Origin of the sequence: Rhizobium sp. H4 (assembly GCF_003013335.1) — a bacterium.
Taxonomy (GTDB): domain Bacteria; phylum Pseudomonadota; class Alphaproteobacteria; order Rhizobiales; family Rhizobiaceae; genus Rhizobium; species Rhizobium sophoriradicis.
In genome coordinates this window covers 282,926-339,039 of record NZ_PSOW01000002.1, presented here as the reverse complement: position 1 = coordinate 339,039, position 56,114 = coordinate 282,926, and the positions used below count along the sequence as shown (strand labels likewise).

The window sequence follows — 56,114 nt, the reverse complement described above, 5'->3', positions numbered from 1 at the left end:
GGCGACACGACATTCTTCGAGACATAGTAGTAGATCGGCAGGGCGGCGGACTCATCAAGCGCCAGCTGCTCGGCCTTCTTGAAGATCTCGGCGCGCTTCTTCAGATCGGTTTCGGCGTTGCCGTCCTTGATCAGCTTGTCGTAGTCGGGATTGCTCCAGCGGCCGTAATTCATCTGCACGCCTGTTACCAAGAGGTTCAGGAAGTTGTCCGGATCGTTGTAATCGGCGAGCCAGCCGGCACGGCCGATTTCGACCTGGCCACGCTGCATCTGGTCGTAATGCACCTTGGTTTCGGCATTGACGAGCTCGACATCGACGCCCAGCGGCTTCCACATGGAGGCGATCGCCACGGCGATGCGCTTGTGGTTGTCGTTGGTGTTGTAGCTGAGGACGGCGCGAAGCGGCTTGTCCGGACCGAAGCCGGCCTCAGTGAGCAGCTTCTTGGCTTCGGCGACCTTGTCCTTATAAGGCAGGTCCTTCCAGCTGACATAGGCCGGCTCGCCGTAATTGGCGGTGCCCGGCGGAACCCAGGAATAGGCCGGCAGTTCGCCGGTGCCGAGGATCTGCGGGCCGATCACTTCACGGTTGATCGCCATCGACAGCGCCTGGCGGACGCGCTTGTCGCTGAAGGGCGGCTTCTGCGAATTGACGACATAATAATAGAGGCCGGAGAAGGGGGCGACATGCGCCTGGCCCGGCAGGTTCTTCTTCATCCATTCGTACTGGTCGGTCGGGAAATCGGTGAGGATATCGAATTCGCCGGCACGGTAACGTTTCAGCGCGGCTTCCTGATCCTCCAGAACGAAGAACTTGGCGCCGTCGATCTTCAGGTCCTTGGTGCCGTACCACTGGTCGTTCTTGACGGTGGTAACATGCGAACCAGGAACCCATTCGGTCGGCTTATAGGGGCCGTTGGTCACAATGTTGCCGATCTTGACCCAATCCTGGCCCTTGGCCTCGACGACGTGTTTGGGCAACGGGTAAGCCGTGTAATGCATCAGCGCATTGATGAAATAGGGGGTCGGATTTTCCAGTGTGATTTCGAGCGTCTTGTCGTCGATCGCCTTGACGCCGAGCTGGTTGAGGTCGGTGATTTCGCCCTTGTTGATCTTTTCGGCGTTCTTGATGGTGAACTGCAGATAGGCATAATCGGCGGCGTTCTTCGGGTCGACGAGGCGCTGGAAGGCGAAGACGAAGTCTCCTGCCGTTACCGGCTGGCCATCGGACCACTTGATTCCGTCGCGAAGCTTGAAGGTGTAGACCTTGCCGTCCGGCGAAATGGTCCAGCTTTCGGCTTGCCCGGGAATCGGATTGTCCTTGGCGTCTTCGGTGACGAGGCCTTCGAAAATGTCGCCGGCAATACGATTCTCCCAATCGCCGGAAAGCTTCTGCGGATCGAGCGACTGCGGATCCCCACCATTGTGAATGTTGAGCGTGGCCGCATGCGCCGAAAACGCCAGCAATGTGCCAAGCATTGCTGAGGCGAGAATTTTTTTCGTGAACTGGTTCATCGTGGGTCCACCTTTCTAGGCTTTGCGCCTTTATTAGACATCTGTTCCCGACATTTGACCTCTTACGTGCAGGTCAGTGCGCACCTTATCGCAAAGGCTTTGCGTTGCAACCCCAAATCCGGAGGCCGGATTCCGGTTGTGGACAAGCCTATATGCGCCCTCCTCTTGCCGGATCGCGACGAACTGTCGCGGACGGTTTTGGGCCGCTGCTCCAGGCTTCACGTGGTTGTCTTTTGCCCCGTCCGCTTTAGTGTTGCGAGCGCAAACGAAGCAGGAGATGTAGCCGATGGCATTGCAGGCAGGCGGGAATGGAGATTGGTGGCGCGGCGCGGTGATCTATCAGGTCTACCCGCGCTCGTTTCAAGACACCAACAGCGATGGCCTCGGCGACCTCAAGGGCATTACCCGCCGGCTGCCGCATATCGCCAGTCTCGGTGTCGATGCGATCTGGCTCTCGCCCTTCTTCAAGTCGCCGATGGCCGACATGGGCTATGACGTGTCAGATTATTGCGACGTCGACCCGATCTTCGGGACGCTCGCCGATTTCGACGAGATGATGGCGGAGGCGCACAGGCTCGGCATCAAGGTCGTCATCGACCAGGTGATCTCGCACACTTCGGACCGGCATCCCTGGTTCGTCGAGAGCCGGTCGAGCCGGTCCAATCCCAAGGGGGACTGGTATGTCTGGGCCGATCCGAAGCCGGATGGGACGGCGCCGAACAATTGGCTGTCGATCTTCGGCGGGCCGGGCTGGGAATGGGATGGCGTGCGCCGGCAATATTACCAGCATAACTTCCTGACCTCGCAGCCGGACCTCAACTTCCACAGCGAAGAAGTGCAGGATGCGGTGCTGGAGACGGTGAAGTTCTGGCTCGACCGCGGCGTCGACGGCTTCCGGCTGGATACGGTGAATTACTATTTCTGCGACAAGCAGCTCAGAAGCAATCCACCGCATGAGCCCGACGAGGATGACGCTGGCCTCGATGCCCCAGACAGCAATCCTTACGGCATGCAGAACCACCTTTACGACAAGACCCAGCCGGAAAATGTCGATTTCCTCAAGCGCTTGCGGGCGCTGCTCGACCAGTACGAGGATCGCACGACTGTCGGCGAGGTCGGCGATGGGGCGCGTTCGCTAAAGACGGTTGGCGCCTATACGAGCGGCGGCGACAAGCTGCACATGTGCTACACATTCGACCTGCTCGGACCGGAGTTCACGGCCGAGCATATTCGCGGTTGCGTCGAAGCGTTCCAGGAGGTGGTGACCGATGGCTGGGTCTGCTGGGCTTTTTCAAACCACGACGTCATGCGTCATGTCAGCCGTTTTGCGCTGACGGCGGATGAGCGGCCCGTCATCGCCAAATTGGCCATCTCGGTGCTTGCGGCGCTGCGCGGTTCGATCTGCCTCTACCAGGGTGAGGAGCTCGGCCTGCCGGAGGCGGAGCTCGCCTTCGAGGATCTGCGCGACCCCTACGGCATCCGCTTCTGGCCGGCGTTCAAGGGCCGCGACGGATGCCGCACGCCGATGCCCTGGGAAGCCGGCAAGGCGCATGCGGGCTTCACCTCGGCGGAAAAGAGCTGGTTGCCGGTGCCTTATGAGCAGGCTGCGCTTTCCGTGGATACGCAGGAGGACAGCTACGACTCGGTGCTGCACCACTACCGCAGGACGCTCGCCTTCCGGAAGAGCCACCCAGCGCTGATCGACGGCGAAATGACTTTTGTCGGCACCAACCAGGACCTGCTCGCCTTCACCCGCGAAAAGGGCGGGGAAAAACTGCTGTTCGTTTTCAACCTGACGCGCGAACCGGCGGAATTTCGCCTGCCTGAGGGTATGCTGGTCAGGCAATCGCTCGAGATGCCGGGCTTTGAAGCGATGGGAGGCGCGGGCACGGTGAAGCTTGTGGCGCTGGACGGGTTCTGTGCGCGGGTTTGACGGGTTACTTCAGAAGCTTGTCGTAATCGGCATGAGAGCCGATCCAAAACCAGACGACGTGGTCGCCATCCCTGACGGCTAAAGCTCTCCAGGACGTGCCGACGCGTGCCCACCAGAAGCGGCCGACGCGCTTGAAATGCAGGGATGGATGTCTGGGATCTTGTTTGAGCAGATCGAAATTTTCGTCGGCCAGCTGCCGCACCTGCTCAGGCAAGCCGTCATAGGCCTCCCAGAAGGAGGGAGTTGCCTGGTGTTTCAAAGCGGTCTTGTCTTTCCGGCACGAAAATCGGCCAAGGCCTTCTCCGCGAAATGATCGAGCTTGCCGCTTGCTGCGTCTGTTTCCATCTGCCGATCCCAGCGTTCAGCCTGAAGGGCTTCAAACCAAGCGGAAAAGGCCTCGAGCTCATGCTTGTCGAGTTCGGTCACGGATTTTTCAATCTGTTCCAGCTTTGTCATGATCAGCTCCAGAAATACCGAAAAATAGGCGCTGCTGCGGAATTTGCCAATATACTCTCACCCGATCAGCGCGAATTTGTCCACATCGACCATGCCGCGGTCGGATATCTTCAGATGCGGAATGACGGGCAGCGGCAGGAAGGCCAACTGGAGGAAAGGTTCTTCCAGCGTTGCGCCGAGTGCGAAGGCGGCCTTGCGCAGATCATGCAGCGTATCGCGGACCTTTTCGTAAGGCTCGAGGCTCATCAGGCCGGCAATGGGCAGGGCGATTTCGCCGGTGACCTTGCCATCCTCCACGACGACAAAGCCGCCCTGGATTTCGCCGAGGCGGTTTGCGGCGCGCGCCATGTCATCCTCGCTGACGCCGACGACGCAGATATTGTGGCTGTCATGGCCGACAGTAGAGGCGATCGCGCCCTTCTTCAGGCCGAAGCCCTGGACGAAGCCGTTGGCGTGGTTGCCGTTCTTGCCGTGGCGTTCGATGACGGCGACCTTGATGATGTCGTTGGCAAGGTCGACCGCCGTCTCGTTGCCTTTGACGGGCAGCCGGTAGCGGCGATGCTCGGTGATGATCTTGCCAGGCGTGACGCCGATCACCGGCGTCTCGCCTTCGGCGACCGGTACACCGAAATGGGCGGCGTTGACCGGGCGGGCCTTGACGCTGTCGAGGCCGATCGGGGCGACCGGCTTGCGCGTGGAAAAGAGCGCGTCGCTGACGCGGCGGCCGGCCGAGAAGACCATGTCGGCGCGGCAACCTTCCAGACTGTCGAGAACCACGAGATCAGCGCGCCAGCCCGGCGCCACCAAGCCGCGATCCCGCAGGCCGAAGGCGCGGGCGGCGGAGATCGAGGCGGCGCGATAGATCGCCAGGGGTTCGACGCCGTTGGCGATCGCCGTGCGGATCATGTGGTCGAGATGGCCTTGTTCGGCGATGTCGAGCGGATTGCGGTCGTCGGTGCAGAGCGCGAGATAGGGTGAAAGCCGCTCGGTGATGATGGGAATCAGTGCGGCGAGATCCTTCGACACGGAGCCCTCGCGCACGAGGATATGCATGCCCTTGCGGATCTTTTCCAGCGCCTCAGTGGCGGTCGTGCATTCGTGCTCGGTGCGGATGCCGGCTGCGAGATAACCGTTGAGGTCGTTGCCGGAAAGAAGCGGTGCATGACCGTCGATATGGCCGCCTTGGAAGGCATCGAGCTTGGCCATGCAAACCGGATCCTTGTGGATCACCCCGGGGAAATTCATGAATTCCGCAAGGCCGATGACCTTCGGGTGATGGCGGAAGGGCAGGAGGCGTTCGATCGGCAGGTCGGCGCCTGCCGTTTCGAGATGGGTCGCCGGCACGCAGGAAGAGAGCTGGACGCGGATGTCCATGATCGTCTCGAGCGCGGATTGCAGAAAGAATTCGATGCCGGCGGTGCCGAGCACATTGGCGATCTCGTGCGGATCGCAGATCGCCGTGGTAACGCCATAAGGCAGGACGCAGCGGTCGAATTCATGCGGTGTGACGAGCGAGGATTCGATGTGCAGATGCGTGTCGATGAAGCCGGGAACGACCGTTCGGCCGGATATGTCGATCTCGGTTTCACCCACATAAGTGCCTGATGTGCCGACAATGCGGTCGGCGCCGATGGCGATGTCGGAGCGGACGACTTCGCCGGTGACGAGATCGAAGAAGCTGCCGCCCTTCAGCACGATGTCGGCGGGCACGCGGCCTACACCCTGGTCGATGAGACGTTCGAGTCTGCTGGTCATGGCACCGCTCACATTGCAACCGATTCCGAAACTTATAACCGATCTGCCGCGACATGCGATGCCTACAAACGAAACCGGGCGCCGAATGGCGCCCGATCGCAGTCTTTCATGTCGTGGCTTATTCGGCCGCGACGATCTTGCCGCTTTCCCACTTGTAGAGCGAGAAGCTCTGCGAGGTCAGGTCGCCGGCTTCGCCGTAGGTGACCTTGCCGATGGCGGTCGGGATCTCCTTGCCGTCTTTCAGGGCGGCGGCGACGGCTGCGGCATCCTCGGCGCTGCCGGCCTTCTCGATTCCGGCCTTCAGCACTTCGACGGCAGCGTAGGCGTTCAGCGTGAAGGCCTCGGCCGGAATGTTCTTGGCGGCGAGCGCATCGGCAGCCGTCTTGGAGTCTGGACTCTTCGTGGCGTCCGACGCATTGGTGAACAGCGTGCCCCCCGCCGCATCCGTGCCGATCGCCCAGAATTCGGTGTTGGAGAGGCCGTCGCCGCCGATGATCATCGCGTTGGCGGAGAGATCATGCAACTGGCGGGCGAGCAGGCCGCCTTCCGGGTGATAGCCGCCGAAATAGACGATATCGACCTTCTCGGACTTGATCCGGGTGGTGAGCGCGCTGAAATCCTTGTCGCCGGGCGTGATCGCGTCATTGACGACTTCGGTAACGCCGCCGGCGTTCAGCGTCGCCTTGAAGGCATCGGCGAGGCCTTTGCCATAGGCGCCCTTGTCGTTGACGATGGCGATGCGCTTGTCCTTGAAGTTCTGCAGCACGTATTTGGCGGCGACTTCCGCCTGCTGGTCGTCGCGACCGCAAGTGCGCAGCACATTGGTGAGGCCCCGCTTGGTCAGGTCGGGGGCGGTTGCCGTCGGGGTGACCATCAAGACGCCATTTTCAGCCAAGACGTCCGATACCGGGATAGCGACACCGGATGTCACCGGGCCGACGACGAAGCGGATGCCGTCGCCGACGACCTTGTTGGCGGCGGAAACGCCCTGCTTCGGTTCGCCGGCATCGTCGGCCAGTTCGAGGACGACCTTCTCGCCGAGAATCCCGCCCTTCTTGTTGATCTCGTCGACGGCGGTCTGAGCGCCGTTCTTCACCTGATCGCCATAGGCGGCGACCGGACCGGTCAGCGGCGCGATCAGCCCGATCGTGATATCGGCATGCGCAAGCGGTGCAAAGGCGAGTGACGCGACGAGGGTCGCCGTCAATGTCTTGAGAGTCATTGTCTGTCTCCTTGGATGGGGTCTTCGACCCACGATGAGGCGCCGCGCCGGTTTACCCGATCATTCAACGGCCCTTCGGGGCCGTGCCAAGGACGAACGGTAACGGCGCGATCAGCGAGCCCGCCGGCCATGTTTGACTCGAGGAAAGCTCATAGCGAGATTTCTAGGAATTTTGATGAGATTGCGCAAGTTCATAACAATATGGACGGAAAATACGGTCTATCCGACCGAAAACGCGGCTTGATCGGATCATTTCCAACATTTTCAGGGATTTTTCAGAGTCGAGGTCGCCAAAGGCCAGGGCCTTCGCCGAACGAAACCACCTCCATAAGGTTGTCTTTAGCTTTCCCATTAACCGTTAGTTTGGCCAATGACAGTAGGATCGCACGATACTCAAATACGGCGCATAAAAGAGACTGCATAAAAATTACATAGATATATCGGGAAATAGAGATCTGGATGCTCAAGCGTATCGATGCCGGTCAGGTGCGTATCGGAATGTTTGTAGAGGCTGTCGAGGGCCTGTGGCAGGATCCGCTTTTGTCCAAGCGCAGATTTTCCCTGCGGCGCGAAGTCGATGCCGCAAAAATTCGTAAATGCGGCACCGTCAGCGTCGTCATCAATACGAGCAAGGGGCTCGACACCAACGGGCTGCCGGCCCGTGACATCGAGATCGACATCCAGGCGGCGCGCGAGACCGTCCAGAAATCCGTCCAGTTGCTGGAAGAGGCTTTCGGGCGGCTGCGCAACGGCGACGGAGTGAGCGTCGATCACCTGACGCCGGTGATTTCTTCGGTCTCCAAGTCGATGGATGAGAACCCTTCGGTTTTCCTCAGCGTCACCCGCCTGAAATCAAAAGACGAAGTGACCTTCCTGCATTCCATTTCGGTGAGCGCGCTGATGATCCTTTTCAGCCGCCATCTCGCGCTCGATGAACATACAATCCAGATGCTCGGCACCGCGGGTTTGCTGCACGACGTCGGAAAGCTTGAAATTCCGCTTGAAGTCCTCAACAAGGCAGGGCCGCTGGAAAGGGATGAGATCAGCTTGCTCCGGGGCCATCCGGAGAAAGGGCATGCGATCCTGTCGCGGCAGGAGGGCATGTCGGAGATCGTTCTCGACGTTTGCCTCAATCATCACGAGCGCATCGATGGCAAAGGTTATCCGCGCAGCTTGTCCGGCAGCGAGGTGAGCCTTCATTCGCGGATTGCCACGATCTGCGATGTCTATGACGCCATCACTTCGGTGCGGCCGTATAAGGCGCCATGGAGCGCCAGCGAGGCACTGAAATGGATGCTCGGCGCTGAAGGGCATTTCGATCGCCAGCTCTTGAAAAAATTCGCGATCTGCCTTTCCGTCGCCTCTGTAAGCTGAGGCTTTGCATCTTCAGGCGAAAAGACCCGCGAGAGTATTGTCCGCGGGCCTTGGGCGGACCTTCCGGCGGGTCTTCAGATGTTGTTCTGAAGGATCGTCCTGAGCTTACCGAACAGCTCGTCGATATGGTGCTTTTCGATAATCAGCGGCGGGGAGAGCGCGATAATGTCGCCGGTGGTGCGGATCAGCAGTCCGCTCTCATAGGCCTTCAGGAAAGCCGTGAAGGCGCGCTTGGTGGGCTCGCCGCCGATCGGGTCGAGTTCAATTGCGCCGATCAGGCCGGTGTTCCTGATATCGATGACGTTGGGGCAGTCCTTCAGCGAATGCAGCGCGTCTGCCCAATAGTCGGAAAGTTCGGCGGCACGCGTGAGCAAGCCCTCTTCCTTGTAGGTGTCGAGCGTGGCGAGGGCTGCGGCAGACGCGATGGGGTTGCCGGAATAGGTGTAGCCGTGGAAGAACTCGATCATGTGCTCGGGGCCATTCATGAAGGCGTCATGAATCTCGGAGGTGACGAACACGGCGCCCATCGGGATGACCCCATTGGTCAGTCCTTTGGCGGTGGTGATCATGTCGGGCTTGACGTCGTAGTATTGCGCGGCGAAGGGGGCGCCGAGGCGGCCAAAACCGGTGATGACTTCGTCGAAGATCAGCAGGATGCCGTGCTTGGTGCAGATCTCGCGCAGCTTCTGCAGGTAACCCTTCGGCGGGATGAGGACGCCGGTGGAGCCGGCCACCGGCTCGACGATGACGGCGGCGACCGTCGAGGCGTCATGCAGTGTGACGATACGCTCCAGCTCGGTGGCGATATCGCCGCCATGCTCGGGCTCGCCACGAGTGAAGTTGTTTTTGCCGGGCTGGTGGGTGTGCGGCATGTGATCGACACCGGTGAGCAGCGTGCCGAACATCTTGCGGTTGGCGACAATGCCGCCGACGGAAATGCCGCCGAAATTGACGCCGTGATAGCCGCGCTCGCGGCCGATCAGGCGGAAGCGCGAACCGTTGCCCTTTACGCGGTGATAGGCAAGGGCCACCTTGAGCGCGGTCTCGACGGATTCGGAGCCGGAATTGGTGTAGAGGACATGGTTCATGCCTTCCGGGGCGATGTCGACCAGACGGTTCGCCAATTCGAAGGCCTTGGGATGGCCGAGCTGGAAGGCAGGGGCGTAATCGAGTTCGCCCGCCTGCTCGCGGATCGCCTCGGTGATCTTCGGACGGCAGTGGCCGGCGTTGACGCACCAGAGGCCGGCGGTGCCGTCCAATACCTGGCGGCCGTCATGGGTGGTATAATACATGTCCTTGGCGCCGACGAACAGCCGCGGCTCCTTCTTGAACTGGCGATTTGCCGTAAACGGCATCCAGAAGGCGCGAAGATCGTTCGGTGCATTGAGGCGGTTGGACATGCTGTTCTCCTGGCCGTCGTCGGCCGTTCCCGAAGGGGCTTGTCGCCCGAATTTTTACTGCCCGGTCAAATTATCAGGGCATCTCAACGCGTCAACACCTCACATGCTTCAGCTCAGAAAGAACTCGCCAAAAGGAACGACCGGCAAATCGCGAGATTTGCCGGTCGTGCCGTTAAGGTTCACGTGCTGAAATATCGTTGCCGTGGCTTCCGGGAGGCTTCCCGTGCGCCACCGGCGTAGCCGATGGTCATGTCAGCGCTATCATCAGGCCGCGGATCTGCTTCTGCTCGGAACGAGGTAGATGTCTTCCAGCGTCGCCAGGATCTTCATAACCGGCTCAGATGTGCTTGAGTAATAGATAGTCTGGGCGTCGCGGCGGGTCTTGACCAGCTTCTGCGCGCGCAGTTTCGAAAGGTGCTGTGAAAGAGCCGACTGGCTGAGGCCGACTTGTGCGGCAAGCACGCCGACCGCGACTTCGCCCTTTACCAGGCTGCACAGGATCAGCAATCTTTTAGGGTTGGCCATAGCTGACAATAGCGCTGCCGCCACATTCGTGTGGTCAGCCAAATCAAGGGTTTCCATATTGTTATCTTCCTAATGCAAAACGTACATCATCTGTCGGGGACAGGCCGTCTGCCGAGCTGGCGGCCAAAACTAGCAATTGGGCTCGAAGATTGTATATACCTAAATTTAAGGTATCGAGTATGCTATTTTAGATATGTTTGAACAAATGTGATCGGAATCCACAGCGAGAGTTTCGAATTCGTATCGCACCAATAAGTCCCCGGAAATGATCTCGAAACCCGCCGGATCGATGCCGCAGATGCGCCAAGAAGCCGATTCCGGGGCATTTAGGCGCACTGCAAGCATCGCTGCCACGTCGGGATGGCGCTCTACTAAATCTCGCACTGTTTCGGCCGCTTTGGCGGCGATCTCCTCGTTTGCCGGCGATTGGATGATGAGGTCTCGTCCGTCGAGATGGTAGGCGCGGCCGAAGCCGCCGTTGAGGCTCGCCCGCTCCGGTTTGAGACGGAAGAAGAGGAAGTCGGGAAAATCGATATAAAGTTTTGCCTTGGGATGGCGATCGAGAAAGCGCGTGCGGATGCGCTCGTGGAACGGATGACCATTCTCGACCGGCTCCGCCATGCATTGGGTCGTCAGCCGACCATAGGCGAGGGGGTCGCCCTTGCCCGGCTCGCCGGTGAGCAACGAGGCGCGTGGGTCCTTTGCCAGCGCCTTCGTATGTGCCGAAAGCCTCGAAACGAGGATGACCGGGACTCCGTCGATATCGGTGGCGAGCAAGACGCGGCTGGCGAAGGGAAAACCGGTCTCGGGATCGAGAACGGCGATGGCCGCGTGCCGTGCGGAGCGCAACAGCACGCGGGCAAGCTTGCGGGCTTCATCGTCGGTTTCGCGTATGGGCGAGGGCTGATCTTTCATATCCGCTATGTGGCAAAGCGGATTGAAAACATCAAGCGTCCTGCTTGCGGCGATGGCGGGTGAGGCCGGCGACGATATCCTGAGCCGAGACGGTGCCGACGATGGCGCCGTTCTCGACGATGCCGATACTGCCCGGTTGGCGGGCAAGCGCATCAAGAACATCGACGAGCGGGGTCGCTGCGCGGGCCGTGGCGCTGACGCTCATGCCGGCGGCCGTCTGGCCGAGGCCAGGCTGCATGACGTCGGCGGCAGTTAGCATGTTGATCGGATTGAGGTTCTGTACGAAATCGGCGACATACTGGTCGGCGGGGTTCCTGACGATGTCATGCGGCGTTCCGCACTGGATGATGCGGCCGCCCTCCATGATGGCGATGCGGTTGCCGATGCGGAAGGCCTCGTCGAGATCGTGGCTGACGAACAGGATTGTCTTCTTCAGCCGCCGCTGGAACTCCAGGAGCTCATCCTGCAGTCGAGTGCGGATCAATGGGTCGAGCGCCGAGAAAGGCTCGTCCATGAGCAGGATCGGCGCGCCGGTGGCAAAGGCGCGGGCAAGACCGACACGCTGCTGCATGCCGCCTGAGAGTTCGTTGACCTTACGGTCGGCCCATTTCGTCAGGTTGACGAGTTCGAGCTGCTCGCCGACACGCTGCTTGCGTTCGGCCTCCGGCATGCCGGCAAGTTCAAGGCCGAAGCCGACATTTTCGGCGACGGTGCGCCAGGGCAGAAGGGCAAACTGCTGGAACACCATGGAGACGGTGTGGGTGCGCAGGCCACGCAGCGCCTTGGCATTGCATCGGTAAGGGTTGACGGGGCCGGTGGAGGTCGAGACCGAAACATCGCCGCGCACCACGGGCGCAAGTCCGTTGACGGCGCGCAGCAGCGTCGACTTGCCGGAGCCGGAGAGGCCCATCAGCACGAGGATCTCGCCTTCCTCGATAGTCAGTGAGGCATTGGCGACGCCGAGCACGAGGCCGGTTGCGGCGCCGATCTCATCGCGCGTTTTGCCCTGGTCGGCCATGGCAAGCGCCGTTTCCGGCCGGTCGCCGAAGATGATGCTGACATTCTTAAAGTCTATCGCCGTCATGCGCCGTCTCCTTCGTCCCCTGCGCGGAATATGCGGTCGAGAATGATCGCCAGGATGACGATGCAGAAGCCGGCGTCGAAGCCTTTCGCGATATTGACGGTGTTCAGCGCACGCACGACAGGCACGCCAAGTCCGGGAGCGCCGACAAGCGCGGCAATGACCACCATCGACAGCGACAGCATGATGGTCTGGGTGAGGCCCGCCATAATCTGCGGCGCGGCAAAGGGAAGCTCGACCTTGCGCAGCACCTGCATCGGCCGCGCACCGAAGGCGACAGCGGCTTCAACGAGGGATGGCGGCGTCGAGATGATGCCGAGGCGCGTCAGCCGGATGGGGGCGGGAATTGCGAAAATGACGGTTGCGATCAGGCCCGGCACCATGCCGAGGCCGAAGAGGATCAGCGCCGGGATCAGATAGACGAATGTCGGGATCGTCTGCATGAGATCGAGCACCGGGCGCATGGCGGCATAGACCCAGGGGCGGCGGGCGGCGGCAATGCCGAGCGGGATACCGATCACCATACAGACGAAGGTGGCGGCGAGCACCAGGGCGAGCGTCTCCGTCGTCTCCTTCCAATAGTCCTGGTTCACGATGAGCAGCAGCCCAAAACAGGTGAAGACCGCAACCGCGATCGACCGGCGCAGCCAGAAGGCTATGCCGGTGATGGCAGCGATGACGATCAGCGGGTGAGGCTTCTGCAGCAGGAAGAGCAGGCCGTCTATGGCGCTCGACAGCAGGAATGCCAGCTGGTTGAAGAACCACTCGCCATTCGAGGTCAACCAGTCCACGAAGGATTTGGCCCCGGGGCCGATGGGAATCTTAAAGTCGGTGATCCAATTCAAGGTTCGCGCCTATCCAGAAAAAATCAACAATCGGACAAAATGAAACGGGGCGGAAAGCCGCCCCATTCATATCATCAAAGGCCGAGACCGGCCTTGGCGGCTGCGAGCGCATCGCCTTGGCCGTCGCGGGTCTTGACGCCCGCGAGCCAGGGCTCGAGCGCGGAGGGATTGGCCTTCAGCCATGCGGAAGCGGCTGCTTCAGGCTCTTCGCCATCGTTCAGGATCTTGCCCATGATCTGGTTCTCCATGTCGAGGGAGAACTTCAGGTTCTTCAGCATGGTGCCGACATTCGGGCATTCTTCGAGATAGCCAGCGCGAACGTTGGTGAAGACCTTGGCGCCGCCGAAGTCGGGGCCAAAGATGTCGTCACCGCCGCTCAGGTAGGTCAGCTTGAAGTTGGTGTTCATCGGGTGGGGTTCCCAGCCGAGGAAAACCACGGGCTTGCCTGCCTTGTCGGCGCGGGCGACCTGGGCGAGCATGCCCTGTTCGGAGGATTCGACCACCTCCATACCCTTCATGCCGAAAGTGTCCTTTTCGATCATGTCCATGATCAGGCGGTTGCCGTCATTGCCCGGCTCGATGCCATAGATCTTGCCGTCGAGATCTTCTTTATGGGCGGCAATATCCTTGAAGTCCTTGATGCCGAGTTCCGCACCCTTGGCGTTGGTGGCGAGCGTATACTTGGCGCCGACGAGGTTCGGGCCGAAGGATTCGACCGACTTGTCGTCGAGATAGGGACGGACGTCCTTTTCCTGGGTTTCCATCCAGTTGCCGAGGAAGACGTCGATGTCCTTGTTCTTCAGCGAGGTATAGGTGACCGGCACCGAGAGAACCTTGACGTCGGTCTGGTAGCCGATGCTCTTCAGGACGACGGATGCGGTGGCGGTGGTGGCGGTGATGTCAGTCCAGCCGACGTCCGAGAAGCGGACGGTGGAGCAACTGTCAGGGTCGGCGGCGAAGGCGGCGGTCGCAACGGAGAGGGCGGCGACGGCGGTCGCGGTGACGAGTTTGAATGTGCTTGTTGTTTTCATTTTAGACTCCCAGTCTTTAGGTCCCCAAGCCAATCACCAATAACCCAGTTTGACAAGCGACCTCAGTGCGTTTGCGGCGTATCGACCTATGTGATTGCGACGTCGGCGATTTTTTCGCAGCGCCGCGTTTTGGTGACTTTCAGGGGTGTTTTTGCATGGATTCCTGTGATTAGCGCCGTCACGGGGCTTTTCTTTGCCGTTGTGAGCTTTCAATAAGCTGAGCAAGGAGACATCGGATGGCAAAACTCTATTTCAACTATTCGACGATGAACGCCGGCAAGTCGACGCTGCTGCTGCAGGCCTCCTACAATTATCAGGAGCGCGGCATGCGTACGGTGCAGCTGATTGCGGCCTTCGACGAGCGCGCCGGCCGGGGCGTCATCGGCTCGAGGATCGGGCTGGAAGCGAGCGCCATCCCCTTCGAGCCGCACGAAGATCTGTTCAAGCTCATCGCCGGACTGTGCGGCGACGGGGCGCCGATTTCCTGCGTCTTCGTCGACGAGGCGCATTTCATGACGGCCGTCCATGTCTGGCAGCTTGCCCGTGTCGTCGATCGGCTCGGCATCCCTGTCATGGTCTATGGGCTCCGGACCGACTTCCAGGGCAAACTGTTTCCGGCTTCGCAGGAGTTGCTGGCGATCGCTGACGAGATGCGCGAAGTGCGCACGATCTGCCATTGCGGCCGTAAGGCGACGATGGTTGTGCGGCTCGACGCCCACGGCAAGGTGCTGCACGAGGGCGCGCAGATCGATGTCGGCGGTAACGAGAAATATGTCTCGCTCTGCCGCAGGCACTGGGACGACGAAATGAACGGCGCCTGGATCGCGGAGCCGGTCTGAGGGGGAGCCTGTTTTCTTTGTCGCCATAAGCGACTAGAGCATTTCCTGGTTAGATTGAAGCAGTCTGTTGGCTCACACGGAGTCGGATGGTCGACCGGCCGGCGCGCGTCGTAGCCCAGCTCTACGGCCAAGCCGGCCGGTCGATCAGCCGGCCCGTTTCAGCCAACCTGAAAGGCCGGGCATCTTTCCGCCAGGATCAGAGGCGATCGGCTCGGACGTACCTTGGGGTATGCCCATCGCCAATCGCCTCTGCCCTGACGAAAACCTGCTCCGGCAGAATGCTTCAATCTAGCCAGGAAATGCTCTAGCCTGCAGACAGCAGATTCCCTGGAGAAATCAGGTGCGCAAAGCCCCGTCATTCGACAGCCGTTATGAAACCGCGGGCGGCTTCGCCGAAAAGATCGCGGCCGATGGAGCCTATTGCGCAGCCTGCATCCGTGCCTTTGACAGCGACGAAAAACATTCGGCCGATGAGGTCTTCCTCGAACAGAATGTGCGCTTTCAAGAGCATATCGCAGATGGCGCCGCGCTGGACGCTCTGCTGGCCGAGCTCGTCTTCTCCCTCGACCGGCTGACGGCGGAAGTGTCGGCAGACCTCGACAGTTTCCGGGGATTGACGATGCGCGAGAAAATGGCCGGCTGGACGTCGCGCCAGCGGATGTGGCGGATGTATACCGAACGTGTGCGCGAGGCGCCCGTCATCGAGCGGCTGCTCGATCTTTTGGTGAAATCGGACGCGCTTGCAAGGCTGATCACCACACAGCGCTCCGCGCTCGTCGAACGCCACAAGGCGGCCGAACATAATCTCGTCAGCGTCGTTGAGCACCGCCGCCGGCTGGTCGATTCCATCGATATCGCCCGTCTCAGGATGAAAGAGCTCAACGCCAAGGCGCTGACGACGCAGGGTCGCATCGGCGTCTACGGCAACAGAGCGCATTGGGAGCAGATGGAGGCGGAGCGGCGGGCGCTGAAGGCGGAGGCCGAGCGTATCTCCACCGAGGAGCACGAGATGCGCGACGACAGCCAGCGGCGGGAGCGCTTTATCAGCCTGTTTCAGGCCTTCGTCGATGCGATGAACAGCCAGATCGCCGTCTGCAACGTGCTTTTGTACAAGCTGATGATCGATGTCGAAGAGCGGCTGATCATCTATCAGGCGCAGGTCGATACCGACAGGCCGGGCATGAAGGCCAGGATCAAGCCGGAGTTCTTTCCGGATATCGCCGCGCCGATCCGCTTGTTCGAGAAGGGCATGCTGGTCGCCCAGGATCTGGAGCGGCGCAAGGGCCGCGCCGCTCTCGAAGTCGCGAGACGGCTTCCCGCCTATGCCGAACCATCGCCCGAAGCACCAGGGGCGCCATTGATCGATACGGTCCGCCGGCCCTTTCGCTTCAGCCTGCCTTTTCTGCGCTCCTGAGCCGTGAAGCGCGGGGTTCGCGCTGCTTTCATTCGTAAAAATCGACGGGCTCGTGTTGTGCTCGGCCCATCGAGCGCATATGTGGATGCAACGGGGCGGCGATGTCCTACTGCATAATTCCTTAAATCGGGATCGATTTAAGGAATTATGCAGCAACTCAAAGTGCTACAGCGTCCTTAGCGCGTCTGAAAAGACGCGCGGCGCTGTAGTGTTCGCCTCGCCTGACAGGAGACGACGATGCTTGACCGGATAGCCGGTTTTTTCAGGCTGATCGGCCAGACGATCGGCCGTTGGGCCCGCCTGTTTTTTGCCTGGGCCTTCTGGCCCTTCCTCGCCGCGCATGGCTGGTATCAGCGCCGGAGTTGGTTGATCCGGTTGCCGATCATCGCGTTCGTCGCGCTCTTCGTCGTGCTCTACGGCTATTTCTTCTGGCAGACGCAGGTCTGGTCGAATTTCAACACCGCTTTCGTCGATCAGTACCGGCTTTCCGAACGCAAGGTTGCCGCCGGGCAGGAACTGCCGTCCGCCGAGGGCAGTGTGGCGGTCGCCGCCAAGACCTGCCAGCGCTCTGCCATCGTCGACGTCACAGCGGATCTTACCGATTTCAACGTCAATCAGAATGCATGGATCTCCTCCATGCTGCTCTACAAGATGGGCTTCTTCGGGATCGACTGGGATCACACGCCCTTCCTCGACAACAAGGCGTCGTTCCAGCGCGGCATCAACCAGGCAGTCCGGCGAACCTCGGCGGAACTCGTCGATACGCTCGGGCGCGTGCGTGGGACGTCGGGCATCAACAATGATCTGCAGAGCGCGCGCGGCAATCTGCAGTTCGACGAACATAGCTGGTATTTCGGGTTCAATCCTTTCGGGCCAAAGACTCCGACGCCCTCTTATTACCGCTCGGCAATCGGCAGCCTGCGCAAATTCAACACCGATCTTTCCGCCTGCAACGTCATTTTCGACGGTCGCGCCGACAATCTCATGCAGTTCATCGACCGTGTCGCCAACGATCTCGGCGGCACCTCAGATATGCTAGCCGAGCGCTCGGAGAACCATAATCGCGGCTGGTTCGATACGCGCGCCGACGACCGGTTCTGGTTCGCCTACGGTCAGCTCTACGCCTATTACGCCATTCTTGCCGCCGCACAGTCGGATTTCTCGCAGGTGGTGCAGGAGCGCAATCTCGGCGCAGTCTGGGGCGGCACGATGCGGCAGTTCCAGGCGGCGCTGCGCGTCCAGCCGGCGATCATCTCGAACGGGCGCGAGGATGGGTGGATCATGCCGAGCCATCTCGCCACCATGGGCTTCTACATCTTGAGGGTGCGCTCGAACCTGGTGGAAATCCGTTCGGTGCTCGATCGTTAGGCGGCCGGAAACTGAAAGGCGATAGGCACCGAGCATCCGAACGAATCCGCATCGGTGACGCCGATATGGGCGGACGACGTGCTGACTCTCGTTTGATCCTCAGTTGATCAGCTTCAATCGAATTGCTTTTGCTACCAATTGGGTGCGGTTGACGCAATCGAGTTTCTTGATCGCATTCGTCATGTAGGCATTCACCGTATGGTCCGACAGCGCCAGGATCTGGCCGATTTCGATTGAGGTCTTGCCCTGTGCGGTCCAGCGCACGACTTCGAGTTCACGCGCCGACAGCGCATTATGGGCGCTTTCCTCGTTGCGTCTGACGGTGTTATATGCGTCGAGGGCGTGGAGGATGATGATCGCCAGCTCGTTGACCTCGCTCTGGCCGAGTGCGGCGCGTTCGCCGCAAAACCAGAAGACCAGGCGGCGGCCGTCGACTGCAATGGTCGGCATGGCAACGCCCGCCGGTATCGCATGGTGCAGCATCAGGGCGCGCAGTTCGGCGGGAAAGGCCTGACCATTGACGGCATCGTTGAGGTGCCAGGCCAGCGGCACGGCCGATTCCCTCAGCCGCAAGCCGAAAGGGCAACCACGCATCATATTGGCGCGGTCGAAATCGCGGACATAGGCGGCGGGAAGCGAACTCTCGATCAACAGCGGCTTCAGCAGGAGGTCTTCCGGGGAGGGGGCGTGCATCAGCGTCGCATGAGACAATCCGAAGGCCGTAGCTACCCTGCCGAGCGCCTGGGCAAAAAGGCCACGCGTTCCTGCTACCGTAAGCTCCGCCGAAAGCAACGACTGTCTTTCAGAGATGGTCATGTAAGACATTTGTACGCCTCCGGCAGCCGCAATGTTAACGCTATCAAATACAAAAATGCCGGCGGATGCTAGTCCTTATCGCGCTTGCGCAGGCCGATTAACTCAAATTGTGAAGAAATAGTCACAATCCCGCGCGCGTCGGTTGAGCTGCCGCTTGTGCTAGTAGCGCTGTGGTATTTTTGACTTCTACTGATGCGGGACAGCTGTAGATATCTGCGACGCCGGACAGGTAGAGAATCATGCCGAAAGGCCTGGGCGGTGAGGGGCGCCGAAATCCGCCTTGCTGCCGATCAATGCAGTTGCTAAGTCTATTACCATGTATAGCCGGGACGGTTTAATCGTGCGCTTTGCGAATAGCTTTTGTCTGAAATATCTGTCTTTCCTGCCGTTACTTGCTTTTCTTCTTGTGATCTTGCCGGCTGCGGCCGCAACGTCGCAGGCCGCCGAGCAACAGAAGCAGGCTGTGCAGCCGCCCATGCGCTTCGTCATTGTGCGCAGTCTTCTTTGCCAGGAAAACTGTCCGGAATGGATATCGGCGGAGGGACGAATAACCTCCGATACGCCGGCTCGACTGAAGAAGATTCTCAAAGGCGGCGAGCGGACGAAAACTGCCGGTCGTCTTCCGTTCGGAGGGCGGCGATGTCGATGCCGCCTATGCAATGGGCCGAATGATCCGCAAGGCCGGATTGGAAACGGCGGTCGGCGGCACGCGGCTGAAAGGTTGCCCAACTGCTGATCCGCGCTGCGACGCTGCTATCGCAAAGGACGGCAGCTCGATCGGTTACACCTATTCGGCCGGTGCATACTGCTTTTCCGCCTGTCCGCTGGCCTTTGCCGGTGGCACCTCGCGCGTCTCATCGCAATGGGCTTTGATCGGCGTTCACCAGATTACGACGATCTATAACAGGATGCGCATTTCCTACCGCATCGAATACAAGATCGTGAACGGCAAGAAGAAGGAAATCTCTCGCAAAGAGGTAGGACGCAAGGTGGCGGGGCAGACCAGTTCCACCAAGCTCGGAAAGAAGAGCAGCGCTGCCTTGACGGCCTATTTGAAGGAAATGGGCGTTGACGACGACGTGATTGATCAAATGATGAGCGCCACACCCGACAGCATCAAGATCGTACCGCCTGCGGAAGCACTGCGCATGAGGCTGATGACGGACATGCTGGCTTACAACGAATGGCCCGGCATGCCGCTTTGCGCGCCGGATGCACCGGCCGAGGCTGTCTGCCATGGCCATCCGCCAGCCCAGGCGCCCGCGGCGGCCCCCTCGGGCGGCTAACCCTTGTCCTTCAGGTCATTCTTCGACGTCACGCTCATCAGCTTCTCGAGGAAACCGAGCATGACGGCGGAGGCGACGAAGGCGAGGTGCATCAGGGTCAGCCACATGATCTTGCCGTCGGCATATTTGTCGGCGTTGAGGAAGACCTGCAGCAGGTGGATCGAGGAGATGGCGACGATCGAGGAGGCGACCTTGATCTTCAGGCTGCCGGAATCGAGCTTGCCGAGAAAGGAGACCTCGTTGTCGGCCTCGCCTGCTTCATCGAAGCGGCTTACGAAATTCTCGTAGCCCGAGATCATCACCATGACGATCAGGCTGGCGACGAGGGCTGCATCGATCAGTCCGAGCATGGCAAGAATCATCTCGGCCTCGTCGAGGTCGAAGACGCCGGAGGCGATCTTCAGGAACTTATAGCCGAAGGAAACGGCATAGACGGCGAGAGCCAGCACCAAACCGATATAGAAGACGACGAGGAGCCAACGGCTCGACAGGATGACGCGCTCGATGATGAGTTCCAGTGACTTCATATTTTCACCCTGTGAACGGCAATCGTTATGCGCGAGATAAACACCGAGCGTGGCAGCCGCAAGGCGCGGCGCTATTCACACCCTGCCGATATTTCGCTATCCCGATGAAGAGGAAATGTCGGCTCCGCTGCCGCGGAGCTCGGGAGGGGAGCATCCATGCCGTCAATCAAATCCGATATCGAAATCGCGCGTGCGGCGGCCAAGAAGCCGATCTTCGAGATCGGGGCGAAACTCGGCATACCGGTCGAGCAACTCGCGCCTTACGGTCACGACAAGGCCAAGGTCAGCGCCGAGTTCATCGCGGCGCAGGCGGGCAAGAAAGATGGCAAGCTGATCCTCGTCACGGCGATCAACCCGACGCCGGCAGGCGAGGGTAAGACGACCACGACCGTCGGGCTCGGCGACGGGCTGAACCGGATCGGCAAGAAGGCCATCATCTGCATACGCGAGGCTTCGCTCGGTCCCTGCTTCGGCGTCAAGGGCGGGGCGGCCGGCGGCGGTTATGCGCAGGTCGTGCCGATGGAGGACATCAATCTGCATTTCACCGGCGATTTCCATGCGATCACCTCGGCGCACAATCTGCTGGCGGCGATGATCGACAATCACATCTATTGGGGTAACGAAGAGAATATCGACATCCGCCGCATCGCCTGGCGGCGAGTCATGGACATGAACGACAGGGCGCTGAGAAGCATGGTCTCCTCGCTCGGCGGCGTCGCCAACGGCTTCCCGCGCCAAGGCGGGTTCGACATCACCGTCGCCTCCGAGGTGATGGCGATCCTCTGTCTCGCCACCGACCTGAAAGATCTGGAGCGGCGGCTCGGCGATATCATCATCGGCTATCGCTTCGACAGGACGCCGGTGCATGCGCGCGACCTGAAGGCCGACGGCGCCATGGCGGTGCTGCTCAAGGATGCGATGCAGCCGAACCTGGTGCAGACGCTGGAGAACAATCCCGCCTTCGTGCATGGTGGCCCTTTCGCCAATATTGCCCATGGCTGCAATTCGGTGACGGCGACGATGACGGCGCTGAAGCTTGCCGACTACGTCGTGACGGAAGCAGGTTTCGGGGCGGATCTCGGCGCCGAGAAATTCTTCGACATCAAATGCCGCAAGGCCGGGCTGAAGCCGGATGCGGCGGTCATCGTCGCCACCGTCAGGGCGCTGAAGATGAATGGCGGGGTGAAAAAAGAGGAGCTCGCCACGGAAGATGTCGCGGCGCTGAAGAAGGGCTGCGCCAATCTCGGCCGGCACGTCGCCAATGTGCGCCGTTTCGGCGTGCCCGTAGTCGTCGCGATCAACCATTTCGTCTCGGACACCGAGGCCGAGATCGCGGCGCTGAAGGAATTTGTCTCACGGCTCGGCGCCGAGGCGATCCTCTGCCAGCACTGGGCGAAAGGTTCGGCCGGCATCGAGGAACTGGCGCATAAGGTAGTGGAACTCGCCGAATCCGGACAGGCGAAATTCCAGCCGCTCTATGGCGACGACATTTCGCTGTTCGAGAAGATCGAGATCGTCGCCTCGAAGATCTACCATGCCGGCGAGGTGACCGCCGACAAGGCGGTGCGCGATCAGCTGCAGACATGGGAGGAACAGGGCTACGGCAAGCTGCCGGTCTGCATGGCGAAGACGCAATATTCCTTCTCCACCGATCCAAACCTGCGCGGCGCGCCGGAAGGACATATCGTTCCAGTGCGCGAGGTGCGGCTTTCGGCCGGCGCCGGTTTCGTCGTCGCCATTACCGGCGAAATCATGACGATGCCCGGCCTGCCGAAATCACCATCGGCGGAGCGGATTTTCCTGAACGACCAGGGCTATATCGAGGGGTTGTTCTGATCCGTGGAGGGCTCGTTCGGAGCTTGGCCCAATATGTGAAATAGCGTTCAGAAGCTCTTCGGCCATCGCTGAGATGTGTGCAGGATTGTCAGAATTTCGATTTCTTTTTTTGTCGCCCGATAAGCGACAATATAGGGATATCGCTTAGCACCATCTCCCGTGTGCCCGCACGCGGCCAGCTTTTCCCATCAATGGATGATCCGGCAGGCTTTCCACGATGGATCGGATACGGATGATCACCCTGCTCGCTGCGCCAGGATCGTGACGGGCGATGTACGCGCCGATATGATCAAGCCGGGCGAGCGCCCTGTGGGTCCATTTGATGCGCAGGCTCATTTTCTGGAAGGGTTGCTAGCATATTTGGACAGAACGGCGGCGACCTCCTCATCGGAGGCGAAGTCACCTTGATCGGCTTCGCGAACTGCGGCTTCGATTTCCGCAAGCTGCCACTCCTCGCGCTCGATGAATTCCTCGATCGCCATGGCCGCCACCTGGGCCGGCGAAAGCTTTCGCTTCTCGGCAAGGCGATCCAGACGGGAAACCGTTGAATCGTTCATCTGGAAGCTCAACAAGGTCATGATAGGCACTCCGCCGGTTCTTCATGCTGAAGTTTAGTGACTGGACGACCTGATTCAAGCGGAATCGCAGACGCTTGAATGATCAATGGCAGTAGCGATAGCCGCCCTTCCTTTCCATCACATCGAGATGGAAATGGGTCTCGTGGGCGGCGTCGCTTTCGGGGTCCAGCACGGTGGTGAAATAGATGCAGCCGGCGGCGCTGACGGTGCGCTGGAAGGCGCCGGTCAGCGTCGGGTCCTCCCGGCGGGAGCGGACGGCGACGTCTTCGCCTTTCTCGAAATGGAAGCTTGCAATATCGATGGCATTGCCGCGGGCATGCTCGGAGATCTTGCCGGTTTCAGCGCCGTTGCGCAGACGGCACATATAGGACGTTGCCTGGTTGACGGTCGTGAGGCGCCCCTGTTCCGGCAGGGCGGCGGAGGCGGCCGGGATGACGCTATCTTTCAGCCAGCGGGCGAGAGCGAGTGCCGCCGGGCAGCGGATCGTCGCCTCCGGCTTGAGCGCAATGCCGGGCAGGACTTCGGAGACGATGATCGGTTTGTCGATGCCACAGCCGTTGCCGTCGTCGATGCGCGGCGTGTCCTTGAAGACGACGCCCAAGGCTCGGAGTTCGGCCGTGCATACTGCGTGTTCGGTGTCGCTTTCGGGTTCGATCGTCAGATGCTGCTCTTCGAGCGTCTGCTCGGCAGGCGGCTTGTTCTCCTCCGCCGGCGTCTGCGGGCTTTTAAGCCCGCCCGGCGGCAGCGGCGGGCCTTGCATCGGTTCTGCCGGCTCCGGCTTTCCTGGTTCGGTTTGGGGCGCCGATGGCTGGTCAGCCGCCGGTGTCTCCGGCTCCTTCACATCGGGCTTCGGCTGCGGCGCGGGCACATCCGCCGGCGCGGGTGGTTCAGTGTTGTCGGGAAGCGGAGTAGGACTGGTTGCAGCCCCGGTGTCGGGTCGAGGTTGGGGTAAGGGACCATGCGGGGGCAGGCGGGCGCCAGCAAGAAAGGCGGTAGCGGCGAGAAGGATCGCCAGTATCGAAAGTTTTCTCAACGCATCCGATTCCCTGGTGTCGATAGCGGAAGGGATAACGCATTATGGCGGGTTTCGTTGCAATTGCGCAACGTCCTGGAAAATCATTAAAACTTGAAAATGATCTTCAACATAAATTGGTCGATTATGTTGACTCATGTTTTTTATGCGGCAAAAAGAAGGCGGATTTCTGCTCCGTCTTATCCGCAATAGCCCAGCCAGCCCATCGAGCGTTCGACGCGCCACGACCAGCCAGCCCGGTAATCATTTTTAGAGGGTAGGTTATGATCGTCCGGCATTGGCGCTCGGTTCTATTGGTCTGCACGGCAGTTGCAGCTGTTCTTCCTGTTTCGCAGTCTTTCGCGCAAAGCGCTCCGGTCACGACGCCGGAAGCCACGTCGGATGACAGCACCGTGCTGCAGAAGATCGTCGTCAAGGGCAAACGCGTGGCGCCGGGCAGCGTTGCCGATACGCCGCTCGCGACCGAGGTCACTGCCAAGCAGCTGGAACAGAAGCAGGTCACCAATTTCGACGATATCGGCCGCAGCGTCGATGCGGGCGTGAACTATTCGCGCGCTGATGCGGGCTTCAACCTGCGCGGACTTTCCGGTGCTCGCATCCTGACCACGGTCGACGGTATTCCAATCCCTTATATTTCGAACAGCTCGCGTCAGGGTGCTTTTGCGCCTGCCAACGCCAATGGCGGCGGCGACACTTTCGATTTCGATTCGCTTTCTTCGCTCGATATCGTGCGCGGCGCGGATTCGAGCAAGGGCGGTTCGGGCATGCTCGGCGGCGCCATAGTGCTCAATACGCTGGAACCGGAGGATCTGATCCCTGAGGGCCGCGACTGGGGTGCGATCGTCAAGTCGACCTATGATAGCGAAGACAGGAGTTTTTCCGGCTCGGCTGCCGCTGCCAAGAAGATCGGCGGCACCTCGATCCTGTTTCAGGGCGGCTACCGCAAGGGCCATGAGCGGGCGAACATGGGCAACAATGACGTTTACGGTGCTCTTCGCACCGAGGCGAATCCTGCCGATTTCGATCAGAACAATCTGCTCTTCAAGCTGCGTCAGGAGCTGGAAGGCGGTCATCGCATCGGCTTGACGGCGGAACGCTTCCGCCGCGACCTGGAAACCGACCTGCGCCACCTTCAGGGAGGAACCAGCCCTCGCAATTTCATGATCGACAATTACGACGGTCGCGAACAGCGTGACCGCGATCGCGTATCGCTCGACTACGATTATGAAGCGCAGTCTTCCGACGCGTTCTTCAGCAGTGCGCGCGCCACGCTTTATTGGCAGGATTTGAAGAAGGAGGCGGGCAGCGGGGGCCGTACGACCGCCAATGTTGCCTATGGCCGCAACAACGAGGTCGAAAACGAAACCTGGGGCTTCAGCGGCACGGCGACGAAGGATTTCGAATATTCCGGCCTCAGCCACTCCGTTCGTGTTGGCCTCGATGTCGGCGTCTCCAGCTGGAGCCAATATAGCTGGGCTCTGTGCCCCACGTCGACGACTTGCCCATCGCTGAACAATCAGGCGGAAGTGCCCAATGTGGACAGCCGGAACCTTGGGCTAGTTGTCGAAGACCAGATCGAAATCGGCAATACCGGCTTTGCGCTGACACCCGGCTTCCGCTTCGACTGGTTCAACTACGATCCCTCGACCGGCGGCGGCTTTTCCAACAATACCGGCCTTACTCGTTTCGGCGATCTTCGCGACCGAACGGAAGCCGCCCTGTCGCCGAAGATCCTTGCGACATATGACCTGACGCCTGATGTAAAGCTCTACATGCAATTGGCGGTCGGCTTCCGTGCGCCCACCGTCGACGAACTCTACAGCCGCTTCTACAACCCCACTGGCCGGTACGCCCAGCTCGGAAACCCTGATCTGGAGCCGGAGATCGGCCGCGGCATCGAAGTCGGCGCCAATTTTGACACGGGCGATGTTACCGGAAGGGTCGCGCTTTTCCACACACGCTACCAGAATTTTATCGAGACGGTGACGAGCGTCGACGCGACCGGCTTCACGGAGTTCAATTACACGAACGTGGCAGCGGCGACGATCTCGGGTATCGAAGCCAGCGCCGTCAAGACGTTCAACAACGGCATCAATCTGCATGCGTCGCTTGCCTATGCCTATGGCAGGAACGAGGAGACCACGCAGCGCCTGCGCTCGGTGGCGCCGTTCAAGGCGATCGTCGGCGGCGGCTGGAGCAATGAGACCTTCGGCTTCGACCTTTCCTCGACGCTTTCGGCCGGCATGCTGACCGACCACCTCAATACACCCGTCAGCAACACCGCCGACTCGACCTTCGATGCGCCCGGCTATGCGATTGTGGATCTGACCGGCTGGTGGACGCCGGAACAGCTGCCGGGCCTGCGCGTTCAAGCGGGTGTCTACAACATCTTCGACCAGGAGCACTATAACGCGCTCGCCGTGCGCGACGTCAATCTCAGCTCGGCGACGGCGTCGCAGCCGCGGGAGTGGTATTCCGAGCCGGGCCGCACATTCAAGGTCTCGCTCACCAAGACCTTTTGAGCCAGTTATGTCCTTCAAGGCTGGGGGAGGGGCGGCTTTCGGGCCGCCCTTTTCATTCGTGCGATCGCCTCTTGCGCGGCGGCTGATCTCAGGCTAACAATTTTCCATGATCAAGTCTTTGAACATTGCTGTTTGGTGGTGGGCTCGCTGAGGCGGCCTCGACCAATCGTGTCCAAAGACGACGACGAGTGAGCCGCCCGAAACTTCGAGGCGGCTTTTTTGTTTTATCGCCGCCTGTCGTCCGGGCCCGATAACGGAGTGGAACTATGGTAACGATCCTGCGGGATGATGGTGCGGAAATCTACGAGACCAAGGGCGGGATAACAGTCACGCGGCAGCGGCGGGCGATCCCCTACAGTGACGCGGTCTCTTCCTATGTCGACAAGCTCGATGAGCGTCGCGGCGCGGTGTTTTCGTCGAACTACGAATATCCGGGCCGCTATACGCGCTGGGATACCGCCGTCGTCGATCCGCCGCTCGGCATCTCTTCCTTCGGGCGTGACGTCTGGATCGAAGCCTACAACGAACGCGGCGAGGTGCTTCTTGGCTTCGTGACCGAGCGGCTGAAGGCGGTACCCGACCTCGTGCTCGGCGCTTCCTCCGCCCGCCGCCTCGACCTTTCCGTCAAGACGCCGGACCGGGTGTTTACCGAGGAGGAGCGCTCGAAGATGCCGACGGTCTTCACGGTGCTGCGTGCCGTCACCGACCTCTTCTATTCGCAGGCGGATGCGAGCCTCGGGCTCTACGGCGCCTTCGGCTACGACATCGCCTTCCAGTTCGACGCGATCGATCTGAAGCTGACGCGGCCCTCCGACCAGCGCGACATGGTGCTCTACCTGCCGGACGAGATCCTGGTCGTCGATAACTATGCCGCGAAAGCCTGGATCGACCGCTATGATTTCGAGAAAGGCGGCGTGACAACCGAGGGCAAGGCCGAGCAGATCGCGCCGGAGCCTTTCCAGCATACGGTTGCCATTCCGCCGAAGAGCGACCATCGGCCCGGCGAATATGCCGAACTCGTCACCAAGGCCAAGGAGAGTTTCCGCAAGGGCGATCTGTTCGAGGTCGTGCCGGGGCAAAAGTTCATGGAGCGCTGCGAAAGCAAGCCTTCCGACATTTCGAAGCGGCTGAAGGCGATCAATCCGTCGCCCTATTCCTTCTTCATCAATCTCGGCAATCAGGAATATCTGGTCGGTGCCTCGCCCGAGATGTTCGTGCGCGTCTCCGGCCGCCGCATCGAGACCTGCCCGATCTCTGGCACGATCAAGCGCGGCGACGATCCGATCGCCGACAGCGAGCAGATCCTGAAGCTTTTGAATTCGAAGAAGGACGAGTCCGAGCTGACCATGTGCTCGGACGTCGACCGCAACGACAAGAGCCGTGTGTGCGAACCGGGTTCCGTCAAGGTGATCGGCCGCCGGCAGATCGAGATGTATTCGCGCCTCATCCATACGGTCGACCATATCGAGGGGCGGCTACGCGACGACATGGACGCCTTTGACGGTTTCCTGAGCCACGCCTGGGCGGTGACCGTCACCGGCGCGCCAAAGCTCTGGGCGATGCGCTTCATCGAGAGCCATGAAAAGAGCCCGCGTGCATGGTATGGCGGAGCGATCGGCATGGTCGGCTTCAATGGCGACATGAACACCGGCCTGACGCTGCGCACCGTGCGCATCAAGGACGGCATCGCCGAGGTGCGCGCCGGCGCGACGCTGCTCAACGATTCCATTCCCGAGGAAGAGGAAGCCGAAACCGAATTGAAGGCCTCTGCCATGCTTTCCGCCATCCGAGACGCCAAGACCGGCAATTCCGGCAAGATCCAGCGCGACGTCGCAAGCGTCGGCAAGGGCGTCAGCATCCTGCTCATCGACCATGAGGACAGCTTCGTCCACACGCTCGCCAATTATTTCCGCCAGACCGGGGCAACGGTTTCGACCGTGCGCACGCCGGTGCCGGAGGAGATTTTCGACCGGTTGAACCCGGATCTGGTCGTGCTGTCGCCCGGGCCCGGTACGCCGAAGGATTTCGACTGCAAAGCGACGATCAAGAAGGCGCGGGCGCGCAACCTGCCGATCTTCGGCGTCTGCCTCGGTTTGCAGGCGCTCGCCGAAGCCTATGGCGGGGAACTGCGTCATCTGGCGCTGCCGATGCACGGCAAGCCCTCGCGAATCCGCGTGCTGGAGCCGGGCATCGTCTTCTCCGGCCTTGCCAGGGAGGTGACGGTCGGCCGCTATCACTCGATCTTCGCCGATCCCTCGACGCTGCCGGCCGAGTTCATCATCACGGCAGAGAGCGAGGACGGCACGATCATGGGCATCGAGCATGCCAAGGAGCCAATCGCCGCGGTGCAGTTCCATCCGGAGTCGATCATGACGCTCGGCGGCGATGCCGGCATGCGGATGATCGAGAATGTCGTGGCGCATCTGGCGCGCAAGGTGAAGACCAAGGCTGCCTGACGGCCATTCTGTCCGCCCTTCCTGCCAGCGGGAAGGGCGGTTGACTTTATCGGGCAAATCAGAACATTTCCGGAACGATCAACCGGGAATTATCGCTGTGGCCAATGCCGAGAAGTTTATCGTGCTCCCTTACCGCAAGAACCGCGGCAATCTCGTGCCCGGCGAAATGCGCCAGGCATCGAATGCCGTCAGCGCGGAAAAGATCGCCTCGGCGATGGCCGAGCGTTTCGTCGGCGTCGCGGCCTATGCCGTGATCGTGGATGAGGAGACCGGCGACATGACCTCGCCGCGATTGCTTGCACGCCATGGCGAAATTGCCGACCTCAACGCCGCCTGAGGCGTGATTTTCTGATGGAAACCTCGCTCTACCTGCCGGTCAAAGCCTTCCTGGAGGCGGCCGGTTACGTGGTCAAGGGTGAGGTCGGCGGATGCGATCTCGTGGGTTTAAGCGACAGCGAGCCGCCGGTCGTGGTCGTGTGCGAACTCAAGCTCTCCTTCAATCTCGAACTGCTGCTTCAGGTGGTCGACCGGGCGTCGATGAGCGACGAAGTCTGGATCGCGGCCCGCGTCTCCGCCAAAGGCCGAGGGCGGGAGACCGACCGGCGCTACCGTGACCTCTGCCGGCGCCTCGGCATCGGCATGCTCGGCGTCTCCGATGGCGGTGAGGTCAGCATCATCGTCAGTTCGGTCTCGCCGATGCCACGCACCAATCCGAAGCGGCGCTCGCGCCTTGTCAGGGAGCACCAACGCCGCCGTGGCGATCCGGCCGTCGGCGGCGGTTCGCGCGCACCGATCATGACCGCCTATCGCCAGCAAGCGTTGCTCTGCGCCTCGGCTCTCGAGCAGGGGCTCCAGCGGCCGCGGGAGATGAAGGCGCTTGCGGCCAATGCCGGCTCAATCCTGCGCGACAACGTCTACGGATGGTTCGAGCGCATCGAAAAGGGCATCTACACCCTGACGCCGGCAGGCCAGGCCGCCCTCTTGCGCTGGCCGCAGCCTGTCGCCGATCCCGCTTCTGATCCCGTATAGTTTGCTGTAGCTGCGTTCTAGGCCGGGCGGTAACAGCTGTGAAGGATGCGTCATTCTCTTTGACAAATCCTTCATCATCGCCCATATCACCCTCAACTGGGCCGCCTGCGCGACATCGCGTGGGCGGTTTTGCGTTTCAATGGCTTAGACCCTGCAATTCATTCGCAACCGCAGGAGGACGTTATGAGCGACGACGGCAATCTTACGGTTCGGAAGCTGGCGATGTGGGGGATCCCGCTGTCGCTCGGCGTCATGGGGCTGAAGATGGCGGCCTGGTGGGTGACGGGCTCGGTGGCGCTGCTGTCGGACGGGCTCGAATCGACGGTCAACGTCGTCGCGGCCTTCCTCGCCTTCTTCGTCATCCGCTATGCGCAGAAGCCGGCCGATCACGACCATCCCTTCGGCCATCACAAGGCCGAGTATCTGTCTGCCGTCACGGAGGGCGTGCTGATCGTCGTCGCCGCCCTGCTGATCGTCAACGAGGCGATTGGCTATCTCTCCGAGCCGCGCATGCTCGACGCGCCGGTGCTCGGTCTGGCGATCAATCTGGCAGCCGGCCTTATCAACGCTGTCTGGGCGCGGCTGCTGATCCGGGCGGGCCGCAAACATCGCTCGGCGGCACTCGCCGCGGACGGGCAGCATATCATGTCCGATGTGGTCACTTCCGTCGGCGTGCTCGTCGGCCTGCTGCTGGCGCTGGCGACCGGCTATGCGATCTTCGACCCGGTGCTTGCCATCCTTGTTGCCGTCAACATTCTCTATCAGGGCTGGAAGGTGATCTCGCAATCGATCGGCGGGCTTATGGACCAGGCGGTCGAGCCGCAGGAGGAGGAGGCGATCAAGCAGGCGATCGCCACCCATGCGGCGGGCTCGATCGGCGTGCATGATCTGAAAACCAGGCGGGCGGGTACCGTTACTTTTATCGATTTTCACATGGTGGTGCCCGAGGGAATGTCCGTGCGGCAGGCGCATGATATATGCGACCGCCTTGAGGATGCCATTAGGAGAGTGCATGAGGGCGCCAAAATAGCCATTCATGTGGAGCCGGAGGGCGAAAAGGCCCATGGCATCCGCGTCAAAGTCGTCAAGGAGGCATGATGCCGAATACAGATGTTTCCAGCCTGTCGATGCTGGGCCAGCAGACCGAAACCGCGAAATCGCCGGAAGAGGCAGTGCTTGAAAAAGTACCGTCCAACCATGCAGGCACCGACTACGTGGTGCGCTTCACGGCGCCTGAGTTCACCTCGCTCTGCCCGATGACCGGTCAGCCGGATTTCGCCCATATCGTCATCGATTATATCCCGGGCGAATGGCTGGTGGAATCGAAGTCGCTGAAGCTGTTCCTGCATTCCTTCCGCAACCACGGCGCCTTCCACGAGGACTGCTCGATCTATATCGCCAAGCGCATCGTCGAGCTGCTCGATCCCAAGTGGCTGAGGATCGGTGCCTACTGGTATCCGCGCGGCGGCATCCCGATCGACGTCTTCTGGCAGACGGGCCAGCCGCCGGAAGGCGTGTGGCTACCGGAGCAGGGTGTTGCCACCTATCGTGGCCGTGGGTGAGCTGCGGTCGGGCAAAGCCCGAGCAATCGATCCAGTGAATCGATTGCAGCGACGAACGCCCTGAGCCCAAGCGAAGGGCCGGGCGAGGGTGCGGCAGCCGCTGTCCTTGTCTGACCGCTGGCCGTTAACGCTTCAGCGCTCGTTCTCAAACATCGGTGACATCATCCCCGGACGAGTCATCGCTGTAGTCGTCGCCATTGTCGTAATCCGCCTGCTGCAGATTGTCGTCGTCGTTGTTATTGCCGGCATTGTCGGATGCCTGGCGGGTGTCGTCATTGCCGAAATAATTGTTGATGACGGTTTCCTCAGTGGGCGCGCTGGCGTTGCCGAAAGGATTGGCGCCGAAGGGCGAGCCCCAGCCGAGCGAGGACATGTGGTTGCCGAAGATGCCGCTCAGCGAGTTGGCGAGCAGCATGCCGCCGGCAACGCCCGCTGCCGTGCCGAGCGCGCCGCGCAGGAAGCTGCCGCCGGCCGACGGCGCATAGGCCTGCTGGCTCCAGGGGCCGGTCGGCTGCTGCTGGCGAGCGCTGCTGTCATAACCGCGGGGTTCGTCATAGCCGCGGGAGGGCTGGCCCCAGGGACCGGGATTGGCAGGACTGGACGGAACCGGGGCGGGCTGCTGCGTCTGGGTGTTGCCGAAGATCGAGCTCAGGAAACCGCCGCCCTGTTCGGCCTGGCGGTGTTCACTGCTGGCGGCTTCCAGCTGGCGGACGTGTTCCTCGAGTTCCTTGATATGGTTGGCGGCCGCCTCCAGCCCTTTTTCCTGAACGATCACGGCCTGAGCCAGATAATAGGTGGCGGAGGGCTGTTGCCGCGTCGCCTGGTCGATCAGGGCCTCGGCCTCGCTGTCGCGCGGCGTGGCCGCAGCGGTGCGCACGCGGTCGAACAGGGCGGTCAGCAGTTGACGTTCTTCGGGTGACATGTCTTGTCTCCTGTTATTTCGTACGGCTCTGCCGCGTGAGGGGTGAGGTAGGAAGCGATTCAGGCTTTTCAAAGCCTTCCACCGTTACATTTCAGTAAGGCTTGCGGAACGGCGCGCGGCTTCTTAAGGATATCTCCACCGCTTCGGTGCCTTGTGTTTTTCCCGCATTGTTTTAGGCATTGAGTCGCACTATGTGCGAGGAACCCGAATTCATCTCCGAGAGGTTCGAATGAACGACGAAGAACAGGACGACAAGACGAAGGAACTGCCGCTCGGCAAGGAAACGGAGGCGAATCTTTTCAAGTCGCGTTCGATCTTCATCTATGGACCGATCAATCAGGAACTGGCGCAGAAAGTCTGCTCGCAGCTCGTGGCGCTTGCCGCAGCCAGCGACGACGACATCCGCATCTATGTCAATTCGCCCGGCGGCCATGTCGAATCCGGCGATTCCATCCATGACATGGTCAAGTTCATCAAGCCGAAGGTATGGATGATCGGCACGGGCTGGGTCGCCTCCGCCGGCGCGCTAATCTATGTCGCCGCTCCGAAGGAGCAGCGCCTCTGCCTGCCGAACACGCGCTTCCTGCTGCACCAACCGTCGGGCGGGACGCGCGGCATGGCGTCCGACATCGAGATCCAGGCACGCGAGATCATCAAGATGAACGAGCGTCTGAACAAGATCATGGCTGAAGCCACCGGCCAGCCGCTCGACAAGATCGCCAAGGATACCGACCGCGACTATTGGCTGTCGGCCGAAGAGGCGAAGGACTATGGCCTCGTTTCGCGGATCGTGACGTCGCAGGCCGATATCTAAGTTTTCCGAGTCGAAGCTATTGAGAGCCGCCCTTGCCTGTGATCGCAGGCGAGGGCGGTTTGTTTTTCGGGCAAGGCAAGACTGGTGGCCCTCGAAGACTAGCCGCTGGACGGAAAGGCCCGAATCCGGACTTGCGCGTGGCGCAACCATCATGCTCCATGCGCCATTCCCGCAGCTCGCGAGTCCGGCATGCTCAAAGATTTTTCTGTCCAGGCCCTTTTCATGGGCCTGCTCACCGCTTTTGTCGGTTCCGCCAGCTCCTTCGCCGTCGTGCTGCATGGGTTGCAGGCCGTCGGCGCGACAGAGGTTCAGGCGGCCTCGGGACTGATGGCACTGTCGATCTCCATGGGCGTCTGTGCGATCGTGCTGAGCGCCGCGACGCGTTTGCCGATCAGCATCGCCTGGTCAACGCCGGGTGCGGCGTTGCTGGCAAGTACCGGGTCGGTTGAGGGCGGCTTCAATGCCGCGGTCGGAGCATTCCTGATCTGCGCCGTGCTGATCGTCATCGCCGGGCTGTTCAAGCCGCTTGGCCGGGCAGTCGCCGCCATTCCGGCGCCGCTTGCCAACGCGATGCTATCAGGCGTGTTGATCGGCCTCTGCTTTGCGCCGGTGAAGGCAATCGGCTTCAATCCGCTGTTCGGCCTGCCGATCGTTCTCGCCTGGATCGTCGTCGGCGCCTTCAAGCGGCTCTGGGCAGTGCCGGCGGCACTCGCAGCATTCGTGCTGGTGCTAGCCTTCGGTGTCGATATTCCCGACGGTCCATTCAGTTCGCTGCAACAGTCATTGGTTCCGGCTGGGGAATTCGTCCGGCCGGTGTTCAGCCTCGCCGCTTTCATCTCGATCGCGCTGCCGCTCTTCATCGTCACAATGGCCTCGCAGAATATTCCCGGCATCGCGGTACTGAAGGTCAATCATTACGATCCGAAGCCCGGTCCGCTCTTTGCCGTCACCGGCTTCTTCTCGTTGCTTTCGGCGCCGTTCGGCGGCCACGCGGTCAATCTGGCTGCGATCACAGCTGCCATGTGCGCCGGGCAGGACGCCCATGCGGATCCGAAGCGGCGCTATTGGGCGTCGCTGATCGCCGGCGTCGGTTACATCGTCCTCGGGCTGCTTGCCGGCGCGGTGACGGCCTTCGTTGCCTTGGCGCCTCCTGTTCTGATCGAGGCGGTGGCGGGGCTGGCGCTTGTCGGCGCCTTCTCGTCCTCGGCAATGTCGGCCTTCCAGGCGCCCGAATCGCGCGAGGCGGCGGCGATCACCTTTCTCGTCACGGCATCCGGCGTCTCCTTCGGCGGCATCTCAGGCGCCTTCTGGGGATTGATCGCCGGCGGGTTGATGCTCGCCCTGTCGCGGCTGGTGAAGATATCAAAAGATCGATCTCAGCAGGGGTAGAGGAAGCCGGCGAGTCGCGAGGGCTTGCCAGCTTTGCTGGCCGAGGTTATAAGCGCGGCCATGAAGAGCTCTGGCGCCAAGATTTCCGACACGATTGCACGCGGCCGAATCGCCCTGCGTGACGTCTCGCGCGCCCTGACCTCGCTTCTTCTCCTCGGCCTTACGCGCGGTTGCCGGGTCCTTTGAGGAGCGCCCGGCGGCCGAAAGCCCGCCCGGCCATCGCTCCTCGCGACTCACTTTCACAACTGACCTAACGACCGACGAAGGTCCGCATTTGTTTATCGCCAAGCCCGATGCGATCGGCTAAGAGGCGGGACAAATGCCGGGACGAGGAGACAAGACAATGGACAACACCACCAGCCGATCCTCCGCAGGTGCCAAGGGCATGCCCGATGCCGCGCTGAAATACCGGCCCTATCCGCAGGTAAGCATTCCCGACCGCACCTGGCCGACGAAAACAATCACCAAGGCGCCTGTCTGGTGCTCGGTCGACCTGCGCGACGGCAATCAGGCGCTCGTCGATCCGATGGGCCACGACCGCAAGGCGCGCATGTTCCATCTGCTGCTGGAGATGGGTTTCAAGGAAATCGAGATCGGTTTCCCCTCGGCTTCGCAGACCGATTTCGACTTCGCCCGCTGGTGCGTCGAGGAGGGCAATGTTCCCGCAGACGTTTCGTTGCAGGTGCTGGTGCAGTGCCGGCCTGAACTCATCACCCGCACCTTCGAAGCGCTGGAAGGGGCAAACCAGCCGATCGTGCATTTCTATAATTCGACCAGCGAGTTGCAGCGCCGCGTCGTTTTCGCCAAGGATGTCCAGGGCATCAAGCAGATCGCCGTCGACGCCGCCAAGATGATCACCGATATGGCCGCCAAGGCGGGCGGCGGCTACCGGTTCGAATATTCTCCCGAGAGCTTTACCGGCACTGAGCTCGAAGTGGCGCTGGAGATCTGCAACGCCGTCATCGAGGTGGTGAAGCCGACGCCCGACAACAAGCTCATCATAAACCTGCCGTCAACCGTCGAGATGGCGACGCCGAACGTCTATGCTGACCAGATCGAATGGATGTGCCGCAACCTCGACAACCGCGAGAACCTGATCGTCTCGCTGCATCCGCACAACGACCGCGGCACCGGCATTGCCGCTGCCGAGCTGGCGTTGCTCGCGGGCGCCGACCGCGTCGAAGGCACGCTGTTCGGCAATGGCGAGCGCACCGGCAATGTCGACGTGGTGACCATGGCGCTGAACATGTTCACGCAGGGCGTCGATCCCGGCATCGACTGCTCGAACATCGAGCACATCAAGGAGGTGTTCGAATATTCGAACCAGATGGCGATCTCCGAGCGCCACCCCTATGTCGGCGAGCTGGTCTATACGGCCTTCTCCGGTTCGCATCAGGATGCGATCAACAAGGGCATGAAGGCTGCACAGGTCGCCAACGATCCGGTCTGGGAAGTGCCTTACCTGCCGATCGATCCGCGCGATGTCGGTCGCTCCTACGAGGCGATCATCCGCATCAACTCGCAGTCCGGCAAGGGCGGCATCGCTTATATCCTGCAGCAGGATTATGGGCTCAACCTGCCGCGCAATCTGCAGGTCGAGTTCCGAGAGGACATCCAGCGCATCACCGACGTCGAGGGCAAGGAGCTTCCCTCAAGGCGCATCTACGAGCGCTTCATCGAGCGATACGTGACGCAGCCCGAAGCTCGTCTCAAGTTCGTCGACCATCACACCTATCCTGATACGGAGCGCAAGGGACAGCGGGTCGTCGCGGCTGAGATATCGGACAATGGCGAGATCAAGCGTATCGAAGGGCGCGGCAACGGCCCGATCGACGGCTTCATCAATGCATTGTCGCATTACCTCGGTATCGAAATGTCGGTCGAGGACTATTCCGAGCACTCGCTGCAGCACGGCTCGAACGCGGCGGCGATCTCTTACGTCGAGACCTCGTATCCAGGAGGCAAGCTCTTCGGTGCCGGCATCAATACCAACATCGTCGCGGCCTCGCTGGAGGCGATCGTCTCGGCCGCCAACCGGGTGCTCGAGGTGAAGGCCGGCAAGGCCTGATCAAATAGGCTTCAGGCCGCGATCGTCTCGGTACGGCGCGGCCTGAGGATGCAGTCGGCGATCCTGTCGGCTCATTCCGACACGACAACCGAAGTGTCAGAGGGGCGAAACGTCGCCACGAGTCTGCTTCTCCCCGGCGGGGAGAAGATGCCGGCAGGCAGATGAGGGGGGAGCGACGACAGGAGCGAATGCGCTGAGCGCAAGCGAAGGGCAATGACTGGTGTGCCGTGCGGCCCCCTCATCCGACCCTTCGGGCCACCTTCTCCCCGCTCGCTGGGGAGAAGAGGGGGCAAGCCTTATCGTCACACAAGATAATTCGACCTCGGAGGAGCCTGAAAGACGTGGCGAGGCTGATACTGATGGTCGATTTTGCCATGGTGTCACCTCATCTCCGCCAGCGGTAACCATTCGCCACAGAAGACAGCTCGCATCAGATCGCCGTGGCGATTTCCATGGCGAGCTGGCCGAGGGTCGCTTCGGCGGAGGGGCCAGCGAGCACGTAGGAGGTGCCGGCATTGTGCCAGGTCACGAGGCCGATCTCGTCCTTGATCGTTTCCTTGAAGTCGTCGGTCTCGGGCGGCTGCGCGTCCTTGCGGAAGCAGATGGAGATGATGTCGCCGTCGGTATTGGAGTAGACGAGCTGGCCGACAGGGCGGTTGTCGCCGAGAATGACGCGGGCGCCCTGGAAGGTCCATGCCTTGGCGCTGAGATCCGGCACACGGAAGGGCACGCCGATGGCCGTCGTCAGCCAGCTGGAGATTTCCTCTGCCTGCGAGGCGGGCACTTCGACGAGGTGACGGGGCTGGCGGATCAGCAGGCGTTGATAGGCGGTGACATCGCTGAGCCAGTCGCTGGTATTGGCCGGCGCTGAGGTTGAGGTCGTGGTTGCGATTTCGTCTGCGTCCGGGGCGGTGCCTGCAAAGTAGCCGATGCCGCAGCCGAGGACGAAGAGGATGAGGGCGGCGGCCAGCGCCTGCGGGCCGCTCGGCGCCAGCTTCACCTGCGGGCGCGTGGCGCGCTGGGCGATCGGCGTCTTCGGCGGCTGCGTGCTCTTGATCGAGCGGACGAGGGCGAGCGGCACCGGCTCCTTCAGGACGTCGTCGAGGCGGCGGCGTCCGAAGTCGGCGCCGTGGCGCAGTTTTTCATGCAGCCGGCGCGCATTCTCGTCATTTGCCAGGCGCTGCTCCAGTTCGTGGCGCTGTTCGGGCGAGACTTCGCCATCGAGGAGGGCGGTGAGCTGGGCTTCGAGCGACATTTTCCTGAGATCGAGCAATTCAGTACCTGTGGATCGGGTGGGTGCCGGCAAGGCCGGCGAAATGCAGCCTTGCGGTGGCGAGCTGCGAGGCGACGGTTGCCGCCGGGATGCCCATGATGTCGGCCGCCTGCTGGTAGCTATGGCCTTCAACGTCGACGAGCAGGAAGATCGAGGAGACGCCGTCCGGCATATCGGCGATCATGCGATGAATGGCGTCGGGATCGACCGAGGCCGAGCGTTCGCGCGCGGCCTCTCTAAAATCTGTGACATTGCCGCGGACGGAAGCCTTAGGCTTGCGTTTGCGGCTGTCGTCGCCCCATTGCTGACGGGCAAGCGTATACATCCAGCTTTCCAGCCGGCCTTCGCCGCTCCACTGATGACCCTTTGAGATAGCCCGCTGACAGACGGCCTGGACAAGTTCGTCGGCCGCAGTCGCCTCGCCCGCGAGCGTGATTGCGAAGCGGCGAAGGCGCGGCAGAAGGCCGACTAGATCGCGGCGGAGGTCGATGGTCGTTGCGGGCTGACGCATTGTCTATCCAGGAGCACTCACAGTGTTTTCTCGGGCGACGCTTCCGCGATCGGACGCGAATCCGGCTTTATTGTCGCCGGTAATGCATGCGCTTTATGGAACAACTCTCCTCCACTTCGCAAGCAACCGGCCGTTTGCAGTCCCCTTTCCCAGGGAATTTTCGTAATCTAGCCCGCAAAGCTTGCGTCAATATGTCTTATAGCCGTTCAAGCTTCGCAGCAGAGCGCGATAGGCCCAGGTGTCTTCGCCGCCGCGATCGCGGATTTCAACGAGCTGGACGCGGGCGCCCTGGATGTCTCCCTGCTCGGCCAGCGCCATGCCCATGTAGGAGCGGGCGAGGATGTAGTTCTCATCGGCCTGAAGCGCCTTGCGGTAATAGGACATGCCTAGCTCCATGCGGCCGGCTTTGCGGTTGGAATAGCCGAGATAGTTCAGGATGCGCGGGTCGTTTTGGTTGCGGGCGAGATTGAGCACGGTGATGGCGTTCTCATACTGGCCGGCATAGGCAAATTCGCGAGCGAAATTGTAGAGATCGTCGTCGTTGAAGCTGTTCTTTTTCGGCGTGACGCATTCCTTCTTGGTCTTGTCCCAGACCTTGCCGCCGGTGCAGGTCTTGGTCGTCTCGGTCTTCGGCGGCGGGTTGGTGTCGTCGTTGCCGCCGCCGACCGCGAAGGCCGCCGTGGCGATGCCGAAAGCGAAGCCGGCGGCCAGCGAGATTCTGCCAAGGCGATGGAAGGAGGAGATCATGAGCGGGCTCCGTTTGGCGATGCAGTTGCGCGGATTGTACGCTTACCGCCGAAAATACCAAGAGGGTAAGAAACCTCTATGGCAAATGTTGCGACGATGATCCGATGTCTTCGCAGATCGATTCAAGTGCTGAATAAAAGGAGTCCGGATCAGTCGCTAAGGCGCGAAAATATCAACGCTTTCCGGAATCACCGCGTCGCCGGCCCGGTTCAGGCTGAAGCGCTCGCCGCTTAGCTGCCAGGCACCGGGAGAGCCGTCGATCGAGAAGAGGTTGTAGGCTGCGGCCGGCTTGATGCTGCCGGGTCCCTGCGAGGCCGATGCGATGCCGACGACGGGCACCGGCTGCACTTGGCCGCGCAGCCAGTGCAGCGTGTTCAGGTGTGTGTGGCCATGCAGTACAAGTTCGGCGCCGCCGGTGGAAATCACCGCGGCGAAGCGGCGGATGCCGATCATCCGCTTGTAGAAGGTCGTGGCGCCGCGGATCGGCGGATGATGGATCATGACGACGCGGAAGAGACCGGCTTCGCCGGCCGCGCGCAGCATGTTCACCGTATCGCGGGCTTGGCGGGCGCCGAAGAAGCCGGAGGCGGCAAAGGGAGGGGTGGCGACCGCCGTCGAGCAGCCTACGATCGCGACTTTGTCGCGGACGCGCAGATAGGGAAAGATATGCCGGTCTTCCTGCCATTGCGCCGGGGCGAGATCGCCACGGACATAGTCGTACCAGGCCCGCATCGATTTCTCATAGGCGCCCGGCACATAGGCGTCGTGATTGCCGGGAACGACCGATGTTTCGGCGGGATCGCCGAGCGCGCGCAGCCAGGCGGCCGCGGCCCGGATTTCGATGCCGCTCGCCAGATTGACAAGGTCGCCGGTGACGGCCAGATGATCGGCCTGATGGGCACGGATGTCATCGAGCAGCAGATCGAGCGTGCTGCCGAAAAGGTGCTTGCGCCGATTTCGATGCCAGTTCACAAAGCCCGTTATGCGTTTTGAAAACAGCTCTTGAATGGAAAGACGGGGCAACGGCCCAAGATGGACGTCGGAAATATGGGCGAGCTTGAACATGCTACGAGACATAGACCAGCTTATTGACAAATCAAACACATCCGGCGCGATGAAGAGCTGAAACGGAGCGATGGTGGATAAAGAAAACCGGCCCCTTCACATCAGGACGGCCCTGCGCCTCCTGCATGTCTATTTCTCCTTCGCCCGGGGCATGACGATGGGTGTCAGAGCCGCCTGCTTCGATGCGGAGGGGCGGATTTTTCTGGTCCGCCACAGCTATGTCGGCGGCTGGCATATGCCGGGCGGCGGGCTGGAACGCAACGAGACGGTCGAGGAAGCGCTGGCCAAGGAGTTGCGCGAGGAGGGCAACCTCAGGATCATCGGCAAGCCGCAGCTGATCCAGGTCTATTTCAACACGACAACCACCCGGCGCGACCATGTCGTGTTCTACCGGGCAACCGTCGAGCAGACGGCACCGCGTCCGCCAGACTGGGAGATTTCCGATAGCGGCTTCTTTTCCCTCGACAGCCTGCCCGAGGGTACGACCGAGGCGACATATCGCCGCCTCGCCGAACTTCGCGGCGAGCAGCAGCCCGACCATCGTTGGTGAAAGGCCTCAGGCCGCGTCGGGCTTTGCACGACCATGCGGGCTCTCGAGATCGAGCGCCGGACCGACGGGGACAATGCCGGTCGGATTGATCGTCTTGTGGCTGCGGTAATAGTGCTGCTTAATGTGATTCAGGTTCACCGTCTCGGCGACGCCTGCCGTCTGGTAGAGATCTCTCATGTAGCCTGGCAGGTGCCGGTAGTCGGCGATCCGACGGATATTGCACTTGAAATGGCCGACATAGACTGCGTCGAAACGCACCAGCGTCGTGAACAGACGCCAGTCCGCTTCGGTCTGCCTGTCGCCGAAGAGGTAGCGGCCCTTGCCGAGGCGCTCGTCGAGGCTGTCGAGTGTTTCGAACAACTGACCGACATTCTCTGCATAGGCTTCCTGGGCGGTGGCAAAGCCCGCCTTGTAGACGCCGTTGTTGACGGTGTCGTAGATCATGGCATTCATCGCATCGATGTCGGCGCGCAGATCCTCCGGATAGAAATCTGCCTCCGAGCCGGTCAATCCGTTGAAGGCGTTGTTGAACATGCGGATGATCTCGGCGGATTCGTTGTTGACGATTGTGCCGGTTTTTTTGTCCCACAGGACTGGCACCGTCGCGCGGCCGGAATAGTGTGGATTCGCCTTGACGTAGATCTGCCATAGTGTCGCCGCGCCGAAGAGGTGATCGCCGGTGGCGCCGTCGCCGATCTTGAACTCCCAGCCGTTTTCGACCATCAGCGGATCGACGACCGAAACCGAAATCAGCTCCTCCAGCTTCTTCAGCTTGCGGAAGATCAGCGTGCGGTGCGCCCAGGGGCAGGCAAGCGAAACGTAGAGATGATAACGGCCGGGCTCGGCCTGGAAGCCGCCGCTGCCGGTGGGGCCGGCCGCGCCGTCTGCCGTCACCCAATTGCGGAACTGTGAGGGCTGGCGTTTGAATTGGCCATTGCTCTCCTTCATGTCGTACCAGACATCATGCCAGACGCCGTCCACCAGCATTCCCATGATTTTCATTCCTTTGATTGCGTGTCGGAGCCGAAGTTACCTGAGATAGCGGGGCTTTGCAGGTGATAAAGGTTGAACAGTGCGTCACGCCGTTCGCGCGCAGCATCATTCAGAGCGCTGCAGGTGTGCATTTTGCGTTGGACGACGGAAATTTTTCCTGCTATCGGCCTTTTCACGATTTTAGGATCTCTGACTGATGTTCATTTCCAGAAACCCGCGACGACGCTGATGCTCCCGAACGCCGAAGGCGTTTTCGAGACCCATCAATCTGTCCATCCGGTTTCTGTCATCATGTACAAGCACGATCTCGTCTACCTCACTGAAGACGCGTCCCATGACGCCGCCATCGAACACATCAACGAAGAAGCCTTCGGCCCCGGCCGCTTCACGCGGGCGGCCGCACGCATTCGCGAGCAGGGACCGCATGACCTGTCGCTTTCCTTCATCTGCGCCGACGACGGTGAAACGATCGCCTCCGTGCGGATGACGCCGGTTCTGGCCGGCGCGGTGAAAGGCCATCTTCTCGGCCCGCTTGCCGTGCGCCCCTCGCACAAGAATATGGGAATCGGCCGGGAACTGGTGCGGATTGCGGTGGAAGCGGCGCGGCGCAAGGGTTCGGAAGCCGTCATCCTTGTCGGCGATCCGCCCTATTATGGCCCGCTCGGCTTCGAGAAGGTCGCCTATAATGCGCTTACCTTCCCGGGCCCCGTCGATCCCGGTCGTGTGCTCGTCGTTCCGATCGCCGAGGGCGCGCATGAACGGCTGAAGGGCGTGATCGCCTGGCGCGGGTGATCAGAGCATCTTCCGGAGAAAGCTGCGCGTGCGGCCTTTGGGAAAATCCTCGAGTTCCCCGAAGACTTCATAACCCTGGCGCAGATAGGCGCGCAGCGCCTGCGGGCTGAACGTGTCGATCCAGGCGCCGCGGCACCCCCGGGCTCTCGCCTCCTGCTCCGCCTGTGCAAGGATCCTGCCCGCAATGCCAGTGCCGCGCAACGTGTCGGGGATGTAGAGCATCTGGGTGAAAAGCCAGCCCCAGGCGGTAAAGCCGGATAGGCCGCCCGTATCGCGGATCAGGATGGCAAGCGGCCGCCGGTCCGCGGGACCGACATCGGCCTTGTTGAAGGCCGAAAGCGCATCTGTGATCGCCGCAAGCTCCTCCGGCGAAGGCGCAGCGGTGAACTCGAATTCTCGCATGCGATTAGCGCCCCTCGCGCCACCACATGGCGCCAAAGGCGAGCAGCAGTATGCCGACGCCGGCAAAACCGGCAAAGAGCGGCAGCGTATTGATGCCCTTCAAGACCGTCTCGCTGGTCATGCGGATCATCATGCGATCATTGTCGGAGACGCGAACCTGGCCGCGGACCGGTAGGATCGGCGGCACGCTGATTGCGCCCTTTCCACTGGCTACGCGGGTCACCAGGCCCTTGCTCCTGTCGACGACCGGCTTCAGCACATCGGTCGTCGAGATCATCGCCTTGAATTCCGGCGCGTCGACGGCGCCGATATGGACAAGGGTCGACAGTTTGCCATTGTGGATTTCGAAGAGGCCGATCTCGTCCATCCGCTTCTCTGCCTTATAGAGGCCCGGTTCGGATTGGGTCAGCGGCAAGGTTTCGGTCTTGCCGGAGGGATAGCGAACGGTGGCGTTGCCCGGATTGTCGCCGATCGTCTGGCGCGTGATTTCAAGGGTCCGGCCGGAGGCGCGCGCTGTCAGCGCTTCTTCCTCGAGCGCCGGCTCCTTCATCAGCCAATGGGCAACGCGGCGATAGAGCGAGACGTTCGGACCGCCACCTTCGAAGCCGCGGGCCCAGAGCCAGCCCTGATCCGAGAGCAGCATGGCGACGCGGCCCTGGCCGGCGCGGTTCAGCACCAATAGCGGGTGGTTGTCGGCGCCGAGCATGATCGTCTCGCCCTGCGGCCGCTCGACGTCGACGCTGCGGAACCAGCGCCCCCAATGCGGCGGGTCCTCACCCGAGCCGTCCAGGCCGCGGGTGACGGGATGCTTGCGGCCTTCCTCGGAGAGGCGGGGGTAAAAAGCTTTCTCGATCATCCGGCCCGTCGGCTCTGCAGGCAGCACGGAGGCGAGCGGCGTCATCGCAATCGATTCCGGGCTTGCATGTTCCGGACCGGCGGCGATCAGCAGCGCTCCGCCGTTCTCCACATATTGGGCGATGTTGTCGTAGTAGAGCATCGGCAGCACATTCGCCCGGTCCTGATAGCGGTCGAAGATGATCAGGTCGAAATCCTTGATCTTATCGATGAAGAGCTCGCGTGTCGGGAAAGCGATCAGCGACAGCTCGTTGATCGGCGTGCCATCCTGCTTTTCCGGCGGGCGCAGAATGGTGAAATGGACGAGATCGACCGAGGCGTCGGATTTCAAGAGGTTCCGCCAGGCGCGTTCGCCGGCATGCGGCTCGCCGGAGACCAGCAGGACGCGCAGATTTTGGCGGATGCCGTCGATGACGTGGACGGCGCGGTTGTTGGCGGTGGTGACTTCGCCGGGTAGTGCTGCGACCGAGAATTCGAGCACATTGCTGCCGCCGCCCGGCACCTTGAAGGAGAAGGGCGTATCCTGGCCGGGTGTCGCCTGCAGGGTGGCGATTTCATCACCGTTGAGCTTCACCGTGACGTCGGCGGTGCCGCCGGGGCTCGGGCCGTCGTCGAAGACGCGCAGCACGACCTGCTGCTCCTCATTGACGATGCCGAAGCGTGGCCCCTTGATGACTTCGATGCGGCGATCGAATTCGTTGGCCTTGCCGGTGATGAGGCCATGGATTGGCGCGTCGAATCCCAGCGCCTGATTGGCGGCCGGAACATCATGGACTTCGCCGTCGGTCAACATGATGGCGCCGCCGATGCGCGACGGCGGGACATCGGCGATGTTGGCCGCCATCGCCTCGAACAGGCGCGTCGACGGCACGTCGGAATTCACGTCGCCTTCGACATCGATGAAGCGAGGCTCAATCTGAGGAAAGCGGGCGAGCTGGCCCTTCAGGGCTGCCAGCGCATCGTCGGTCATCTTGACCCGGTCAGGCGTCTGCTGGCTCTGGCTCCGGTCGACGAGAACGGGGACAATCGTCGACAACTGATCCCGGTCCTCCTGCAGCAGCACCGGATTGGCGAGCGCGGTCAGCAGGGCGAGTGCCGCCAGCGTCCTGATCCAGGCGCCGCGGATGCCACGCCAGATCGCGAAGACGGCGATGATCGCGCCGATGGCGGCCAGCGCGGCCAGAACCGGCCAGGGCAGAAAAGGTGAAAAGTCGAAGGTCATCTCATTGTCCTAACCGTTCAAGGAGGTCGGGAACATGAACCTGGTCGGTCTTGTAGTTGCCGGTCAGCATATACATCATGATGTTGACGCCGGAACGATAGGCATATTCGCGCTGCCCTTCGTCGGAAGGCACGGTCGGCAGCATCGGCACGCCGTTGTCGTCGACCGCCCAGGCACCGGCAAAATCATTGCCGGTGATCAGGATCGGCGAAACGCCGTCGGCCGTCGCTGCCGATTTTTCGGTCGCTTCACGGCCGCCGCCCTGCCGGGCCTCGATCCATAGAGGGCTGCCGGCGTAACGGCCGGGAAAGCTCGACAGGAGGTAGAAGGATTTCGTCAGCACGTGATCTGATGGCACCGGCTCGAGTGGCGGAATGTCGAGATTGGCGAGGATCGCCTGCAGCCTCTGGCCGTTGGCGCTGACGTTGCCGCCATTGTCCAATGCGCTGATCTGATCGCGCGTATCGAAAAGCACGGTGCCGCCGTTGCGCATATAGGCGTCGATGCGGCTGATCGCCGCCGATGACGGCATTGGCGCCGTTGCCGAAACCGGCCAGTAGATGATCGGATAGAAGGCGAGTTCGTCCTTGGTGAGGTCGATGCCTACGGGCGGCGCCGGCTCCAGCGTCGTGCGGAAGGTCAGGAACTGGGTGAGGCCCTCGAGGCCGCGCTCGGATATATTGTCCACCTCCTGTTCGCCGGTGACGACATAGGCGAGGTGGGTGTTGTCGAGCCGCTGCAAGATGAGGTCGTCGCCGGGTTGAGAGTCGTTGGCGTGCAGCGTGCCGGGCTGCAGCAGGAAGCCAGCGCCGAGCGCGATTGCGATCACGCTCATGGTGCGGACAGCCGGGCGCAAGCGCGAGAAGGCGCCGTTCATGAAGAGGACGATCAGGCTGTCGGCCAGCAGCAGCAGAAAGGCGGCGAGAAAGAGCGCGGGTTTTGCCGACCAGCTTTCGCCGCCGATCAAGCCTTCGCGCACGGCAGTCGTCCCTGCCGTGTCGAGCGGCTTCAGTTCGGCCTCCTCCGGCAGCACGTTCAACGAGGTGAAACCTTCTTCTGAACCATAAAGCCCGGGCGGATTGTCGAAATTTGCCGTCGGCACCGTTCCGGCCTTTGGAGTGAGCGGCCGCGCTGAACCTGTCTCGGAGACGAGGGTGCCCTTGGCCGTCAGCATGCGGAACGGTGGCAGAGTCTCGGCCACACGCGCATTGCCGCGGGCCTCCGGGGTCACGCCGCCCGAGCGCGATATCTGGAGGAGATGACGCAACATGTCGACAAAAGTACCCGAAATCGGCAGATCCGACCATGTCGCTTCGGCAGTGACGTGAAACAGAACGATCTGGCCGGATGCGAGCTGCTTCATCGTCACGAGCGGGGTGCCGTCGGCGAGGCTCGCCCAGGTGCGTTCGGCAAGATCGGGCGTGGGTTCGGCAAGCACCTGCCGCTTGACGACGACGTCGGCAGGACGCGCTATGCCCGAGAAAGGCCCGAAATTTGGAAATTCGGCCAGCGACTGCGGCTCGCTCCAGGACAATGTGCCGCCGAGCGCCCGTTCTCCCTGCCGCAGAATGACGGGAATGAGCGGGTCGTCGGCAGGTGCTGCCGCCATGCGCGGACCGGCGAAGCGCAAGAGCATGCCGCCATTCGATATCCAGTGCGTCAGAGGTTCGTAGGTGTCCTCCGGCAGCCGACCGATATCGGCCATGATGATGATCGAGGGATTGCTGGCGAGAAGTTTCGGGATGGCGACCGAAAGATCGGAATCGCCGGGCTGGATCAGATCCGCATAGGGCTGCAGCGCCCGCTGGATATAATAGAGCGGCGACAGCAGCGGCTGGAACTCATCCCCGCTTGCTCCCGACAGCAGCACCACACGGCGGCGCTTGAATGCGTCGTCGAGAAGATGGACCGCGCCTGACGTCGCGCCATTGTCGACGCTGATGCGCGCGAAATCGTTGCGCATCTCGAAGGGGGCGGTGATCGAACTCGTTGCCACGCTTTGGCCCGGACGGAAGTCCACCCTGCCGTTGGCGATCGAGCGGCCCTGGCTATCGACGGCGTTCAGCGCTACGGATGCGGCATGCGAAGGGTTGAGGCGCGTGACTTTGACGGTCATGGCATCGGCCGTATTGTTGGCCGAGGTGATCGCAATCGTCCGCGCGGCGTCCCCCTCGATCAGGCGCAGATCAGTGGGCTGGAGTTCGGCTAGCTGACGTACCGTGGCGTCGTCGGCCTTGGCGGCGGCGCCGTCGGTCAGAAAGGCGAGGGTGCCAGGCTTGATGCCGTTCAGGGCGGAGCGCAGCGCCTGGAAGGCGCGCTCGCGGTCCGGCACCAGCGGCCGCGGCTCGGCGGCGCGCAGCTTGTCGCGGGCGGCCGCGGCGGTGCCGGGCACGGCGTCGTTGGTCGGATCGGCGGTAAATGCGATCGACACCGGCATGCCGGCGGATTCGGCATCGTCTATCAGCGCGTCGGCGGTCTGGACGCGGCGCTCCCAATCGGGTGCGGCGGCCCAGCTGTTGTCGACGAAGAGGACGAGCGGGCCGCCCGATGCGAGCGAACCGGTGCGCGGATTGAAGACCGGATCGGCGATCGCGAAGATGATGGTGGCGGCGAGCAGCATGCGCAGCAGCGTCAGCCACCAGGGGCTCTGGGCCGGCGTCTCTTCGCGCTTCAGCACCGATGCAAGGATCTTCAGCGGCGGAAAGATCTCGCTCTTCGGATGTGGCGGCGTCAGCCTGAGCAGCCACCAGATCACCGGCAGGGCGATGAGGGCGCCGAGAATGGCGGGATAGGCGAAAGCGAAGGGAAGGGCGTTCATAGCTGCCCTCCATGCGTCGCCTTGGCCGGCATGCCGGACAAATACATGTGCACCGCGACCAGCGCTTCGGAGGCGAGGTGATCTGTGCGATGGGTCGTGAAGGTCCAGCCGAGATGGCGCAGCGACTGGCCGAGGCTCTCCCTGCGGGCGAGGTAAGCGTTGCGATAGGCCTCGCGGATATGTTCGGCGCGACCGGAGATCAGCTTGGCGCCGGTCTCGGGATCGGTGAATTCGGTGCGGCCGCTATAGGGAAAGATTTCCTCGGCGGGGTCCGATATCTCGACCACGTGGCCGCGCAGGCCGCGGCGGGCAAGCGGGCCGAGCCGCTCCATGATCGCCGGCGCGTCGTCGAGGAAATCGCCGATGAGGACGAGGTCGCTCCAGCCGCGGATCATCCCCGTTTCCGGCAGGCCGCCGGTCAGCGGCGCGTGCATCAGCGCGGAGGCGAGGCGTTCTGCTGCATTGCGGGTGGAGGCGGGTTCCATGATGCCGGGGCAGCCGATGCGTTCGCCGGAGCGAGACAGGATTTCGGCCAGCGCCAGCATGACGACCAGCGCCCGGCTTTCCTTGGAGGCGCTGCCGTAGCTCGACTTGTACATCATCGAAGGCGACATGTCGCACCAGAGCCAGATCGTATGCGCTGCCTCCCATTCGCGCTCGCGCACATAGGTATGGTCGTCGCGGGCGGAACGGCGCCAGTCGATGCGCGACAGGCTCTCACCCTCGGCATAGGGACGGAACTGCCAGAAATTCTCGCCGATACCACGCTTGCGGCGGCCATGCCAGCCGGCGATCACCGTGTTGGCGATGCGCTTGGCTTCCACCAGGCAGTCCGGCATCAGCGCGGCCCGCTGCCTGGCGCGGGAAAGGGCATCGCTGCCTGACGTCGGGTTGACGATCTGTCCGATAGATGCCACGCGTCCGGCTTCCTTATCCCTTTGCCTGCTTCACCAGTCCGGCGATGACGTCGCGCACCGACATGCCTTCGGCGCGGGCGGCGAAAGTCAGCGCCATGCGGTGCTGGAGAATGGGTTCGGCCAGCGCCAAGACATCGTCGAGAGATGGGGCGAGACGGCCTTCGTAAAGCGCCCGGGCGCGCGCGCAAAGCATCATCGCCTGGCCGGCGCGAGGGCCCGGACCCCAGGCGACGTTCTTGTCCGTAGACGCATTGCCCTGTCCGGGGCGAGCAGAGCGGACCAGCGAAAGGATGGCGTCGACGACCGTCTCGCCAACCGGCATCTGGCGCACCAGGGTCTGGATTTCGATCAGCCGCTGCGCATCGATGATCGCCTGCGGCCGGGTTTCGCCGAGGCCTGTCGTCTCGAGCAGGATCTGGCGCTCGGCGGCGAGCTCGGGATAGTTGACGTCGACCTGCAGCAGGAAACGGTCGAGCTGGGCTTCGGGCAGGGGATAGGTGCCTTCCTGCTCCAGCGGGTTCTGGGTGGCGAGCACATGGAAGGGCGCCGGCAGGTCATAGCGCTGGCCGGCAATCGTGATATGATATTCCTGCATCGCTTGCAGGAGCGCCGACTGGGTACGCGGCGATGCGCGGTTGATCTCGTCGGCCATCAGGAGCTGGGCGAAGACCGGGCCCTTGACGAAACGAAAGGAGCGGCGGCCGCTGTCGTCCTGGTCCATGACTTCGGAGCCGAGAATATCGGAAGGCATAAGGTCGGGCGTGAACTGGATGCGGTTGGCGGCAAGGCCGAGCACTTCGCCGAGCGTCGTCACCAGCCTCGTCTTGGCAAGGCCGGGCACCCCGACGAGTAGGGCATGACCGCCGGAGAGCACGGCGAGAATGGTGTTCTCGACGACGCTTTCCTGACCGAAGATCACCTTAGAGACTTCTGTGCGGATGGCGGCGATATCGGAGAGCGCCTTCTCGGCGGCGGCGACGGTCGCCTTTTCATCGAGGCTGGCTTCGGTCTTCATCATACCCATGGGCATCTCCAACGGCTGAATTCATTCGGCAGCGAATCGGCGGACTTATACATCTGCCTCATACTCGATAGAGTTATGGAGATGCGACGGGCTGACAAGTTCGTTGCGAATGACTATCTCGTGACTTCACTTCGTTAAGGACAAACCGGGACGGAAGAATGGCAGCCGAGGAAATCAGCGGACAGACGGATGCGGCGGGACTTGCCGCACTGATTTCGCGCGCGTCCGAGGAACACAGCGGTAAAAAACGTGGACTTGCGCCGGTCGACCGGTGGAATCCGCCTTTCTGCGGCGATATCGACATGGAGATCAGGGCCGACGGCACTTGGTTCTACATGGGCACGCCGATCGGCCGGCCAGCCTTGGTGCGGCTGTTTTCGACGGTCTTGAGGAAGGACGAGGACCAAAAGACCTATCTCGTAACGCCTGTGGAAAAGGTCGGGATAAGGGTCGTCGACGCGCCGTTCATCGCTGTGGAGATGAGCGTGACGGAGGGGCAAGGCAAACAGGTGCTGACATTTCGCACCAATGTCGGCGATGTCGTGGAGGCGGGAGGAGAGCATCGGCTGCGTTTCGCCATTGCAGGCGGCAATGCCGAACTGAAACCCTATCTGCATGTGCGCGGGCGGCTGGAGGCGCTTGTGTCGCGTGCAGTGATGTATGAACTGGTCGCACTCGGTGAGATCCTCGACGTGAGGGGGCGGGCGATGTTTGCGATCCGCTCCGCCGGCGAGGTCTTCCCGGTGATGCCGGCCGACGAACTGGATGCGCTTTCCCGATGAACGATGCGATCACCCACCGTTATCCGCTGTTTTCCGCAGCTGAATTCCGCCGCCGTGCGCTCAATCAGAATGGCGGACCGGTCGACCATGCCTGGCGCGATCATGGAGACCATGTCCTCAACCCCGATATTGTCGCCGAGGTCGAGACCTTCAAGCTGCGCGATGCTGCAGTGCTCGTGCCCGTCGTCGACGACGGCGAGGAGGCGCAGGTGATCTTCACCAAACGCACGGCGACACTGCGCAAACATTCCGGACAGATCGCCTTTCCCGGCGGCTCGATCGATCCCGCCGATATCTCGCCCGAAATGGCGGCGGTGCGTGAGACGGAGGAGGAGATCGGCCTTCCCGGCTCCTTCGTGGAAACCGTCGGGCGGCTGCCGAACTATCTGGCCTCCACGGGCTTCCGCATCACGCCGGTGCTCGGTGTCGTGACACCGGGCTTCGATTTGACGCTGAATCCGGCGGAGGTGGACGATGTGTTCGAAGTGCCGCTTTCCTTTCTGATGAACCCTGCCAATCACAGCCGCGACAAGCGGGTCATCGACGGCATCGACCGGCATTTCTACCGCATGCCCTTTGAAACCAGGATGATCTGGGGCATCACCGCCGGCATCGTCCGCACGCTCTATGAAAGGCTTTATGCATGACCGGCCTTGCCGACCAAGCATGGTTCCGCGACCCGGCGCTCGGCCGGATCCTTGCGCTTCTCAACGACGATGATGGGGCCGATAACGGGGAAGCTCGGGTTGTGGGCGGGGCGGTGCGCAACAGCCTGATGGGCCTGCCGGTCAGCGATATCGATATCGCCACGACGCTGACGCCCGAGATCGTGATCGAGCGGGCAATGGCGGCCGGTATCAAGGCGGTGCCGACCGGCCTGCAGCACGGCACGGTGACGCTTGTCATCGACGGCAAGCCCTTCGAGGTGACGACGCTTCGAACCGACGTCGAGACCGATGGGCGCCATGCCAAAGTCGCTTTCAGCACCGACTGGAAGGCCGATGCCGAGCGGCGGGATCTGACGATCAACGCGCTCTATGCCGATGCGAGAGGCGAGGTGGTCGATCTCGTCGGCGGGCTTGCAGATATAGAAACGCGCAACATCCGCTTCATCGGCGATGCGGCAAAGCGTATCGCCGAGGACCATCTGCGCATTCTGCGCTTCTTCCGTTTCTTTGCCTATTACGGTTCCGGGCGCCCGGATGCCGAAGGTCTGAGGGCCTGCGCGGCGGCGCGTTCGAAACTGAAGACGCTGTCGGCCGAACGCGTCTGGTCGGAGCTCAGAAAACTGCTTGGCGCCGCCGATCCCGGCCGAGCGCTGCTCTGGATGCGGCAGGTGGCGGTGCTGACGGAGATCCTGCCGGAATCGGAACGATGGGGGATCGATGCAATCCCTTCGCTGGTCGCTACCGAAAAGGCGCTCGGCTGGGCGCCCGATCCGCTGCTGCGGCTTGCCGCGATCGTGCCGCCCGACGCGGCGCGGCTGGAGGCGCTTGCGGCCCGGCTGAAGCTCTCGAATGCTGAAGCTGCCACTCTCAAGGCCTGGGCGATGACGGCACCGGTCAACGACGAAATGTCGTCGGCCGCCTTCGAGCAGCTGCTTTACCGCAACGGTGCGGAAGGCATCATGACGCGCCTGAAGCTGGCGCTTGGCGTCGCACGGGGGAAGGCCGAGGGCGATCTCGGCGAGATGGCGCGCTCGGCGCGGCTCGGCAAGCTCCTAGATCGGGCCATGAAATGGAAAAAGCCGCAGTTTCCGGTGAATGGCGCAGACGTGATCGCGGCGGGCATCCCATCGGGCCCGCGCGTTGGCGAACTGCTTGGCAGCTTGGAAAATCAGTGGGTGGATGAGAATTTCGCTTCCGATCGAGCAGCACTGCTCGCGAGGTTGCGGGAACGCTTGCAATAGATGACCCGTCGTCGCGTCCGGCGGACGCGGCGCTGCTATCGTCGTTGGTGCCAGGACTCGGCCACCGGCCGTCAGGCGGCGGTGGCTTCGTCGCGGATGCGGGCCTTGATGTTGTCAACCATGTTTTCGCGTATCGTGGTTTCGCCGTGAGCGGTCTTCAGGTGCTCGACGGCGCGGCGGACCACTTCCGCGTCATTATCCGCCCGGGTGTGCCAAGCGCAGCCGGGAACAAGCGTTCCGCATTCGAAAAGTCGCATGGTCTTCTCCTCTGTCTGAAACACAACGGCCATCGCGTTTGCGCGCGATTGATGAAATGTACGGAGGAAGGGAAGGTTCCGGCCGGCGCGATGGTGACGACCGGAGAAGGTCTTTCAGTCGGGCATCGCCCAGGCTTTGTAGCAATCCGAGAGATGGCTGGGCGTGTTGCTGTTGGCCGCGTCGTTCTGCAGTTCCTCTGGCGACTTTCCGCCGGCCAGCTGTAACTTGACCTGCTCGATGAAGCAGGACAGGGGCAGATCCGAGCCGCTCTTGGCCCGCAGCTTCTCGGCGATGCGTATCAGGAACTCGGGTGTGTCGATGGCACGGAATGTTTCCTGGACATCCGTCGACGCAGGCGAGCCGCTTTGTGTCGTCATGACAATCCTCCTCCGATTGTTACGCACGTACATATAAAGTTAGGACTCACTGAATTTTTATGAAGGTCCCTCGGTTCGAATTTATCGATGAGATCTCACAGTCTCACGGCCAGCGTACGACGGGTGGCAGCGAGGAGAGAATGGACTCGACGTTGCCGCCGGTCTTCAGGCCGAAGATCGTGCCGCGATCATACAGCAAATTGAATTCGACGTATCGGCCGCGACGGATCAATTGTTCGTCACGATCGGCTTCCGTCCACAGCTTGTTGAAGTTGGAACGAACGATCTTCGGATAGACCATGGCGAAGGCCCGGCCGACATCGCGGGTGAAGGCGAAATCAGCGTCCCAGCCGCCGGTTTCCTCGCTCGAATGCAGCCAGTCATAGAAGATGCCGCCGATGCCGCGGGGCTCGTTGCGGTGCTTCAGGAAGAAATAGTCGTCGCACCAGGCCTTGTAGGCATGGTAGTCGGCGACGGCGTGATTGCGGCAGGCGATCTCCATCGCCTTGTGGAAGAGCTGGCTGTCCTCGTCCTCCTGGGTGCGGCGGCGCGACAGCACCGGCGTCAGGTCGGCGCCGCCGCCGAACCAGCGGCTTGTGGTGACCACCATGCGGGTGTTCATATGCACGGCCGGGACATTGGGGTTGACGGGATGGGCGATCAGCGAGATGCCGGAGGCCCAGAAACGCGGATCGTCCTTGGCGCCGGGTATCTGCGCACGGAATTCCGGCGAGAATTCGCCGTACACCGTGGAGGTGTGGACGCCGACCTTCTCGAAGACGCGCCCTTCCATCATCGACATCCGGCCGCCGCCGTCGGCGCCGTTTTCGCGCGACCAATCCTTGGCGACGAAGCGGCCGGGCTCCTGATCGGAGAGCGGACCTTCCAATGCGTCTTCAAGAGCCTCGAAGGAGGCGCAGATCGTATCGCGCAGCCCTTCGAACCACTTGCGGGCGGCCTCCTTCTTCTCCTCGATATCGTCGGGCAAGCCGATCGGCAGTTCCGGTCTTTCCATTTGCGCCTCCAGCGGCCGACCTCCGCTAGGGAAACGACTCGCTCATTCTTGATTGCACCTCCGGTTTAGCAGGTGGTGCCGCATCTCGCCAAGCCGGCGGGCACGGGCATGGCAGCCAAGATTCGACTCGCAAATCAGCGATTTCGATACTACCTTTCCTCTGCAGAGGTAGGTTTGATGGCGAAAATTCCAGGACCTCCGTCCTTCGACGGCCTGAAGCGCAGAATGGCGAAACACCGGGCGGAAAATCCGACCCGCAAGAAAGACCATTTCGTGCGTCAGACATATTGCCTCGGCTTGATCGACGCACGCGCCAAAGCGCGCGAATGGTTCGACGAATATCCGAAAGCGGCCTATTGGACCGAGGTGGAGAGCTGGCGCCAGCTCGACGGCGACCGGATCGAGTTCACGATGCGCCGCCTGCCTTCGGCCGATTGACCCTCACTCGGCTGCCGGCCGCACGCGGCTTTCGATCAGTAGGCCGCTTTCATCCATGATCGGATGCGCTACCGAAACGATATGGGCGTTGATCCGCTTCAAGTCGCGCAGCATGTCGAGATGCAGCGAGCTCGTCTGCAGGCTGTCGGCACGGCCGTCGCGCAGGCGTTCGAGATGATGTTCGGCCGACTGCTTTTCCATCCGGCGCACCTCGACCTTCGTCTCCATCATCCGACGCGCGAGATTGAAGTCGCGGGTGACGAAGATGGTCTGGGCGACACGCAGATTGTCGATTGTCAGATCGAACAGCTTCCTTAGTTCCTGGTGGCCGTCCTCGGAAAATTTCAGGGCGAGCGAAATCTTCTTCGCCACCTGTTCCGCCAGGCCCTTCTCGATGATGTCGCCCATATGTTCGAGATTGATCGCATAATCGATGACGACGATCGAGCGGCGGGCGTTTTCGTCGCTGAGGCCGTCGCGACCGAGCTTGGAGAGATACACCTTCACCGCCTGCTGCAGCTTGTCGACACGCTCTTCGAGGGCCGCAATTTCCGAAAGCTTGGATGAATCGTTGTCTTCAAACGCCTCGGAGACCCGCATCAGCATGCGTTCAATGAGGTCCCCGATGCCGAGCACCTCGCGGGTGGCGCTGGTCAGAGCAATGACAGGCGTCGAAAGTTCATGGGCATCCAGATATTTTGGGGCGGTGTCCGGCTCGGCCTGATCCGGCACCAGCCGGGTCATCAGAGTGGAGAGCGGTCTCGAGAAGGGCCAGGCGAGAGCGGCCAGCAGAAGATTGAAGGCGAGATGCGCGTCGACCGGCAGCTTAGCCGGGCCGAAGGGCAGCATCTGGATGAGGTCGGCGCCATAGCCGGCCAGCGGCAAGGCGATCAGGCAGCCGAGCGTGCGGACGGCGAGATTGCCGAGTGTCACGCGCCGGGCCGAAACCGGGCCGCCCAAGGTCGCGACGACGGGCGGGATTGCGCCGCCGAGATTGGCGCCGAGCACCAGCACGATGACGAGCTCGGCGGAGATGAGGCCGGCGGAGGCGAGCGACAGGATGAGGACCACGACCGCGAGGCTCGACGACGACACGAACGCAAGTGCCGCCGAAAACAGCAGCGCGACGGGCAGTGCGCCGTCCAACAGGCCGATGAAAGCGGCAAGAGCCGGAGAGGTGCGCATCGGCTCCGTCGCAAGGCCGAGCAGATGCAACGACAATAACATCAGCCCGATCCCGACAAGCGCGATACCGCCGCCGCTGCTCGTGCCGGAACGGCTGCGGCAAAGAACAATGCCTACAAGGATTAGCAGAGGAGAGAGCCATTCAATCCCCGTGGCGACAATCCAGGCAGTGATGGCGGTGCCGACATTGGCGCCGAGCAGGACGATCTGCGCCATGCGCGGCCTGATCAGATCACGCTCTACGAAAGAGGCAGTCATCAATGCCGTTGCCGTCGAGCTCTGTAGAGCGACGGTTGCGACTAGGCCTGATATAAAGGACCGAAAACCACCGCGCGTGCCGGTCGCAAGTCCTGTTCTGAGCCGGGCGCCGAAGGCCCTGGTTACGCCTTCCTTGACCTGCGCAAGGCCGAACAGCAGCAAAGCGACGGCGCCGAGCAGGTTGATCATGATGACCGTGGAATCCATTTTTAGTTT

At 61.7% G+C, this 56,114-nt stretch carries 51 protein-coding genes and 2 pseudogenes (1 of these 53 cut by a window edge); 22 read left to right on the top strand and 31 right to left on the bottom strand.

The window, feature by feature from the left end; genetic code table 11:
• Positions 1-1,511, bottom strand: the 5' portion of a protein-coding gene (locus tag C4N04_RS04390) for a peptide ABC transporter substrate-binding protein (protein WP_038690475.1). It extends 70 nt beyond the left edge of the window; 1,511 of the gene's 1,581 nt are visible here — the first part of the coding sequence; its start codon is at positions 1,509-1,511; its stop codon lies off the left edge, out of view.
• A 286-nt stretch (positions 1,512-1,797) separates the two neighbouring features.
• Here C4N04_RS04390 and C4N04_RS04385 point away from each other — a divergent pair, with 286 nt between their 5' ends.
• On the top strand, positions 1,798-3,444 hold the full coding sequence (locus C4N04_RS04385; protein ID WP_106795491.1) for an alpha-glucosidase family protein: 1,647 nt from the start codon (positions 1,798-1,800) through the stop codon (positions 3,442-3,444).
• A gap of 4 nt (positions 3,445-3,448) precedes the next feature.
• Here the strand turns inward: C4N04_RS04385 and C4N04_RS04380 are convergent, their stop codons facing one another.
• From C4N04_RS04380 to C4N04_RS04365, 4 genes are all read right to left on the bottom strand, one after another.
• Positions 3,449-3,703 carry a hypothetical protein gene (locus tag C4N04_RS04380; protein ID WP_096762311.1) on the bottom strand — a complete coding sequence of 85 codons (255 nt, stop codon included), beginning with the start codon at positions 3,701-3,703 and terminating at the stop codon, positions 3,449-3,451.
• Positions 3,700-3,900, bottom strand: a complete 201-nt coding sequence (locus C4N04_RS04375) for a hypothetical protein (RefSeq protein ID WP_096762312.1) — start codon at positions 3,898-3,900, stop codon at positions 3,700-3,702. Before C4N04_RS04375 ends, C4N04_RS04380 begins: the two co-directional genes overlap by 4 nt.
• A 57-nt stretch (positions 3,901-3,957) precedes the next feature.
• Positions 3,958-5,655, bottom strand: a complete 1,698-nt coding sequence (ade, locus tag C4N04_RS04370) for an adenine deaminase (RefSeq protein ID WP_106795490.1) — start codon at positions 5,653-5,655, stop codon at positions 3,958-3,960.
• A gap of 118 nt (positions 5,656-5,773) precedes the next feature.
• A complete protein-coding gene (locus tag C4N04_RS04365) occupies positions 5,774-6,877 on the bottom strand; it encodes a branched-chain amino acid ABC transporter substrate-binding protein (RefSeq protein WP_039621320.1) in 1,104 nt (367 codons plus the stop codon).
• Between the two features lie 459 nt (positions 6,878-7,336).
• Here C4N04_RS04365 and C4N04_RS04360 point away from each other — a divergent pair, with 459 nt between their 5' ends.
• Positions 7,337-8,251, top strand: coding sequence for an HD-GYP domain-containing protein (locus C4N04_RS04360; protein ID WP_077989995.1), 915 nt, complete (start codon positions 7,337-7,339; stop codon positions 8,249-8,251).
• Between the two features lie 74 nt (positions 8,252-8,325).
• Here C4N04_RS04360 and C4N04_RS04355 read toward each other — a convergent pair whose 3' ends face one another.
• The 6 genes from C4N04_RS04355 to C4N04_RS04330 form a co-directional block, all read right to left on the bottom strand.
• Entirely contained in the window at positions 8,326-9,651 is a 1,326-nt protein-coding gene (locus C4N04_RS04355; protein WP_038690466.1) for an aspartate aminotransferase family protein, read from the bottom strand.
• 264 nt (positions 9,652-9,915) lie between these two features.
• Entirely contained in the window at positions 9,916-10,233 is a 318-nt protein-coding gene (locus tag C4N04_RS04350; protein WP_038690464.1) for a metalloregulator ArsR/SmtB family transcription factor, read from the bottom strand.
• A 108-nt stretch (positions 10,234-10,341) separates the two neighbouring features.
• Positions 10,342-11,091 carry a pyridoxamine 5'-phosphate oxidase family protein gene (locus C4N04_RS04345; protein ID WP_077989996.1) on the bottom strand — a complete coding sequence of 250 codons (750 nt, stop codon included), beginning with the start codon at positions 11,089-11,091 and terminating at the stop codon, positions 10,342-10,344.
• A 31-nt stretch (positions 11,092-11,122) separates the two neighbouring features.
• Positions 11,123-12,175, bottom strand: a complete 1,053-nt coding sequence (choV, locus tag C4N04_RS04340; RefSeq protein ID WP_106795489.1) for a choline ABC transporter ATP-binding protein — start codon at positions 12,173-12,175, stop codon at positions 11,123-11,125.
• Positions 12,172-13,017: a choline ABC transporter permease subunit gene (choW, locus tag C4N04_RS04335; protein WP_039621311.1), complete on the bottom strand. Its 846-nt coding sequence runs from the start codon at positions 13,015-13,017 to the stop codon at positions 12,172-12,174. The genes choV and choW overlap by 4 nt, the downstream gene beginning before the upstream one ends.
• Before the next feature lie 74 nt (positions 13,018-13,091).
• The gene (locus C4N04_RS04330; protein ID WP_010057129.1) at positions 13,092-14,048 is read right to left on the bottom strand and encodes a choline ABC transporter substrate-binding protein; all 957 of its coding nucleotides are present in this window, start codon (positions 14,046-14,048) and stop codon (positions 13,092-13,094) included.
• A 236-nt stretch (positions 14,049-14,284) separates the two neighbouring features.
• Here C4N04_RS04330 and C4N04_RS04325 point away from each other — a divergent pair, with 236 nt between their 5' ends.
• From C4N04_RS04325 to C4N04_RS04300, 3 genes are all read left to right on the top strand, one after another.
• A complete protein-coding gene (locus tag C4N04_RS04325) occupies positions 14,285-14,887 on the top strand; it encodes a thymidine kinase (protein WP_009996176.1) in 603 nt (200 codons plus the stop codon).
• A 340-nt stretch (positions 14,888-15,227) separates the two neighbouring features.
• Positions 15,228-16,301, top strand: a complete 1,074-nt coding sequence (locus C4N04_RS04310; RefSeq protein ID WP_077989998.1) for a hypothetical protein — start codon at positions 15,228-15,230, stop codon at positions 16,299-16,301.
• Between the two features lie 237 nt (positions 16,302-16,538).
• Complete coding sequence (locus C4N04_RS04300) at positions 16,539-17,669, top strand: DUF2333 family protein (RefSeq protein WP_077989999.1); 1,131 nt, start codon at positions 16,539-16,541, stop codon at positions 17,667-17,669.
• Positions 17,670-17,768: 99 nt separating this feature from the next.
• Here C4N04_RS04300 and C4N04_RS04295 read toward each other — a convergent pair whose 3' ends face one another.
• Positions 17,769-18,494, bottom strand: coding sequence for a LuxR family transcriptional regulator (locus C4N04_RS04295; protein ID WP_077990000.1), 726 nt, complete (start codon positions 18,492-18,494; stop codon positions 17,769-17,771).
• 331 nt (positions 18,495-18,825) lie between these two features.
• On the opposite strand from C4N04_RS04295, the pseudogene C4N04_RS04290 reads away from it, so the two are divergent.
• Positions 18,826-19,753 (top strand): annotated as a pseudogene (locus C4N04_RS04290) (hypothetical protein); the annotation flags it as partial.
• 14 nt (positions 19,754-19,767) lie between these two features.
• Here the strand turns inward: C4N04_RS04290 and C4N04_RS04285 are convergent.
• Positions 19,768-20,298, bottom strand: a complete 531-nt coding sequence (locus C4N04_RS04285) for a TIGR00645 family protein (protein ID WP_096762317.1) — start codon at positions 20,296-20,298, stop codon at positions 19,768-19,770.
• A 156-nt stretch (positions 20,299-20,454) separates the two neighbouring features.
• On the opposite strand from C4N04_RS04285, the gene C4N04_RS04280 reads away from it, so the two are divergent.
• Entirely contained in the window at positions 20,455-22,134 is a 1,680-nt protein-coding gene (locus C4N04_RS04280; protein ID WP_096762318.1) for a formate--tetrahydrofolate ligase, read from the top strand.
• 47 nt (positions 22,135-22,181) lie between these two features.
• Here the strand turns inward: C4N04_RS04280 and C4N04_RS04275 are convergent.
• The 3 genes and pseudogenes from C4N04_RS04275 to C4N04_RS04265 form a co-directional block, all read right to left on the bottom strand.
• A pseudogene (locus C4N04_RS04275) lies at positions 22,182-22,470 on the bottom strand (type II toxin-antitoxin system RelE/ParE family toxin).
• On the bottom strand, positions 22,467-22,712 hold the full coding sequence (locus C4N04_RS04270) for a hypothetical protein (protein ID WP_096762319.1): 246 nt from the start codon (positions 22,710-22,712) through the stop codon (positions 22,467-22,469). Before C4N04_RS04270 ends, C4N04_RS04275 begins: the two are co-directional and overlap by 4 nt.
• Before the next feature lie 82 nt (positions 22,713-22,794).
• A complete protein-coding gene (locus C4N04_RS04265; RefSeq protein WP_199852442.1) occupies positions 22,795-23,745 on the bottom strand; it encodes an extensin family protein in 951 nt (316 codons plus the stop codon).
• Between the two features lie 263 nt (positions 23,746-24,008).
• On the opposite strand from C4N04_RS04265, the gene C4N04_RS04260 reads away from it, so the two are divergent.
• From C4N04_RS04260 to queF, 6 genes are all read left to right on the top strand, one after another.
• Positions 24,009-26,267, top strand: a complete 2,259-nt coding sequence (locus tag C4N04_RS04260; RefSeq protein ID WP_106795487.1) for a TonB-dependent hemoglobin/transferrin/lactoferrin family receptor — start codon at positions 24,009-24,011, stop codon at positions 26,265-26,267.
• 266 nt (positions 26,268-26,533) lie between these two features.
• Positions 26,534-28,723: an anthranilate synthase gene (locus tag C4N04_RS04255; protein WP_077990006.1), complete on the top strand. Its 2,190-nt coding sequence runs from the start codon at positions 26,534-26,536 to the stop codon at positions 28,721-28,723.
• Between the two features lie 97 nt (positions 28,724-28,820).
• On the top strand, positions 28,821-29,060 hold the full coding sequence (locus C4N04_RS04250; protein WP_009992875.1) for a hypothetical protein: 240 nt from the start codon (positions 28,821-28,823) through the stop codon (positions 29,058-29,060).
• 14 nt (positions 29,061-29,074) lie between these two features.
• On the top strand, positions 29,075-29,752 hold the full coding sequence (locus tag C4N04_RS04245) for a DUF2161 family putative PD-(D/E)XK-type phosphodiesterase (RefSeq protein ID WP_009992877.1): 678 nt from the start codon (positions 29,075-29,077) through the stop codon (positions 29,750-29,752).
• A 183-nt stretch (positions 29,753-29,935) separates the two neighbouring features.
• Positions 29,936-30,850 (top strand): CDF family cation efflux transporter EmfA, encoded by a 915-nt coding sequence (emfA, locus tag C4N04_RS04240; protein WP_077990008.1) that lies wholly within the window; start codon positions 29,936-29,938, stop codon positions 30,848-30,850.
• Positions 30,850-31,314 carry a preQ(1) synthase gene (gene queF / locus C4N04_RS04235; protein WP_039621288.1) on the top strand — a complete coding sequence of 155 codons (465 nt, stop codon included), beginning with the start codon at positions 30,850-30,852 and terminating at the stop codon, positions 31,312-31,314. Before emfA ends, queF begins: the two co-directional genes overlap by 1 nt.
• A gap of 145 nt (positions 31,315-31,459) precedes the next feature.
• Here the strand turns inward: queF and C4N04_RS04230 are convergent, their stop codons facing one another.
• Complete coding sequence (locus tag C4N04_RS04230; protein ID WP_096769000.1) at positions 31,460-32,236, bottom strand: DUF2076 domain-containing protein; 777 nt, start codon at positions 32,234-32,236, stop codon at positions 31,460-31,462.
• 229 nt (positions 32,237-32,465) lie between these two features.
• Here C4N04_RS04230 and C4N04_RS04225 point away from each other — a divergent pair, with 229 nt between their 5' ends.
• The 3 genes from C4N04_RS04225 to leuA all read left to right on the top strand — a co-directional run bounded on the left by C4N04_RS04225 (position 32,466) and on the right by leuA (position 36,507).
• Positions 32,466-33,050, top strand: a complete 585-nt coding sequence (locus C4N04_RS04225; RefSeq protein WP_009993209.1) for an ATP-dependent Clp protease proteolytic subunit — start codon at positions 32,466-32,468, stop codon at positions 33,048-33,050.
• A gap of 189 nt (positions 33,051-33,239) precedes the next feature.
• Positions 33,240-34,439, top strand: coding sequence for a benzoate/H(+) symporter BenE family transporter (locus tag C4N04_RS04220; protein WP_077990010.1), 1,200 nt, complete (start codon positions 33,240-33,242; stop codon positions 34,437-34,439).
• 343 nt (positions 34,440-34,782) lie between these two features.
• The gene (gene leuA, locus C4N04_RS04215) at positions 34,783-36,507 is read left to right on the top strand and encodes a 2-isopropylmalate synthase (protein WP_106795486.1); all 1,725 of its coding nucleotides are present in this window, start codon (positions 34,783-34,785) and stop codon (positions 36,505-36,507) included.
• A gap of 430 nt (positions 36,508-36,937) precedes the next feature.
• On the opposite strand, the gene C4N04_RS04210 is transcribed toward leuA, so the two are convergent.
• The 4 genes from C4N04_RS04210 to C4N04_RS04195 form a co-directional block, all read right to left on the bottom strand.
• Complete coding sequence (locus C4N04_RS04210; protein WP_077990012.1) at positions 36,938-37,780, bottom strand: anti-sigma factor; 843 nt, start codon at positions 37,778-37,780, stop codon at positions 36,938-36,940.
• A 1-nt stretch (position 37,781) separates the two neighbouring features.
• Positions 37,782-38,291: an RNA polymerase sigma factor gene (locus C4N04_RS04205; RefSeq protein WP_077990013.1), complete on the bottom strand. Its 510-nt coding sequence runs from the start codon at positions 38,289-38,291 to the stop codon at positions 37,782-37,784.
• Between the two features lie 186 nt (positions 38,292-38,477).
• Positions 38,478-39,038 (bottom strand): hypothetical protein, encoded by a 561-nt coding sequence (locus C4N04_RS04200; RefSeq protein ID WP_077990014.1) that lies wholly within the window; start codon positions 39,036-39,038, stop codon positions 38,478-38,480.
• 156 nt (positions 39,039-39,194) lie between these two features.
• Complete coding sequence (locus C4N04_RS04195; RefSeq protein WP_077990015.1) at positions 39,195-40,103, bottom strand: metallophosphoesterase; 909 nt, start codon at positions 40,101-40,103, stop codon at positions 39,195-39,197.
• Between the two features lie 70 nt (positions 40,104-40,173).
• Here C4N04_RS04195 and C4N04_RS04190 point away from each other — a divergent pair, with 70 nt between their 5' ends.
• Positions 40,174-40,653 (top strand): NUDIX domain-containing protein, encoded by a 480-nt coding sequence (locus tag C4N04_RS04190; protein WP_009991784.1) that lies wholly within the window; start codon positions 40,174-40,176, stop codon positions 40,651-40,653.
• A gap of 6 nt (positions 40,654-40,659) precedes the next feature.
• Here the strand turns inward: C4N04_RS04190 and C4N04_RS04185 are convergent, their stop codons facing one another.
• Positions 40,660-41,646, bottom strand: coding sequence for a glutathione S-transferase family protein (locus C4N04_RS04185; protein ID WP_077990016.1), 987 nt, complete (start codon positions 41,644-41,646; stop codon positions 40,660-40,662).
• A 228-nt stretch (positions 41,647-41,874) separates the two neighbouring features.
• Between C4N04_RS04185 and C4N04_RS04180 the strand changes: the two genes are divergently transcribed.
• On the top strand, positions 41,875-42,438 hold the full coding sequence (locus C4N04_RS04180) for an N-acetyltransferase (protein WP_077990043.1): 564 nt from the start codon (positions 41,875-41,877) through the stop codon (positions 42,436-42,438).
• On the opposite strand, the gene C4N04_RS04175 is transcribed toward C4N04_RS04180, so the two are convergent.
• Genes C4N04_RS04175 through C4N04_RS04155 form a run of 5 tightly spaced genes read right to left on the bottom strand, consistent with a single transcriptional unit; the run spans position 42,439 to position 49,676 of the window.
• Positions 42,439-42,840 carry a GNAT family N-acetyltransferase gene (locus tag C4N04_RS04175; RefSeq protein ID WP_106795485.1) on the bottom strand — a complete coding sequence of 134 codons (402 nt, stop codon included), beginning with the start codon at positions 42,838-42,840 and terminating at the stop codon, positions 42,439-42,441.
• Between the two features lie 4 nt (positions 42,841-42,844).
• Positions 42,845-44,917 (bottom strand): hypothetical protein, encoded by a 2,073-nt coding sequence (locus C4N04_RS04170; protein ID WP_086156326.1) that lies wholly within the window; start codon positions 44,915-44,917, stop codon positions 42,845-42,847.
• Between the two features lies 1 nt (position 44,918).
• The gene (locus C4N04_RS04165) at positions 44,919-47,735 is read right to left on the bottom strand and encodes a DUF4159 domain-containing protein (RefSeq protein ID WP_106795484.1); all 2,817 of its coding nucleotides are present in this window, start codon (positions 47,733-47,735) and stop codon (positions 44,919-44,921) included.
• A complete protein-coding gene (locus C4N04_RS04160) occupies positions 47,732-48,652 on the bottom strand; it encodes a DUF58 domain-containing protein (protein ID WP_009992953.1) in 921 nt (306 codons plus the stop codon). Before C4N04_RS04160 ends, C4N04_RS04165 begins: the two co-directional genes overlap by 4 nt.
• Before the next feature lie 13 nt (positions 48,653-48,665).
• The gene (locus C4N04_RS04155; protein ID WP_106795483.1) at positions 48,666-49,676 is read right to left on the bottom strand and encodes a MoxR family ATPase; all 1,011 of its coding nucleotides are present in this window, start codon (positions 49,674-49,676) and stop codon (positions 48,666-48,668) included.
• A 158-nt stretch (positions 49,677-49,834) separates the two neighbouring features.
• Here C4N04_RS04155 and C4N04_RS04150 point away from each other — a divergent pair, with 158 nt between their 5' ends.
• From C4N04_RS04150 to C4N04_RS04140, 3 genes are read left to right on the top strand one after another with little or no spacing between them, the layout of a single operon-like run.
• The gene (locus tag C4N04_RS04150; RefSeq protein ID WP_038690404.1) at positions 49,835-50,458 is read left to right on the top strand and encodes a DUF1285 domain-containing protein; all 624 of its coding nucleotides are present in this window, start codon (positions 49,835-49,837) and stop codon (positions 50,456-50,458) included.
• Entirely contained in the window at positions 50,455-51,105 is a 651-nt protein-coding gene (locus C4N04_RS04145; RefSeq protein WP_077990020.1) for a CoA pyrophosphatase, read from the top strand. Before C4N04_RS04150 ends, C4N04_RS04145 begins: the two co-directional genes overlap by 4 nt.
• Positions 51,102-52,367, top strand: coding sequence for a CCA tRNA nucleotidyltransferase (locus tag C4N04_RS04140; protein WP_077990021.1), 1,266 nt, complete (start codon positions 51,102-51,104; stop codon positions 52,365-52,367). The genes C4N04_RS04145 and C4N04_RS04140 overlap by 4 nt, the downstream gene beginning before the upstream one ends.
• A 71-nt stretch (positions 52,368-52,438) precedes the next feature.
• Here the strand turns inward: C4N04_RS04140 and C4N04_RS04135 are convergent, their stop codons facing one another.
• The 3 genes from C4N04_RS04135 to hemF all read right to left on the bottom strand — a co-directional run bounded on the left by C4N04_RS04135 (position 52,439) and on the right by hemF (position 54,017).
• On the bottom strand, positions 52,439-52,624 hold the full coding sequence (locus C4N04_RS04135) for a DUF1059 domain-containing protein (protein ID WP_010029983.1): 186 nt from the start codon (positions 52,622-52,624) through the stop codon (positions 52,439-52,441).
• A 114-nt stretch (positions 52,625-52,738) separates the two neighbouring features.
• Positions 52,739-53,002, bottom strand: a complete 264-nt coding sequence (locus C4N04_RS04130) for a hypothetical protein (protein WP_038690398.1) — start codon at positions 53,000-53,002, stop codon at positions 52,739-52,741.
• A gap of 103 nt (positions 53,003-53,105) precedes the next feature.
• A complete protein-coding gene (gene hemF, locus C4N04_RS04125; RefSeq protein ID WP_077990022.1) occupies positions 53,106-54,017 on the bottom strand; it encodes an oxygen-dependent coproporphyrinogen oxidase in 912 nt (303 codons plus the stop codon).
• 177 nt (positions 54,018-54,194) lie between these two features.
• On the opposite strand from hemF, the gene C4N04_RS04120 reads away from it, so the two are divergent.
• Positions 54,195-54,455: a hypothetical protein gene (locus C4N04_RS04120; protein ID WP_038690394.1), complete on the top strand. Its 261-nt coding sequence runs from the start codon at positions 54,195-54,197 to the stop codon at positions 54,453-54,455.
• Between the two features lie 3 nt (positions 54,456-54,458).
• Here the strand turns inward: C4N04_RS04120 and C4N04_RS04115 are convergent, their stop codons facing one another.
• Entirely contained in the window at positions 54,459-56,105 is a 1,647-nt protein-coding gene (locus C4N04_RS04115; RefSeq protein WP_077990023.1) for a Na/Pi cotransporter family protein, read from the bottom strand.
• Positions 56,106-56,114 lie beyond the last annotated feature (9 nt).

Bases quoted from the DNA above. Each gene is read 5' to 3' on its own strand.
- C4N04_RS04385 (WP_106795491.1), top strand. From the start codon at position 1,798: ATGGCATTGCAGGCAGGCGGGAATGGAGATTGGTGGCGCGGCGCGGTG.
- C4N04_RS04375 (WP_096762312.1), bottom strand. From the start codon at position 3,900: ATGACAAAGCTGGAACAGATTGAAAAATCCGTGACCGAACTCGACAAG.
- ade (WP_106795490.1), bottom strand. From the start codon at position 5,655: ATGACCAGCAGACTCGAACGTCTCATCGACCAGGGTGTAGGCCGCGTG.
- C4N04_RS04365 (WP_039621320.1), bottom strand. From the start codon at position 6,877: ATGACTCTCAAGACATTGACGGCGACCCTCGTCGCGTCACTCGCCTTT.
- C4N04_RS04360 (WP_077989995.1), top strand. From the start codon at position 7,337: ATGCTCAAGCGTATCGATGCCGGTCAGGTGCGTATCGGAATGTTTGTA.
- C4N04_RS04355 (WP_038690466.1), bottom strand. From the start codon at position 9,651: ATGTCCAACCGCCTCAATGCACCGAACGATCTTCGCGCCTTCTGGATG.
- C4N04_RS04350 (WP_038690464.1), bottom strand. From the start codon at position 10,233: ATGGAAACCCTTGATTTGGCTGACCACACGAATGTGGCGGCAGCGCTA.
- C4N04_RS04345 (WP_077989996.1), bottom strand. From the start codon at position 11,091: ATGAAAGATCAGCCCTCGCCCATACGCGAAACCGACGATGAAGCCCGC.
- choV (WP_106795489.1), bottom strand. From the start codon at position 12,175: ATGACGGCGATAGACTTTAAGAATGTCAGCATCATCTTCGGCGACCGG.
- C4N04_RS04330 (WP_010057129.1), bottom strand. From the start codon at position 14,048: ATGAAAACAACAAGCACATTCAAACTCGTCACCGCGACCGCCGTCGCC.
- C4N04_RS04325 (WP_009996176.1), top strand. From the start codon at position 14,285: ATGGCAAAACTCTATTTCAACTATTCGACGATGAACGCCGGCAAGTCG.
- C4N04_RS04300 (WP_077989999.1), top strand. From the start codon at position 16,539: ATGCTTGACCGGATAGCCGGTTTTTTCAGGCTGATCGGCCAGACGATC.
- C4N04_RS04295 (WP_077990000.1), bottom strand. From the start codon at position 18,494: ATGTCTTACATGACCATCTCTGAAAGACAGTCGTTGCTTTCGGCGGAG.
- C4N04_RS04285 (WP_096762317.1), bottom strand. From the start codon at position 20,298: ATGAAGTCACTGGAACTCATCATCGAGCGCGTCATCCTGTCGAGCCGT.
- C4N04_RS04280 (WP_096762318.1), top strand. From the start codon at position 20,455: ATGCCGTCAATCAAATCCGATATCGAAATCGCGCGTGCGGCGGCCAAG.
- C4N04_RS04270 (WP_096762319.1), bottom strand. From the start codon at position 22,712: ATGACCTTGTTGAGCTTCCAGATGAACGATTCAACGGTTTCCCGTCTG.
- C4N04_RS04260 (WP_106795487.1), top strand. From the start codon at position 24,009: ATGATCGTCCGGCATTGGCGCTCGGTTCTATTGGTCTGCACGGCAGTT.
- C4N04_RS04255 (WP_077990006.1), top strand. From the start codon at position 26,534: ATGGTAACGATCCTGCGGGATGATGGTGCGGAAATCTACGAGACCAAG.
- C4N04_RS04245 (WP_009992877.1), top strand. From the start codon at position 29,075: ATGGAAACCTCGCTCTACCTGCCGGTCAAAGCCTTCCTGGAGGCGGCC.
- emfA (WP_077990008.1), top strand. From the start codon at position 29,936: ATGAGCGACGACGGCAATCTTACGGTTCGGAAGCTGGCGATGTGGGGG.
- queF (WP_039621288.1), top strand. From the start codon at position 30,850: ATGCCGAATACAGATGTTTCCAGCCTGTCGATGCTGGGCCAGCAGACC.
- C4N04_RS04230 (WP_096769000.1), bottom strand. From the start codon at position 32,236: ATGTCACCCGAAGAACGTCAACTGCTGACCGCCCTGTTCGACCGCGTG.
- C4N04_RS04225 (WP_009993209.1), top strand. From the start codon at position 32,466: ATGAACGACGAAGAACAGGACGACAAGACGAAGGAACTGCCGCTCGGC.
- C4N04_RS04220 (WP_077990010.1), top strand. From the start codon at position 33,240: ATGCTCAAAGATTTTTCTGTCCAGGCCCTTTTCATGGGCCTGCTCACC.
- leuA (WP_106795486.1), top strand. From the start codon at position 34,783: ATGGACAACACCACCAGCCGATCCTCCGCAGGTGCCAAGGGCATGCCC.
- C4N04_RS04205 (WP_077990013.1), bottom strand. From the start codon at position 38,291: ATGCGTCAGCCCGCAACGACCATCGACCTCCGCCGCGATCTAGTCGGC.
- C4N04_RS04200 (WP_077990014.1), bottom strand. From the start codon at position 39,038: ATGATCTCCTCCTTCCATCGCCTTGGCAGAATCTCGCTGGCCGCCGGC.
- C4N04_RS04195 (WP_077990015.1), bottom strand. From the start codon at position 40,103: ATGTTCAAGCTCGCCCATATTTCCGACGTCCATCTTGGGCCGTTGCCC.
- C4N04_RS04190 (WP_009991784.1), top strand. From the start codon at position 40,174: ATGGTGGATAAAGAAAACCGGCCCCTTCACATCAGGACGGCCCTGCGC.
- C4N04_RS04185 (WP_077990016.1), bottom strand. From the start codon at position 41,646: ATGGGAATGCTGGTGGACGGCGTCTGGCATGATGTCTGGTACGACATG.
- C4N04_RS04180 (WP_077990043.1), top strand. From the start codon at position 41,875: ATGCTCCCGAACGCCGAAGGCGTTTTCGAGACCCATCAATCTGTCCAT.
- C4N04_RS04175 (WP_106795485.1), bottom strand. From the start codon at position 42,840: ATGCGAGAATTCGAGTTCACCGCTGCGCCTTCGCCGGAGGAGCTTGCG.
- C4N04_RS04170 (WP_086156326.1), bottom strand. From the start codon at position 44,917: ATGACCTTCGACTTTTCACCTTTTCTGCCCTGGCCGGTTCTGGCCGCG.
- C4N04_RS04165 (WP_106795484.1), bottom strand. From the start codon at position 47,735: ATGAACGCCCTTCCCTTCGCTTTCGCCTATCCCGCCATTCTCGGCGCC.
- C4N04_RS04155 (WP_106795483.1), bottom strand. From the start codon at position 49,676: ATGGGTATGATGAAGACCGAAGCCAGCCTCGATGAAAAGGCGACCGTC.
- C4N04_RS04150 (WP_038690404.1), top strand. From the start codon at position 49,835: ATGGCAGCCGAGGAAATCAGCGGACAGACGGATGCGGCGGGACTTGCC.
- C4N04_RS04145 (WP_077990020.1), top strand. From the start codon at position 50,455: ATGAACGATGCGATCACCCACCGTTATCCGCTGTTTTCCGCAGCTGAA.
- C4N04_RS04140 (WP_077990021.1), top strand. From the start codon at position 51,102: ATGACCGGCCTTGCCGACCAAGCATGGTTCCGCGACCCGGCGCTCGGC.
- C4N04_RS04135 (WP_010029983.1), bottom strand. From the start codon at position 52,624: ATGCGACTTTTCGAATGCGGAACGCTTGTTCCCGGCTGCGCTTGGCAC.
- C4N04_RS04130 (WP_038690398.1), bottom strand. From the start codon at position 53,002: ATGACGACACAAAGCGGCTCGCCTGCGTCGACGGATGTCCAGGAAACA.
- hemF (WP_077990022.1), bottom strand. From the start codon at position 54,017: ATGGAAAGACCGGAACTGCCGATCGGCTTGCCCGACGATATCGAGGAG.
- C4N04_RS04120 (WP_038690394.1), top strand. From the start codon at position 54,195: ATGGCGAAAATTCCAGGACCTCCGTCCTTCGACGGCCTGAAGCGCAGA.
- C4N04_RS04115 (WP_077990023.1), bottom strand. From the start codon at position 56,105: ATGGATTCCACGGTCATCATGATCAACCTGCTCGGCGCCGTCGCTTTG.